The 55,343-nt window shown below is 62.7% G+C and carries 63 protein-coding genes and 1 pseudogene (2 of these 64 cut by a window edge); 51 read left to right on the forward strand and 13 right to left on the reverse strand.

Annotated features, from left to right (window positions below):
• Together KBX18_RS00585 and KBX18_RS00590 are read right to left on the reverse strand one after the other, a co-directional pair.
• Window positions 1-341, reverse strand: partial view of a GTPase domain-containing protein gene (locus KBX18_RS00585; RefSeq protein WP_255994417.1) — the 5' end (the start) only. Its footprint begins 1,528 nt before the window's first position; the window shows 341 of its 1,869 coding nt (coding positions 1-341); it begins with the start codon at window positions 339-341; its stop codon lies off the left edge, out of view.
• Between the two features lie 20 nt (window positions 342-361).
• Complete coding sequence (locus KBX18_RS00590) at window positions 362-1,156, reverse strand: formate/nitrite transporter family protein (RefSeq protein WP_005286720.1); 795 nt, start codon at window positions 1,154-1,156, stop codon at window positions 362-364.
• Window positions 1,157-1,483: 327 nt separating this feature from the next.
• Here KBX18_RS00590 and rplN point away from each other — a divergent pair, with 327 nt between their 5' ends.
• The 6 genes from rplN (at window position 1,484) to KBX18_RS00620 (ending at window position 6,556) form a co-directional block, all read left to right on the forward strand.
• Window positions 1,484-1,852: a 50S ribosomal protein L14 gene (gene rplN, locus KBX18_RS00595; RefSeq protein ID WP_040423424.1), complete on the forward strand. Its 369-nt coding sequence runs from the start codon at window positions 1,484-1,486 to the stop codon at window positions 1,850-1,852.
• Window positions 1,853-2,167: a 50S ribosomal protein L24 gene (gene rplX / locus KBX18_RS00600; protein ID WP_005286714.1), complete on the forward strand. Its 315-nt coding sequence runs from the start codon at window positions 1,853-1,855 to the stop codon at window positions 2,165-2,167.
• Window positions 2,167-2,751, forward strand: coding sequence for a 50S ribosomal protein L5 (gene rplE, locus KBX18_RS00605; RefSeq protein ID WP_255994418.1), 585 nt, complete (start codon window positions 2,167-2,169; stop codon window positions 2,749-2,751). Before rplX ends, rplE begins: the two co-directional genes overlap by 1 nt.
• A 171-nt stretch (window positions 2,752-2,922) precedes the next feature.
• Window positions 2,923-4,185 carry an esterase-like activity of phytase family protein gene (locus KBX18_RS00610; protein WP_255994419.1) on the forward strand — a complete coding sequence of 421 codons (1,263 nt, stop codon included), beginning with the start codon at window positions 2,923-2,925 and terminating at the stop codon, window positions 4,183-4,185.
• Between the two features lie 240 nt (window positions 4,186-4,425).
• A complete protein-coding gene (locus tag KBX18_RS00615) occupies window positions 4,426-5,148 on the forward strand; it encodes an ABC transporter ATP-binding protein (protein WP_005286689.1) in 723 nt (240 codons plus the stop codon).
• A gap of 4 nt (window positions 5,149-5,152) precedes the next feature.
• Complete coding sequence (locus tag KBX18_RS00620) at window positions 5,153-6,556, forward strand: FtsX-like permease family protein (RefSeq protein ID WP_005286686.1); 1,404 nt, start codon at window positions 5,153-5,155, stop codon at window positions 6,554-6,556.
• Between the two features lie 83 nt (window positions 6,557-6,639).
• On the opposite strand, the gene KBX18_RS00625 is transcribed toward KBX18_RS00620, so the two are convergent.
• From KBX18_RS00625 to KBX18_RS00640, 4 genes are read right to left on the reverse strand one after another with little or no spacing between them, the layout of a single operon-like run.
• Entirely contained in the window at window positions 6,640-7,332 is a 693-nt protein-coding gene (locus tag KBX18_RS00625) for a hypothetical protein (RefSeq protein WP_255994420.1), read from the reverse strand.
• Window positions 7,333-7,365: 33 nt separating this feature from the next.
• A complete protein-coding gene (locus tag KBX18_RS00630; RefSeq protein WP_255994421.1) occupies window positions 7,366-7,845 on the reverse strand; it encodes a hypothetical protein in 480 nt (159 codons plus the stop codon).
• Between the two features lie 13 nt (window positions 7,846-7,858).
• Complete coding sequence (locus KBX18_RS00635; protein WP_005286677.1) at window positions 7,859-8,857, reverse strand: L-lactate dehydrogenase; 999 nt, start codon at window positions 8,855-8,857, stop codon at window positions 7,859-7,861.
• A 19-nt stretch (window positions 8,858-8,876) separates the two neighbouring features.
• Entirely contained in the window at window positions 8,877-9,362 is a 486-nt protein-coding gene (locus KBX18_RS00640; protein WP_255994422.1) for a carboxymuconolactone decarboxylase family protein, read from the reverse strand.
• Between the two features lie 501 nt (window positions 9,363-9,863).
• On the opposite strand from KBX18_RS00640, the gene rpsH reads away from it, so the two are divergent.
• The 20 genes and pseudogenes from rpsH to eccB all read left to right on the forward strand — a co-directional run bounded on the left by rpsH (window position 9,864) and on the right by eccB (window position 25,720).
• Window positions 9,864-10,262, forward strand: a complete 399-nt coding sequence (gene rpsH, locus KBX18_RS00645; protein ID WP_005286671.1) for a 30S ribosomal protein S8 — start codon at window positions 9,864-9,866, stop codon at window positions 10,260-10,262.
• A gap of 17 nt (window positions 10,263-10,279) precedes the next feature.
• A complete protein-coding gene (rplF, locus tag KBX18_RS00650) occupies window positions 10,280-10,816 on the forward strand; it encodes a 50S ribosomal protein L6 (RefSeq protein ID WP_255994423.1) in 537 nt (178 codons plus the stop codon).
• A gap of 3 nt (window positions 10,817-10,819) precedes the next feature.
• Complete coding sequence (rplR, locus tag KBX18_RS00655) at window positions 10,820-11,224, forward strand: 50S ribosomal protein L18 (RefSeq protein WP_005286666.1); 405 nt, start codon at window positions 10,820-10,822, stop codon at window positions 11,222-11,224.
• A gap of 46 nt (window positions 11,225-11,270) precedes the next feature.
• Complete coding sequence (rpsE, locus tag KBX18_RS00660) at window positions 11,271-11,993, forward strand: 30S ribosomal protein S5 (protein WP_005286663.1); 723 nt, start codon at window positions 11,271-11,273, stop codon at window positions 11,991-11,993.
• Window positions 11,994-11,999: 6 nt separating this feature from the next.
• Window positions 12,000-12,185, forward strand: a complete 186-nt coding sequence (gene rpmD, locus KBX18_RS00665) for a 50S ribosomal protein L30 (protein WP_005286661.1) — start codon at window positions 12,000-12,002, stop codon at window positions 12,183-12,185.
• Window positions 12,186-12,187: 2 nt separating this feature from the next.
• A pseudogene (rplO, locus tag KBX18_RS00670) lies at window positions 12,188-12,631 on the forward strand (50S ribosomal protein L15); the annotation flags it as partial.
• A 447-nt stretch (window positions 12,632-13,078) separates the two neighbouring features.
• On the forward strand, window positions 13,079-14,407 hold the full coding sequence (secY, locus tag KBX18_RS00675; protein WP_005286656.1) for a preprotein translocase subunit SecY: 1,329 nt from the start codon (window positions 13,079-13,081) through the stop codon (window positions 14,405-14,407).
• Entirely contained in the window at window positions 14,407-14,952 is a 546-nt protein-coding gene (locus KBX18_RS00680) for an adenylate kinase (protein ID WP_005286653.1), read from the forward strand. The genes secY and KBX18_RS00680 overlap by 1 nt, the downstream gene beginning before the upstream one ends.
• Window positions 14,953-15,750, forward strand: a complete 798-nt coding sequence (gene map / locus KBX18_RS00685) for a type I methionyl aminopeptidase (protein WP_255994424.1) — start codon at window positions 14,953-14,955, stop codon at window positions 15,748-15,750. It begins immediately after the preceding gene.
• 79 nt (window positions 15,751-15,829) lie between these two features.
• On the forward strand, window positions 15,830-16,240 hold the full coding sequence (locus tag KBX18_RS00690; RefSeq protein ID WP_005286648.1) for a hypothetical protein: 411 nt from the start codon (window positions 15,830-15,832) through the stop codon (window positions 16,238-16,240).
• A gap of 94 nt (window positions 16,241-16,334) precedes the next feature.
• On the forward strand, window positions 16,335-17,096 hold the full coding sequence (locus KBX18_RS00695) for a L,D-transpeptidase (protein ID WP_255994425.1): 762 nt from the start codon (window positions 16,335-16,337) through the stop codon (window positions 17,094-17,096).
• Window positions 17,097-17,275: 179 nt separating this feature from the next.
• Window positions 17,276-17,494 carry a translation initiation factor IF-1 gene (gene infA / locus KBX18_RS00700; protein ID WP_040423423.1) on the forward strand — a complete coding sequence of 73 codons (219 nt, stop codon included), beginning with the start codon at window positions 17,276-17,278 and terminating at the stop codon, window positions 17,492-17,494.
• Between the two features lie 180 nt (window positions 17,495-17,674).
• Entirely contained in the window at window positions 17,675-18,043 is a 369-nt protein-coding gene (rpsM, locus tag KBX18_RS00705; protein WP_005286639.1) for a 30S ribosomal protein S13, read from the forward strand.
• Window positions 18,044-18,046: 3 nt separating this feature from the next.
• A complete protein-coding gene (rpsK, locus tag KBX18_RS00710) occupies window positions 18,047-18,451 on the forward strand; it encodes a 30S ribosomal protein S11 (protein WP_040423422.1) in 405 nt (134 codons plus the stop codon).
• Between the two features lie 29 nt (window positions 18,452-18,480).
• A complete protein-coding gene (rpsD, locus tag KBX18_RS00715) occupies window positions 18,481-19,086 on the forward strand; it encodes a 30S ribosomal protein S4 (RefSeq protein ID WP_005286633.1) in 606 nt (201 codons plus the stop codon).
• Between the two features lie 45 nt (window positions 19,087-19,131).
• Window positions 19,132-20,145, forward strand: a complete 1,014-nt coding sequence (locus tag KBX18_RS00720; RefSeq protein ID WP_255994426.1) for a DNA-directed RNA polymerase subunit alpha — start codon at window positions 19,132-19,134, stop codon at window positions 20,143-20,145.
• A gap of 52 nt (window positions 20,146-20,197) precedes the next feature.
• On the forward strand, window positions 20,198-20,842 hold the full coding sequence (gene rplQ / locus KBX18_RS00725; protein WP_255994427.1) for a 50S ribosomal protein L17: 645 nt from the start codon (window positions 20,198-20,200) through the stop codon (window positions 20,840-20,842).
• Between the two features lie 344 nt (window positions 20,843-21,186).
• The gene (gene truA, locus KBX18_RS00730) at window positions 21,187-22,098 is read left to right on the forward strand and encodes a tRNA pseudouridine(38-40) synthase TruA (protein WP_255994428.1); all 912 of its coding nucleotides are present in this window, start codon (window positions 21,187-21,189) and stop codon (window positions 22,096-22,098) included.
• A gap of 36 nt (window positions 22,099-22,134) precedes the next feature.
• Window positions 22,135-24,372 (forward strand): DUF6541 family protein, encoded by a 2,238-nt coding sequence (locus KBX18_RS00735; RefSeq protein WP_255994429.1) that lies wholly within the window; start codon window positions 22,135-22,137, stop codon window positions 24,370-24,372.
• Window positions 24,373-24,412: 40 nt separating this feature from the next.
• A complete protein-coding gene (gene eccB / locus KBX18_RS00740; RefSeq protein ID WP_255994430.1) occupies window positions 24,413-25,720 on the forward strand; it encodes a type VII secretion protein EccB in 1,308 nt (435 codons plus the stop codon).
• A 16-nt stretch (window positions 25,721-25,736) separates the two neighbouring features.
• Here eccB and KBX18_RS00745 read toward each other — a convergent pair whose 3' ends face one another.
• From KBX18_RS00745 to eccD, 4 genes are all read right to left on the reverse strand, one after another.
• Window positions 25,737-25,970: a hypothetical protein gene (locus tag KBX18_RS00745; protein ID WP_255994431.1), complete on the reverse strand. Its 234-nt coding sequence runs from the start codon at window positions 25,968-25,970 to the stop codon at window positions 25,737-25,739.
• Window positions 25,971-26,042: 72 nt separating this feature from the next.
• Window positions 26,043-26,552, reverse strand: coding sequence for a hypothetical protein (locus tag KBX18_RS00750; RefSeq protein WP_255994432.1), 510 nt, complete (start codon window positions 26,550-26,552; stop codon window positions 26,043-26,045).
• 59 nt (window positions 26,553-26,611) lie between these two features.
• The gene (locus KBX18_RS00755; protein WP_255994433.1) at window positions 26,612-27,781 is read right to left on the reverse strand and encodes a S8 family serine peptidase; all 1,170 of its coding nucleotides are present in this window, start codon (window positions 27,779-27,781) and stop codon (window positions 26,612-26,614) included.
• A gap of 47 nt (window positions 27,782-27,828) precedes the next feature.
• Window positions 27,829-29,151, reverse strand: a complete 1,323-nt coding sequence (eccD, locus tag KBX18_RS00760; RefSeq protein ID WP_255994434.1) for a type VII secretion integral membrane protein EccD — start codon at window positions 29,149-29,151, stop codon at window positions 27,829-27,831.
• A gap of 161 nt (window positions 29,152-29,312) precedes the next feature.
• On the opposite strand from eccD, the gene eccCa reads away from it, so the two are divergent.
• From eccCa to KBX18_RS00810, 10 genes are all read left to right on the forward strand, one after another.
• Complete coding sequence (gene eccCa, locus KBX18_RS00765; protein ID WP_255994435.1) at window positions 29,313-32,945, forward strand: type VII secretion protein EccCa; 3,633 nt, start codon at window positions 29,313-29,315, stop codon at window positions 32,943-32,945.
• Window positions 32,942-33,958 carry a type VII secretion-associated protein gene (locus KBX18_RS00770; RefSeq protein ID WP_005286600.1) on the forward strand — a complete coding sequence of 339 codons (1,017 nt, stop codon included), beginning with the start codon at window positions 32,942-32,944 and terminating at the stop codon, window positions 33,956-33,958. The genes eccCa and KBX18_RS00770 overlap by 4 nt, the downstream gene beginning before the upstream one ends.
• Window positions 33,959-34,163: 205 nt before the next feature.
• Entirely contained in the window at window positions 34,164-34,481 is a 318-nt protein-coding gene (locus KBX18_RS00775) for a WXG100 family type VII secretion target (protein ID WP_005286596.1), read from the forward strand.
• 38 nt (window positions 34,482-34,519) lie between these two features.
• Window positions 34,520-34,807 (forward strand): WXG100 family type VII secretion target, encoded by a 288-nt coding sequence (locus tag KBX18_RS00780; protein ID WP_005286593.1) that lies wholly within the window; start codon window positions 34,520-34,522, stop codon window positions 34,805-34,807.
• A gap of 344 nt (window positions 34,808-35,151) precedes the next feature.
• Window positions 35,152-35,595, forward strand: a complete 444-nt coding sequence (rplM, locus tag KBX18_RS00785; RefSeq protein WP_005286590.1) for a 50S ribosomal protein L13 — start codon at window positions 35,152-35,154, stop codon at window positions 35,593-35,595.
• Complete coding sequence (rpsI, locus tag KBX18_RS00790; protein WP_255994436.1) at window positions 35,595-36,161, forward strand: 30S ribosomal protein S9; 567 nt, start codon at window positions 35,595-35,597, stop codon at window positions 36,159-36,161. Before rplM ends, rpsI begins: the two co-directional genes overlap by 1 nt.
• Before the next feature lie 106 nt (window positions 36,162-36,267).
• Window positions 36,268-37,611: a phosphoglucosamine mutase gene (gene glmM, locus KBX18_RS00795; protein ID WP_255994437.1), complete on the forward strand. Its 1,344-nt coding sequence runs from the start codon at window positions 36,268-36,270 to the stop codon at window positions 37,609-37,611.
• Between the two features lie 131 nt (window positions 37,612-37,742).
• Window positions 37,743-38,063 (forward strand): hypothetical protein, encoded by a 321-nt coding sequence (locus KBX18_RS00800; RefSeq protein ID WP_156774777.1) that lies wholly within the window; start codon window positions 37,743-37,745, stop codon window positions 38,061-38,063.
• Complete coding sequence (locus tag KBX18_RS00805; protein WP_255994438.1) at window positions 38,056-39,666, forward strand: hypothetical protein; 1,611 nt, start codon at window positions 38,056-38,058, stop codon at window positions 39,664-39,666. Before KBX18_RS00800 ends, KBX18_RS00805 begins: the two co-directional genes overlap by 8 nt.
• Complete coding sequence (locus tag KBX18_RS00810; protein WP_005286575.1) at window positions 39,666-39,920, forward strand: hypothetical protein; 255 nt, start codon at window positions 39,666-39,668, stop codon at window positions 39,918-39,920. The genes KBX18_RS00805 and KBX18_RS00810 overlap by 1 nt, the downstream gene beginning before the upstream one ends.
• 33 nt (window positions 39,921-39,953) lie before the next feature.
• Here KBX18_RS00810 and KBX18_RS00815 read toward each other — a convergent pair whose 3' ends face one another.
• Complete coding sequence (locus KBX18_RS00815) at window positions 39,954-40,805, reverse strand: dienelactone hydrolase family protein (protein ID WP_005286573.1); 852 nt, start codon at window positions 40,803-40,805, stop codon at window positions 39,954-39,956.
• 87 nt (window positions 40,806-40,892) lie between these two features.
• Between KBX18_RS00815 and glmS the strand changes: the two genes are divergently transcribed.
• The 11 genes from glmS (at window position 40,893) to groL (ending at window position 50,652) form a co-directional block, all read left to right on the forward strand.
• The gene (glmS, locus tag KBX18_RS00820) at window positions 40,893-42,755 is read left to right on the forward strand and encodes a glutamine--fructose-6-phosphate transaminase (isomerizing) (protein WP_255994568.1); all 1,863 of its coding nucleotides are present in this window, start codon (window positions 40,893-40,895) and stop codon (window positions 42,753-42,755) included.
• 9 nt (window positions 42,756-42,764) lie between these two features.
• Window positions 42,765-43,424 (forward strand): hypothetical protein, encoded by a 660-nt coding sequence (locus KBX18_RS00825; protein ID WP_255994439.1) that lies wholly within the window; start codon window positions 42,765-42,767, stop codon window positions 43,422-43,424.
• Window positions 43,425-43,598: 174 nt separating this feature from the next.
• Window positions 43,599-44,726 carry an alanine racemase gene (gene alr / locus KBX18_RS00830; protein ID WP_255994440.1) on the forward strand — a complete coding sequence of 376 codons (1,128 nt, stop codon included), beginning with the start codon at window positions 43,599-43,601 and terminating at the stop codon, window positions 44,724-44,726.
• Window positions 44,710-45,189 (forward strand): tRNA (adenosine(37)-N6)-threonylcarbamoyltransferase complex ATPase subunit type 1 TsaE, encoded by a 480-nt coding sequence (gene tsaE / locus KBX18_RS00835; protein WP_255994441.1) that lies wholly within the window; start codon window positions 44,710-44,712, stop codon window positions 45,187-45,189. The genes alr and tsaE overlap by 17 nt, the downstream gene beginning before the upstream one ends.
• 10 nt (window positions 45,190-45,199) lie before the next feature.
• Window positions 45,200-45,736: a hypothetical protein gene (locus KBX18_RS00840; protein WP_255994442.1), complete on the forward strand. Its 537-nt coding sequence runs from the start codon at window positions 45,200-45,202 to the stop codon at window positions 45,734-45,736.
• The gene (gene tsaB, locus KBX18_RS00845; RefSeq protein WP_255994443.1) at window positions 45,737-46,423 is read left to right on the forward strand and encodes a tRNA (adenosine(37)-N6)-threonylcarbamoyltransferase complex dimerization subunit type 1 TsaB; all 687 of its coding nucleotides are present in this window, start codon (window positions 45,737-45,739) and stop codon (window positions 46,421-46,423) included.
• Window positions 46,424-46,909, forward strand: a complete 486-nt coding sequence (gene rimI, locus KBX18_RS00850; RefSeq protein ID WP_255994444.1) for a ribosomal protein S18-alanine N-acetyltransferase — start codon at window positions 46,424-46,426, stop codon at window positions 46,907-46,909.
• On the forward strand, window positions 46,906-47,958 hold the full coding sequence (tsaD, locus tag KBX18_RS00855; RefSeq protein ID WP_255994445.1) for a tRNA (adenosine(37)-N6)-threonylcarbamoyltransferase complex transferase subunit TsaD: 1,053 nt from the start codon (window positions 46,906-46,908) through the stop codon (window positions 47,956-47,958). Before rimI ends, tsaD begins: the two co-directional genes overlap by 4 nt.
• Window positions 47,959-48,063: 105 nt before the next feature.
• The gene (locus KBX18_RS00860; RefSeq protein ID WP_005286548.1) at window positions 48,064-48,513 is read left to right on the forward strand and encodes a hypothetical protein; all 450 of its coding nucleotides are present in this window, start codon (window positions 48,064-48,066) and stop codon (window positions 48,511-48,513) included.
• Between the two features lie 209 nt (window positions 48,514-48,722).
• The gene (gene groES, locus KBX18_RS00865; RefSeq protein ID WP_040423912.1) at window positions 48,723-49,025 is read left to right on the forward strand and encodes a co-chaperone GroES; all 303 of its coding nucleotides are present in this window, start codon (window positions 48,723-48,725) and stop codon (window positions 49,023-49,025) included.
• Between the two features lie 19 nt (window positions 49,026-49,044).
• Window positions 49,045-50,652 carry a chaperonin GroEL gene (gene groL, locus KBX18_RS00870; protein WP_005286542.1) on the forward strand — a complete coding sequence of 536 codons (1,608 nt, stop codon included), beginning with the start codon at window positions 49,045-49,047 and terminating at the stop codon, window positions 50,650-50,652.
• Window positions 50,653-50,728: 76 nt separating this feature from the next.
• Here the strand turns inward: groL and KBX18_RS00875 are convergent, their stop codons facing one another.
• Window positions 50,729-51,043, reverse strand: a complete 315-nt coding sequence (locus KBX18_RS00875; protein ID WP_040423419.1) for a WhiB family transcriptional regulator — start codon at window positions 51,041-51,043, stop codon at window positions 50,729-50,731.
• Window positions 51,044-51,307: 264 nt separating this feature from the next.
• Between KBX18_RS00875 and KBX18_RS00880 the strand changes: the two genes are divergently transcribed.
• Both KBX18_RS00880 and KBX18_RS00885 read left to right on the forward strand, forming a co-directional pair.
• A complete protein-coding gene (locus KBX18_RS00880; RefSeq protein ID WP_255994569.1) occupies window positions 51,308-51,901 on the forward strand; it encodes a sigma-70 family RNA polymerase sigma factor in 594 nt (197 codons plus the stop codon).
• Window positions 51,902-51,903: 2 nt separating this feature from the next.
• Entirely contained in the window at window positions 51,904-52,848 is a 945-nt protein-coding gene (locus tag KBX18_RS00885; protein WP_255994446.1) for a hypothetical protein, read from the forward strand.
• Window positions 52,849-52,870: 22 nt separating this feature from the next.
• On the opposite strand, the gene KBX18_RS00890 is transcribed toward KBX18_RS00885, so the two are convergent.
• Window positions 52,871-53,242 carry a DUF5319 domain-containing protein gene (locus tag KBX18_RS00890; protein ID WP_040423417.1) on the reverse strand — a complete coding sequence of 124 codons (372 nt, stop codon included), beginning with the start codon at window positions 53,240-53,242 and terminating at the stop codon, window positions 52,871-52,873.
• 114 nt (window positions 53,243-53,356) lie between these two features.
• On the opposite strand from KBX18_RS00890, the gene guaB reads away from it, so the two are divergent.
• Both guaB and KBX18_RS00900 read left to right on the forward strand, forming a co-directional pair.
• Entirely contained in the window at window positions 53,357-54,889 is a 1,533-nt protein-coding gene (guaB, locus tag KBX18_RS00895; RefSeq protein ID WP_255994447.1) for an IMP dehydrogenase, read from the forward strand.
• 3 nt (window positions 54,890-54,892) lie between these two features.
• On the forward strand, window positions 54,893-55,343 hold the 5' end (the start) of the coding sequence (locus KBX18_RS00900) for a GuaB3 family IMP dehydrogenase-related protein (RefSeq protein WP_255994448.1). Its footprint extends 788 nt past the window's final position; 451 of the gene's 1,239 nt are visible here — the first part of the coding sequence; its start codon is at window positions 54,893-54,895; the stop codon falls past the right edge of the window.

Here is a 55,343-nt window from a genome sequence, read left to right on the forward strand (position 1 = left end):
AGGACCTGCGGCGAGTTGAACCAGTCCGCGTCGCCCGGATTAGCCACCAACACCGGCTGTCGGGTGGTGGGGCGGATGACCCCAGGGTTCGACACATGCTCCTGCAACACGGCGTTGACCAACGTGGACTTGCCGGATCCGGTGGACCCGCCGATCACGGCCAACAGCGGCGCGTCGAGGTTGGCCAGGCGGGGGAGGATGTAGTCGTCGAGCTGGTTGACCACCGCGCGGGCTTCATCGGCGGCGTCGGCGGGCAGCGTGGTCGCGGCCAGCGAGTCGCGCAGCTGCTTGACCGCGCTTAACGGGTCGCTCGGCGGGGTGGTGGTTTGGGGGCTAGTCACCAGCCCATTGTTGCAGAAAGTTAATCCTTGTACTCAGTCTTGGTCAGATTCAGCCAGCCGTATACGCCGCCCATAATCAGGCCGCCGCCCACCATGTTGCCCAGCCACACCACGGACCAGTTGCGCAGAATATTGGCAATGGTGAACCCGTCGATCGTCTCGGGCCCGTAAACGAAGCCGCCGAGTTGGACCATCACGAAGTTCGCGATCGAGTGCTCGTAGCTCATCGCGGCGAACGCCGGAATGACCACGATGATGCCGAGCAATTTGGCGGAGAAATCTTGGCCAGCCTGCGTGGACATCATGAACGCGATGTTGACCACCATGTTCGCCAGAATCGCCTCGACGAACAAACCCCCTGTGGGCTTCGCGAGTTTGTTTTCCAGCACGGTGTGCAGCAGGCGGGTTTCGGGGTCGATGTTGCCCATGAACACCGTATGGGAGATCAGCCAACACACCACCACGGCACCGACCAAGTTGAAGAGTGTGACGAACAGGATCAGCGCCAACCCGCGTAGGACGGACACGTGCTTGGTCACCGCCCCGTAGGTCATGAACATCATGTCGCCGGTGGCGAGCTCGCCTTGCAAGACGATGATGATGTACAGCGTCGTTGCGAAGATGGCCGCGAAGACATAGCCGCCCCAGCCCGGGGCGTAGCTTTCCATGATCGTTCCGGTCGCCGCGGCGAAGGACGTCATGATTCCGAGGTAGACGCCAGCCATGATCGCGCGTACTGCGAACCGGGACGGTTCAGTGGAGAACAGGTCCAGTTTTCTGCCGATGATGCCTGGTGCTGTTTTGTGGAAGTTCATGCCCTCAACATTAGCGGTATTTAATACGTTTGAGCTGCGGTTTGATCAACGTCTTAGTGTGATCTCGGCCCCCTTCTTGCGGGGCGTAGGCAGCGACAGCCTAACCATGCTGGGATGATTTGGTCCAACACCTGTTGACGTGCTTTAATACATCAGTTGCCTGGAGCTGGTCGGCCACGACGCGCGTTTCCGAGCGGAATGGCCGAGACCCTTCGGCCTCGTTGTAGTGGACGAGGTCCGTCGATAAGCGAAGGCGCAAAAAGCAATTGACCACGTGCGTTCAGGACGGAAATCTGGCGCACATTGATCCAGGTCAGGAGACCAAAAGTGATTCAGCAGGAATCGCGTCTGAAGGTCGCCGACAACACTGGTGCACGTGAGATTCTGTGCGTCCGTGTCCTCGGCGGTTCTGTTCGACGCTTCGCCGGTATCGGCGACACGATTGTCGCCACCGTGAAGGAAGCCGCCCCCGGCGGCAACGTGAAAGAGGGCGAGATTGTCCGCGCCGTCGTCGTGCGCGCCAAGAAGGAGACCCGTCGTCCGGACGGCTCCTACATCTCGTTCGACGAGAACGCAGCTGTTCTGATCAAGAACGACACTGAGCCGCGCGGTACCCGCATCTTCGGCCCGGTTGCTCGTGAGCTGCGCGACAAGAAGTTCATGAAGATCGTTTCTCTCGCACCGGAGGTGATCTAGTTGAAGATCAAGAAGGGCGATATGGTCCAGGTCATCGCCGGTAAGGACAAGGGCGCTCAGGGTCGCGTCATCGAGGCGTACCCGAAGCGTGAGCGTGTCCTGGTCGAGGGCGTGAACCGTGTGAAGAAGCACGTTGCTAACTCGTACAACGAGCGCGGCGCTGAGTCCGGCGGCATTGTCACCCAGGAGGCTCCGATCCACGTGTCCAACGTGATGATCCTTGACTCCGAGGGCACCCCGACCCGCGTTGGCTACCGCTTCGACGAGGACGGCAAGAAGGTCCGCGTGGCCAAGTCGAACGGGGAGGACATCTAATGACTGAGATTCAGAACTACACTCCGCGCCTGAAGACGCGTTACCAGGACGAGATCCGCGGCAAGCTCGCTGACGAGTTCGGTTACGACAACGTCATGCAGATCCCGGGCATCACCAAGATCGTCGTGAACATGGGTGTGGGCGACGCTGCCCGCGACTCGAAGATGATCAACGGTGCGCTCGAGGATCTCACCGCGATCACCGGCCAGAAGCCGCAGTTGCGTCGCGCGAAGAAGTCCATCGCTAACTTCAAGCTGCGTGAAGGCATGCCGATCGGCGCGAAGGTCACCCTGCGCGGCGACCGCATGTGGGAGTTCCTCGACCGTCTGCTGACGGTTGCTCTTCCGCGTATTCGTGACTTCCGCGGCCTGTCGGACACCCAGTTCGACGGCAACGGCAACTACACCTTCGGCCTCGCCGAGCAGACCATGTTCTACGAGATCGACGTGGACAAGGTTGACCGTCCGCGCGGTATGGACATCACCGTGGTGACCTCCGCGGTCAACGACGAGGAAGGCCGTGCGCTGCTGCGCCACTTCGGCTTCCCGTTCAAGGACAAGGACGGCAAGATGCAGCGCCCGTAAACTGCTTATCGACGCCCCCCGCTACCCGGTTTCACACCGTGGTCGCGGGGGCGTTTTGCGTTCGGGCAGTTGCTCCCCGTGCTGCGGCAGGCATCTCGAATTAGGGTGGGGGCTGGTTCTGCCAGTTCTGCCAGTTCTGCCAACTCTGCCGTCTGCCCGAGGAGCGCTCGCATGTCCCGTCGTCCAGCCCGTGCGGTTATCGCAGCCGCCACCGCCCTGTCTTTAACTACCGCAACTGTCCAGCCCGCTGAAGCGGCACCCGCACCGCTGGAGATCGGCGCCCTGCCACAGCAGGACGTCGTGATCAACGGTGTGAAAGTACCCATACCGGCAGCGCTGCTCGCTGTCGCCGGAATCGCTGCGGCCCTCGGTGGGCTGAGTGCGTTCATCGTGCAGGCAATCATCAATGCGGCAGCGGGGCAGAAGGGCGGGTCTGCACCCGGTGGTTCTTCCCGCAAACCGGGGGATGAGAAGCCTCACGCTGAGTACCTGAATCGCTTCGACTTCAGCGAAGGGAACAATGAGAAGGCAATCGGCGGGCTCAGCGGCATCGAGCTCGTCGACCAGGACCGCTACATTGCTATCTCGGACGACAAGAAGGAGCACGGTCCGATTCGCGCGTACTACTTCAAGACGACTGATGGTGGAAAGACCTTCACGCAAGACGGAGAGGTCAGGTTCACGCAGGCGGACGGGAGCGAGTATTCCGATTACCTCGACCCCGAGGAAATCCGCTTGCTGCCGAACGGAAACTACCTGTGGACCACCGAAGGCTCAGCCGACAAGGGCACGTTCATCGCCCCACAGATCATTGAGTCCACGCCGGATGGGAAGGAAGTCCGGCGCATCGACGCTCCAGCGCACCACGCTCCCGATGAAAAGGGAACAAAGGGTGTGTACAACAACAAGGGTCCAGAGGCGATGGCGGTTCTCGCTGATGGGAAGACGATGATCACCATTAACGAGGATGCTCTCGCTCAAGATGGACCGGAGAACTCTGAGACCCACAGCTCCCTTGCCCGCATCACGGTGTACGATCTGAACTCCGGTAAAGCCGTCAAAGAGCACGCAGTTCGTGTGAGCCCGGGCCGCGGGGTGACGTCTTTGCTTGCCGACGAGAACGGCAACCTGTTCATGCTCGAGCGCGGATTCAACGAAGCCACCAAGACGAACATGGCGCAGATCTACACGCTGGACCTTGAGGGCGCGGATGATGTGCTGGGCACCGAAGCACTCACCGGCTTGGAGAAGACCGCGTCCAAGACCCTCGTTTTCGACTTTGACAAGCAAAAGCCCCACCCCGACAACGTCGAGGGCCTCGCCTGGGGGCCGAAGAACGCGGCTGCGAACGGTGGCCGCTCGATGGTGGTCGTCACTGACGACAACTTCAACGATTCCCAGTCGACGCTGATGCACCTGCTTGCCGTGCGCTAACACGTGCTTCCACGGTGCCTGTGCGAGCAAAGTGGGGCAAGCTGTGCTCTCCCGCGTCATGCCCGGCATGCACGGAACTCACATCGAATGTGGAGAAAGATCTCAACCCGATCACTACCGGGCAGGGCACGTTTGAGTAAGAATGGCTGAGTCTGTATGCCGGTTCGGTGAGAACACCGGTGGACTCTTGATAGGGGATGTGCCCCGCACGACAGATGTGTACTTGCCAGGGAGACTTTGATGACCGCGACACTCACCGCCAGCGACGTTCGACGAGATGTTCAATCGGGGCCGACAACTACTGAAATACTGCGCGGATGCAATCTTGAACTGCACGGTGGCGGCCTCACCGCGATAGTTGGGCACTCTGGATCCGGAAAATCGTCGTTGCTCATGTGTTTGAGTGGTCTCGACGAACCATCGTCAGGCTTTGTCAGTATTAACGGGCAGGACATTTACCGCCAGTCCGCGAGCGACCGGGCCCGGATGCTGCGTACGAGCATCGGGTTCGTCTTCCAGCAGTACAATCTCGTTCCCTTTCTCTCCGTTGAAGAGAACATCACGCTTCCTTTTCGCCTGAACCGGGAGAACGTTCCCCGCCGCGTAGTCAACGGCTTGATAGAGGCATTCCATCTAGGCGCGCGGCGCGACGCGCCGGCCCGGACATTGTCCGGCGGCGAGCAACAAAGGACCGCGCTGTGCCGGGCGCTAGCGCGACGGCCAGACATCGTCTTCGCTGACGAGCCGACAGGCGCGTTGGATTCGCAGAGCACTGGAATCGTGCTGAACACCCTCCGACGCATGGCGGACGAGGGACAGATGATCGTCATGGTCACCCACGATCTGGAGGCTGCGGCAATGGCAGACAACGTCATTGTCATGCACGACGGTCAGGTGGCTGGGGCAGTTGGGAGAACGACCAGCCAGGAGCTACTGGCTATCATCTCGAGCCTCGGAGAGTAATCAGATGCAGCGCTATGTTCTGAAGATGTTCGCCGACGGATGGCGTGAATGGACGCCAGCCATGGCCGTGGTCGGCGTGATCTCCACGATGATTGGGCTGTGCGTGCACCAGTACGCCTGGACTATGACCCCGCAGTTCCGTGACGCGGTGGCTGCCGCAGGCGCCCCACTAGCCGAGTATCAAATCCTTTCCATCACCATTTACGTCGTGATCGCGTTGGTGTCGTGGGTCGCTCTGACAGTTGTGGGGAAAGCAAGCGTTCACGCTTCCCGGCATACCCACGCGCTGTGGCTTTTGCTTGGGGCATCACCGCGCGCAGTGTTTCTGTCCACGCTGTACATTTTGCTGATCGTGAGTTTCTGCGGAGCCATGATGGGGGCGATCGCCTCGACTCTTCTAAGTTTCTGGGCACTCCCTGCATTCGATGGCGCGGTGTCCCCAGCCGTAGACATGCCGCGGTTCACTGTCGCGCTGTGGGCTCCGCTCGTGGTCGTCATCATCAGTGTCGCTACGGCCATCGTGGGTGGTGTGGTGCCTGCGTACCGGGCATCCCGCATACAACCCGGTGTCGCTTTGCGTACGGTTCAGCAACCGGACCACAAATCCACATCGTCGGTGCTGCGGATCGTCAGCGGTTCGTTCTTTCTCCTGATTGCTGTGGCGCTCGTCGCGGCCTCGAAACTGGACCAGCAGCTCGCTTCTGCGGGGCTAGCCCCAATCATCAACCTCGCCTTCAACGCAGGTGCCAGCGCCTTGATCGGCGTTTACCTGATGTGCCCAGAGATAGTGGGATTCCTCTTTCGAGTTCTGCACAAAGTTTTTGATGTTACTGACCTGGTCGTTTCGGCACTGGGTACCCGTGCAGCAGCAGCACGGTCGCGCATGAACGTGACCACAATCGCGCCGTTGGCTGCAGGTCTTGGCGGCGTCGGGCTGCTGTTGTGCGCATTGGGTTCGGTTGGAGCAGTCGTCCAGATTCTCGAACCGGGGGCGGAAACCAACATGACCGATACTTGGATCATTATCGCCGTTGTGATTGTGTCGATGTTCGCTACCAGCGCCGCCGTTGTCGCACTGTCCGCGCGCGGACGCGGGCATGAAGTTGCTCTCCTACAATCTGCCGGAATGTCTCCGCGGCAGGTGATCGCGCTGATCGGGGCGGAGAGTTTCGCGATGTCGCTTGCAGCGACATTGGTCGCAGCTGTCCCAGTGGTTGTGGGTGGCGTGGTCTGTGCCTTCGCAACCGCGACTGCTCTCAATGGACCACCGGTTGTCGAGTGGCCGTTTAAGATGATGTCGCTTGGCATGCTCGGGGCGTGGTTATTGCTTTTCCTCATCTTGGCCATCCCCACGATCGGACCGCTCCGCAATGGGCCGAGCGCGCAACTCCGGGGTGGGGGAGTCTGACCTTGGCGGGGGTGAGCAGGTCACCGATCCCGCCCGACGGCAAGGAAGTTCGCCACACAGACGCGTGAGCACGATGCTTCTGGCTACATGTCGATAAGTGTCCAGTCAACCTGCGGTAGGCGTTCGCGCGTGGCCATCCACGTCTCGAAGGCTGCAAGGGTCTCGTCGTAGCTGGCGATCATTGCCCGGTAGTGGGCGTCGGGGCCACCGTCGCGGACTTCCACTAGGTACGCCCCCTCGGCGGGCTGGTACATGGTCTGGATGTACTGATCGCCGTCATGCGTTTCTCCGACGATGAGGAAGTCCACGTCCTCGCGCCCATGGTCGTGGAAGTAGATCATTTCATTGGTCACGCTGGTCAACCACTGAGACAATGCACGAGGAGAAGCCCAGGCAATGTCCCAGTTGTATGTGCGGATGAACATGTCTGGAGTGTCGTCGCCGTAGGCCAACACAAGGTCGCCTAACTCGAAGACGACGACCAACCCCATGTCCGCGGCGATCTGTGACAGGCGGTGGGCCACCAAGCTGACCACCACGTCGTGCACGTCCACAACGAGGCAGCGGTCGCCTCGAAGTCCGGTGCCATCTGGGTAGAGGCGTCCGTGGTCAATCAGGTCACGGTTCTGCTCCAGGACTTGATCGCGCAGCTGTTCCAATTGTTTGTCTGCGGCAAGTGGTCCGTCGGACGCGGCCACAACAGCCTCGATCATCTCTTGGTTAGGCATGGCCAGGGGCGCGTTGGGCTTGTGGATGATCAGGTCGGTGTTTCCCATGTCTCGTCTCGTTTCGGTTTGGCTGTCGCCCGCTTATAGCTTCACGACGGAAGGCTTGTGGTCCGGCGCAGGAGTGACGAGGACCTCAAGTGAACGCGGTGTTTTAAGGTTCTCTTCGTAGGTGTAGAACCCGTCCGGGGCGCGAAACTGCAGCGTTGTCCAGCCTGTCCAGGGCAGACGGTAGCTGTAATCCACGTGGTCTTGGGGCCCATCGATGGACGTTTCTACCGCATCGACAATCGTGATGCCCTCTTCGTCGACGTGGATGGTGTGAGTGGCAAAGGAATCATCCCATTCGCTATAGCTGTCAGCGATGGTGAAGGTGGCTTTGATCGTTTCACTGTCTTCGGGGGACGGCCCACCAATGCAGATTGATCCGGGGCAGAATCCCACCGTTGGATAGCGGGAAAAATCCAGCTCCGCGTCCTCTTCGATGTGGAGGTTGCCGATCACCATGAAAACATAGCTGAACAGCTCAACGACCACATCGAAGGTGCGTGCGGGTTCGCTCATGCGGGGAAAACGCTTACGAGGTCAGCCCGGAGCTGTTCATGACGTCGCGCAGAGTGTTAGCGGAGTGCTGGAACTGCTGCGTTTCGGTCTCGTCGAGATGCAGTTCGACAACATCGCGGATGCCGGTGCGGTTGATCACGGCGGGGGTGCCAATGTAGATGTCGTTCTCACCGTACTCACCTTCGAGCAGGGCGCTGACCGGCAGAACTACGTCCTCGTTGTGGAAGACCGCCTTGGTGATGCGAGCGAGGCCGCCACCGATACCGAAGCTGGTGGAACCCTTGGCGCGGATGATGTTGTAGGCGGCGTCGCGAGTCTCCTCGAAGATGGTGTCCATCTCGTTGGAGGCATTGTCGTCTTCCTCAGCCAGGCGGCGCAGGCGCTCGCGCAGGGAGACACCTGCCGCGGAGCCAGCGGAGATGACGGGCAGTTCGGTGTCGCCGTGCTCGCCGATGACGTAGGCGTGGACGGAGTTGGAGGAAATCCCGAAGTACTCGCCGAGAGAGTGACGGTAACGGGCGGTGTCCAGGATGGTGCCGGAGCCGATCACCTGGCGCGACGGCAGGCCGGAGAACTTCCAGGTGGCGTAGGCCAGAACATCGACAGGGTTGGTAGCCACGAGGAAGATGCCGTTGAAGCCATGCTTCATGACCTCGCCGACGATGGATTCGAAAATCTTCAGGTTGCGTGCCACAAGGTCGAGGCGGGTTTCACCGTCGCGCTGAGCGACACCGGCGCAGTTGACCACGAGCGCAGCGTCGCGGCAGTCCTCGTAGGTGCCCACGGTCACGCGTGTGTTGTGTCCGGACCACGGAACGGCGTGGTTGAGGTCCTGGACGTGGCCCCACGTCTTTTCCTCGTTGAGGTCGATGATGGCCAGGTGGTCGCACAGGCCCTGGTTGACCAGCGCGTATGCGTAGGCGATGCCGACGTCACCGGCGCCGATGAGGACGACTTTGTTTCCGGCAGTCGGGCTGTTGGTGATCTCGCGGTTTTCGTGCGGGTGGGTCATGGGTGCTCCTTCGGGGTGGTTAGTCACGGCACAGGTCAAACTCAGTGGTTCCTTCGATCCGTTTCGGATCTGTGCGGGTAGCGATGCTGACTCGGTTGAAAGAGTTGATGGCCACAATGCTGACCAGCAGGTTTAGTGTCTCTTCTTCGCCGAGCTTTTCGACGGCAGCATCCCACAGGTCATCCGGAACCGATTCGTCGCCGTCGATGTGGGTTATCGCGTCGGTAAGCGAAAGGACCAGTTGCTCGTCCTCACTGAACGCATCGCTGTTGTTGGTCCACCGCTCTGCTTTGAGGATGCCCTCCTCGGACCGGCCGTCTTTGCGTGCGTCGCGGCGGTGGGTGGCGATGCACGCGCGGCAATCATTCAAGACCGAGGCACGCAATGAGACGAGGTGGCGGTAGTCTTCCGGCACATTTTGCGAGGTGTATTTCACCATGGGCAGCAGCGAGCGCATCGCGTCGCCCCTGAGTTGCTTCCTAGGTGTCTCGGATGGCTCGGTCATATTTCCGAGCCTAGTCTTCCCAGCTCCGGCGTGCTGTGTGGGAAAGCTAACTCATCACGGCCGCGGCCGGTTAGCGGGAGGAGCGAATGGTGAGCGCCAGGACTGCTCCGATAATGCAGGCCACAGTGGCTGGCCGAAGTGGTGGAGAGTGACCAACGGCTTGATGCCCCGAGAAAGAAGGCCGCGGTACTCCTCGGCGTAGCGGGCCAGCCCATCCTCATCGAATAAGCGATTTGTGCTTTTCAGGCGCTGACCTGTATGGTTGACCGACGGACCTGAGCGCGAAGCACGAATGCGCCTCAGAGCCGTTTTTGAACGTGACAATCCGACATTGTTGCAGGCCCCCCGCCATAATGCGGACCGTATGAAGGGTGGCGGCGAGCACCTTCCGTTACTAAGCGGCAAGGAGCGCCCCCAAGTAGCTGTAGTAGCCCCCGACAAAACACGCGGATAACGCAGGTGGGTCACGGGAACCGCAACGAGAAAGGTAAACGGTCAACTATGACCATGACAGATCCTATTGCGGACATGCTGTCTCGCGTGCGCAACGCTAACAACGCGCACCACGAGACCGTGTCCATGCCCTCCTCGAAGTTGAAGGTCAACATCGCGGAGATCCTCAAGCAGGAGGGCTACATCGCTGACTACACGGTTGAGGAAGAAAAGGTCGGCAAGACCCTGTCCCTCGACCTGAAGTACGGCCCGTCCCGCGAGTCTTCCATCGCTGGCCTGCGCCGTGTGTCCAAGCCTGGTCTGCGCGTCTACGCGAAGTCCGGCGACCTGCCGCAGGTTCTCGGCGGCCTGGGCGTGGCCATCATCTCCACGTCCCAGGGTCTGCTGACGGACCGCCAGGCCCAGGAGAAGGGTGTAGGTGGGGAAGTCCTCGCCTACGTCTGGTAAGGGAGGTTTGTTAAAACATGTCTCGTGTAGGTAACGCACCCATCGCTATCCCCAGCGGCGTCGAAACCAAGATCGACGGCCAGCACGTCGAGGTCAAGGGCCCGAAGGGCACCCTGTCCGTGGACGTTCCGGAGCCGATCACCGCTGCTGTTGAAGACAACCAGATCGTGGTCTCCCGTCCGGACGACCACCGCACCAACCGCTCCCTCCACGGTCTGTCCCGCTCGCTGATCAACAACTGCGTTGTCGGCGTGACCGAGGGCTACAAGATCAACATGGAGATCTTCGGCGTCGGTTACCGCGTGCAGCAGAAGGGCAAGGACCTTGAGTTCTCCCTCGGCTACTCGCACCCGATTCTGATTCAGGCACCGGAAGGCGTCACCTTCGCTGTCGACGGCAACACCAAGTTCTCCATCGAAGGCATCAACAAGCAGCAGGTTGGCCAGATTGCCGCGAACATCCGCCGCCTCCGTAAGGATGACCCGTACAAGGGTAAGGGCATCCGCTACGAGGGTGAGCAGATTCGCCGCAAGGTCGGAAAGACGGGTAAGTAAACAATGAGCACTGAAGCAAACACTCAGAAGCGCACCCCGGTCGGCCGGGACATTGCTACCCGCCGCCGCGAAGCACGCGTCCGCCGCCACAACCGCATCCGCAAGACCCTGCGTGGCACCCCGGAGACCCCGCGTCTCGTCGTGCACCGCAGCTCCCGCCACATGCACGTCCAGGTCATCGACGACCTGGCAGGCCACACCCTGGTCTCCGCTTCCTCCATGGAAGAGGACGTGCGCGGCGTTGAGGGCGACAAGAAGGCCAAGGCAGCGAAGGTCGGCGAGCTGATCGCCGAGCGTGCCAAGGCAGCTGGCATCGACGAGGTCGTTTTCGACCGCGCCGGTTACAAGTACCACGGCCGCGTCGCAGCGCTTGCAGACGCAGCCCGCGAAGGTGGTTTGAAGTTCTAATGATCACCGCAGCAAAGTTCGCAAACATCAACGGAAGGATCGCGTAATGGCCGAGCGTGAACAGCGTGAAGGCGGAGCATCCGCCGAGGACCAGAACCAGAACGCTGCAGCAGACAACGCTGCAACGGACAACAACGACAACCGCGGTCGCGGCGACCGTAACGGCCGCGGTGACCGTAATGACCGAGGCGACCGCGGTGGCCGCGGCCGCCGTGACGACCGCCGCAACGATCGCGGTGGCCGCGACGACGAGCGCGACAAGTACATCGAGCGCGTCGTGACCATCAACCGTGTGGCCAAGACCGTTAAGGGTGGCCGCAACATGTCCTTCACCGCACTCGTGGTCGTCGGCGACGGCCAGGGCATGGTCGGTGTCGGCTACGGCAAGGCCAAGGAAGTTCCGGCCGCAATTCAGAAGGGTGCTGAAGAGGCTCGCAAGAACTTCTTCCGCGTCCCGATGATCGGCGGCACCATCCCTCACCCGGTCCAGGGCGAGGCCGCAGCGGGCATCGTGATGCTCCGCCCGGCAGCTCCCGGTACCGGTGTCATCGCCGGCGGCGCTGCCCGCCCGGTGCTCGAGTGCGCTGGTGTCCAGGACATCCTGGCCAAGTCCCTCGGTTCCGACAACGCCCTCAACGTGGTTCAGGCCACCGTTGCCGGCCTGAAGGAACTCGTCCGCCCCGAGGAAGTTGCTGCACGCCGCGGCAAGTCCATCGAGGAGGTCGCTCCGGCCCGTATGCTGCGTGCACGCGCAGGACAGGAGGCGTAACCCACCATGGCACTGAAGATCACTTTGAACCACGGTCTCGTCGGTGAGAAGCCGACGACCCGCAAGAACATTGAGGCTCTGGGTCTGCGCAAGATTGGCCACTCCGTGGTCAAGAAGGACAATGACGCTACTCGCGGCATGATCCTCAAGGTGCGCCACCTGGTCACCGTCGAAGAAGTAGCAGGGGAGTAAACATGGCTGAAGTAATCAAGCTCCATGATCTGCGCCCGGCTGAGGGTGCAAACAAGGCGAAGACCCGTGTCGGCCGCGGTGAGGCGTCCAAGGGTAAGACCGCTGGCCGCGGTACCAAGGGCACCAAGGCCCGCAAGCAGGTGTCGGCAGCATTCGAAGGTGGCCAGATGCCGCTTCACATGCGCCTGCCGAAGCTGAAGGGCTTCAAGAACCCGAACAAGGTCATCTACCAGGTTGTCAACGTTTCCGACCTGGCAAAGGCCTTCCCGGAGGGCGGCACCGTCACCACCGCTGACATTGCTGACGCTGGCCTGGTTCGCAAGAACCAGCCGGTGAAGGTGCTCGGTGACGGTGAGATCAGCGTCAAGCTGAACATCACCGCCGAGAAGTTCTCCAAGTCCGCGTCGGAGAAGATCACTGCCGCTGGTGGCACCACCACCGAGGCAGTGTCCCGCGCCACGGCTGTCCAGACGGACGCCGCGGCTGATGCCGCTGACGCTCAGGGCGTCAAGGAGTCTGACCCGTTGACGGGCACGGCCTCCATGACAAGGCCGGCAGCAGACGAGGCTGACGAGGAGAACTAACCCCTCGAAAGCTCCACGTCCATCCCCGCGATGACGGATTCATTTCCGCCGTCGTGGGGATTTTTCACGCCGCGGGATCATTGTGGCGCCGAGGTCTTATCGCTCGGTTCGCAGGCAGGGGTGTGCCACGGACGCGGTGAGAAGCCCACGGAAAAGGCCTTGTACTAGTTGCCGTTTCATGGTTTGTCCGGTGCACCTGCTAGGGTGAACAAGTCAAATATGCCCCGGTGTGTGTGCCGGGTGCGAACCGTACATAACTGTCCGCAATCTTCTCTGGTGCTGCCACGGCCAGAGAAGCCAGGAGGCCACGTGTCAGCCATTGTTCAAGCGTTCAAGGACGCCGATCTACGCAAGAAGATCCTGATCACTATTGCGCTGATTGTTCTGTACCGCATCGGTGCGCAGATCCCCACCCCGGGAGTCGACTACGCGATCATCGCGGAGCGTCTCTCCGCTCTGACGGAGAGCGGAGAGTCGAACATCTTCTCCGTGATCAGCTTGTTCTCGGGGGGTGCGCTGCTGCAGCTATCCATCTTCGCCATCGGCATTATGCCGTACATTACGGCGTCGATCATCACCCAGCTGCTGACAGTGGTCATTCCGCGCTTCGAGGAGCTGAAGAAGGAAGGCCAGGCCGGCCAGACCAAGATGACGCAGTACACGCGTTACCTCACGGTGGCGCTCGCACTGTTGCAGTCTGCCGGGATCGTGGCACTGGCGGACCGTGAGCAGCTCTTGGGTAGCGGCGTTCCGGTCCTGGTGGAGGATCGCACCATTTGGACGCTGATCATGATGGTCATTGTGATGACCTCCGGTGCGATCCTGATCATGTGGCTCGGCGAGATCATCACTGAAAAGGGGGTGGGCAACGGTATGTCGCTGCTCATCTTCGCCGGTATCGCCACCCGCCTTCCCACGGATGGTGCGTCCATCTACAGCCAGTCCGGACCGGTCGTGTTCGCGGTGGTTGTCGCGGCTGTGATTCTTCTCGTGGTCGGCATCGTGTTCATCGAGCAGGGCCAGCGCCGCATTCCGGTGCAGTACGCGAAGCGCATGGTGGGACGCCGCCAGTACGGTGGCACTTCCACCTACCTGCCGCTGAAGGTCAACCAGGCCGGTGTGATCCCGGTGATCTTTGCCTCCTCGCTGATGTATGTCCCGGTTTTGATCACCCAGATTGTCAACTCCGACAAGCCGGTTCCGCCAGACAACTGGTGGATGTCCAACGTTATGGCGTGGTTGCAGAACCCGGGATCCTGGCAGTACATCCTGATCTACTTCACCCTGATCATTTTCTTCGCCTACTTCTACGTGTCTATCCAGTACGACCCGAACGAGCAGGCCGACAACATGAAGAAGTACGGCGGCTTCATCCCGGGCATTCGTCCGGGCCGCCCGACTGCGGAGTACCTGGCATTTGTGATGAATCGTCTGCTCTTCGTTGGCGCCATCTACCTCGGCCTGATCGCCATTCTTCCGAACATCGCTTTGGATCTGGGTGTCGGCGGTAGTGGCAACATGGGCATGTCCGCGTTCGGTGGTACGGCTATCCTGATTATGGTGTCCGTGGCACTGACCACGGTGAAGCAAATTGAATCCCAGCTACTGCAATCCAACTACGAAGGACTGTTGAAATAATGCGTCTCGTTCTCCTTGGCCCTCCCGGTGCCGGCAAAGGTACCCAAGCAGCAATTCTCTCCGAGAAGCTGAACATCCCCCACATCTCCACGGGCGATCTGTTCCGCGCGAACATCGGCGAAGGCACTCCGCTTGGCGTGGAGGCGAAGGAGTACATCGACGCGGGCAAGCTGGTGCCCACTGAGGTCACCGCGCGCATGGTCGAAGAACGTTTGGCCGAGCAGGACGCGGAAAACGGATGGCTTCTCGACGGCTTCCCGCGCACCGTCGAGCAAGCCGAGATCCTCGCGGAGCTACTTGACCGTCAGGGCCAAAAGCTCGACGGTGTGATCAATTACCAGGTGGACGAGGATGTTGTCGTTGAGCGCATGCTCGCCCGCGGGCGCGCCGATGACAACGAGGAGACCATTCGCACCCGTCTGCAGGTCTACCGCGATGAGACCTCTCCGCTGATCGATCACTACGGTGATGCCTTGATCAACATTGATGCGGACGGTGAGGTTGAAGAGGTCAACGCCCGCACTATGGAGCGTCTGGGCCAGTAAATGCTGTTCGGCCGGAAGCGGGCGATCCCGGCGAAAACGCCGGGTGAGCTCGATGCGATGGAGGAGGCCGGCAAGATCGTCGGCATCGCGCTGCAAGAAGTGCGCAAGGCGGCAGTCGCAGGCTCTACCACGCTGGATCTAGACACTGTGGCGGAGCAGGTCATCCGCGACCACGGTGCCATTCCGACGTTCAAGGGATACAACGGTTTTCCTGGATCGATCTGCGCGTCCGTGAACGATGTCGTCGTCCACGGCATCCCGGGGAAGAACATCGTTCTGGCTGACGGCGATCTAGTATCCATTGACTGCGGCGCGACATTCGACGGCTGGGTCGGTGACTCGGCGTGGAGCTTCGGGGTGGGGGAGCTGTCTGCGGACGTCGATAAGCTCAATCGCGCAACCGAGCAGGTACTTGAAGAAGGCCTGCAGGCGATGGTGCCGGGTAACAGGCTTACCGACGTCTCCCACGCGCTCGAGCAAGCCACCCGTCGCGCTGAACAGGCATTCGGTGTTGAATTGGGAATTCTCGCCGGTTACGGCGGCCACGGTATTGGCCGCGCGATGCACGAAGACCCGTACCTGGAGAATGAAGGCCGGCCTGGCCGTGGCCCGCTGATTCAGGCAGGGTCGGTGCTGGCGATTGAACCGATGCTCATTCTGGGGGGTGAGACCGATTCGGTCGTCCTGGAGGATGACTGGACGGTCGTTACCGCTGATGGCTCACCGGCTGCTCACTGGGAGCACACTGTCGCTGCGACTGAAAACGGACCGCGAATTTTGACGCCGCGGGCAGGGTAGAACCAGCAAAGTTATTCAACGTGAATACAATTTCGCGTTTATGTATGCGTTTAGTATGTCTAGGCGTTAAGCTTTTAGCATGTTCACTTCTTCCCGTAAACATCGCACTTTCGTCATTGCTGTCAGTACTGCCGTAGCCGTGTCTGCGGCACCCGCCGTTGCCGAGGCGGATGCCGCGTCAGCTCAGAGCTCTGGGGCCCAGATAAGCGCATCGATCGGCCGCGAAGGTTCTTCCAGCAACCTCGATGCCGTTGAAATCTTGGGGGCTGCTCGAGAGTTTGCGCGTGATCAGGCTTCCGCCATTGCCTCCGGCAACCCTGCAGTAGAGGGGCTGCTGCACGGGGCGATCGACAACATTGTTGAATTCATCCACCCGGGCTTGATCGGGGAGCCGGCCGAGGAGAACCCCACGCCAGTTCCACCCGAGCCGGAACGCCCGCTCACGCCTGAAGAGCGTGGTGGCAAGCCGATCTTCCAGATTTCGTGGTAGGCGACAAGCTTAATCACAGCCTTTCTGCGGCTCGCGGACAAGTATCTCTCCGTTGCACTTCACGTAACTAATAGTTTCGGGTTATACTTTCCGCATGCAGAAACCATCCTTCCGTTCCGTGCGGGCCCTTGTGGCCGGCGTCGGCGTAGCAGCTGCTCTTGTCGCGGCTCCCGTTCCGGCGCAGGCTCAGCCCGCCCTCCCGCAGGTCAACGTGTCCAGCTCTCCGTTCCTGCAGAATGCGGAAACGGCTCTCCAAGCAGCAGCCATGCAGATCAACCGTGATGCCCGCAACGCGGTGTGGGACACCCGCAATGCGTTGCGCAACACGGCTACGACTATTTCCGGCGGCAACAGGGCACAGGAAAAGCAGCTTCACGACGGCATTGATCGCCTCGTCGATGCCATCGCCCCGGGGCTGATCGCCGAGAAGACCCCGAAGCCAAAACCTGCCCCGGCTCCGGCACCGAAGCCGGCTCCGGCGCCGCGCCCGGCCCCGGCTCCGCAGCCGGGTGGGTGTGCGCCGTCGGCACGCGCGTGCGTTGATCTGAAGAACCAGCGCACGTGGCTGCAGCGCGGCGGTAAGGTCAGCTACGGTCCGGTCCGCATGGGCTCCGGCAAGCCGGGCCATGAGACTCCGAAGGGATTCTTCTACGTCAACCGCAAGGTCAAGGACGAAATCTCTTGGGAGTTCAACAACGCCCCGATGCCGTTTGCTACCTACTTCACTTTCAACGGCATCGCGTTCCACCAGGGCGACCCGTCCATCAAGTCCCATGGTTGTGTCCGAATGCACCGCCAGGACGCGGAGCAATACTTCAACTCCCTGCAGATCGGTGACCAGGTCCACGTTTTCTAAACGCGTACCCGCACCCACGAGCTTGCTCCCCAACCATACGGTTGGGGATTTTGCTTTTATGCAGGTAGAAGGCTAAAGTTGTGCGATGGTGTGGGGCATGATTGCCACCGCACTATGTAGTAATGGTCGAAACGTCAGGTGACCAGCATATTTTCACTGTCACCAGGAAAGCGGAGTGTATGGCTAAAGAAGGCGCAATCGAGGTCGAGGGCCGCATTATCGAGCCCTTGAAGAACGCAATGTTCCGTGTCGAACTGGACAACGGGCACGAAGTTCTCGCCCACATCAGCGGCAAGATGCGCCAGCACTACATCCGCATCCTCCCCGAGGACCGTGTCGTTGTGGAGCTGTCTCCCTACGACCTGGAACGCGGGCGCATCACCTACCGCTACAAGTAAAACGAGAAGCCTCCTTATTCACGGCATGCCCCAAGGTGGGCATGTTTTCTCACCTCCGGCTGCGGTGGCTGGAGCCGCGTGAACCACGACCCAAGTGTCCGGCCGGACCGGACCCAAGCGTCGACTGACGTGGACGAATAGGGAGAAAACCACCGAAACAACCTGAAAGGCACGTCCAACATGGCACGTCTCGCTGGTGTGGACCTTCCGCGCAACAAGCGCATGGAGGTCGCACTGACCTACATTTACGGAATCGGGCCTGCCCGTTCCAAGGAACTGCTCGAAAAGACCGGCATTTCTCCCGACCTGCGCACCGACAACCTGACCGACGATCAGGTCGCAGCTCTTCGTGATGTCATTGAGAACTCGTGGAAGGTTGAGGGTGACCTCCGCCGCGAAGTTCAGGCTGACATCCGCCGCAAGATTGAGATTGGCTCCTACCAGGGCCTGCGCCACCGCCGTGGACTTCCCGTCCGTGGCCAGCGCACCAAGACCAACGCGCGTACCCGCAAGGGACCGAAGAAGACCATCGCAGGAAAGAAGAAGTAATACATGCCTCCGAAGACTCGTTCCACTACGCGTCGCTCTGGTCGCCGCGTAGCCAAGAAGAATGTGGCCGCAGGCCACGCGTACATCAAGTCCACCTTCAACAACACCATCGTGTCCATCACGGACCCGAACGGTGCTGTCATCTCCTGGGCCTCCTCCGGCCACGTCGGTTTCAAGGGCTCCCGTAAGTCCACGCCGTTCGCCGCACAGATGGCCGCAGAGTCCGCGGCCCGCAAGGCAATGGACCACGGCATGAAGAAGGTCGACGTTTTCGTCAAGGGCCCGGGCTCCGGCCGCGAGACCGCAATCCGTTCCATCCAGGCCGCCGGCCTGGAGGTGTCCTCGATCTCCGACGTGACGCCGCAGCCGTTCAACGGCTGCCGTCCGCCGAAGCGTCGTCGCGTTTAACAGGCTGAAAGGAAAAGAGGTAACTACACATGGCTCGTTACACCGGCCCTGCTACCCGTAAGTCCCGTCGCCTCCGCGTCGACCTCGTCGGCGGCGACATGTCCTTCGAGCGTCGCCCCTACCCTCCGGGGCAGGCTGGCCGCGCCCGCATCAAGGAGTCCGAGTACCTGCTCCAGCTGCAGGAGAAGCAGAAGGCACGCTTCACCTACGGTGTCATGGAGAAGCAATTCCGCCGCTACTACGAGGAGGCTAACCGCCTCCCGGGCAAGACCGGCGACAACCTGCTGGTGCTCCTGGAATCCCGTCTGGACAACGTTGTGTACCGTGCTGGTCTGGCGCGCACCCGCCGCCAGGCACGTCAGCTGGTTTCCCACGGCCACTTCACCGTCAACGGTGTGAAGACCAATGTGCCGTCCTACCAGGTGACCCAGTACGACATCATCGACGTCCGCGAAAAGTCCCGTAACATGCTCTGGTTCGAAGACGCCCAGGACAACCTGGTCGACTCCGTTGTCCCGGCCTGGCTGCAGGTCGTTCCGGAGACCCTGCGCATCCTCGTGCACCAGCTGCCCGAGCGCGCTCAGATTGACGTTCCGCTGCAAGAGCAGCTCATCGTCGAGCTTTACTCGAAGTAACCCCCTACCGGCGTCATATAGCGGTCGCCGAAAAAGGAGAAGTTCATGCTCATCTCACAGCGTCCTCAACTCACCGAGGAATACATCGACACCAACCGTTCGAAGTTCGTCATCGAACCGCTCGAGCCCGGTTTCGGCTACACCCTCGGTAACTCTCTGCGCCGTACGCTGCTGTCGTCCATCCCGGGCGCTGCAGTGACGTCCATCAAGATCGAGGGTGTGCTCCACGAGTTCACCACGATCAACGGCGTCAAAGAGAACGTCTCTGAGATCATCCTCAACATCAAGAACCTGGTGCTGTCCTCCGATTCCGATGAACCGGTGGTCATGTACCTGTCCGCACAGGGCCCGGCCGACGTCACCGCCGCAGATATTGATCTGCCTGCCGACGTCACCGTGCACAACCCGGACCTGCACATCGCTTCTCTGAACGAGAGCGCACGCCTGGACATGGAGCTCGTTGTCGAGCGTGGCCGCGGTTACGTCCCGGCGATGACCAACTCCGGCGGCGAGATCGGCCGTATCCCGGTCGACCAGATCTACTCGCCTGTGCTGAAGGTGTCCTACAAGGTTGAGGCAACCCGTGTTGAGCAGCGCACTGACTTTGACAAGCTGATCATCGACGTGGAGACCAAGAACTCCATGAGCGCCCGCGACGCCCTGGCGTCCGCTGGCTCCACCCTGGTCGAGTTGTTCGGTCTCGCACGCGAGCTGAACACTGCCGCCGAGGGCATCGAGATCGGCCCGTCTCCGCAGGAGACCGAGTACATCGCTGCATACAACATGCCGATCGAAGACCTGAACTTCTCCGTCCGCTCCTACAACTGCCTGAAGCGCCAGGAGATCCACACTGTCGGTGAGCTCGCTGAATGCACCGAGTCCGACCTGCTGGATATCCGTAACTTCGGCCAGAAGTCCATCAACGAGGTCAAGATCAAGCTGGCTTCCCTGGGCCTGACGCTCAAGGATGCTCCGGAAGACTTCGATCCGACCCAGATTGAGGGCTACGACGCGGAAACCGGCGATTACGTTGACGGCGGCTTGGACGACGCTGAGTAAAGAACTGAGCGCCGCACGCGCACACACTTTTTAATCCACGAGGAGTACAACAATGCCTACCCCGAAGAAGGGCCCGCGTCTCGGCGGCTCGGCTGGGCACCAGAAGCACATTCTGGCCAACCTGGCTAGCCAGCTGTTCGAGCACGGCGCCATCACCACCACCGACGCCAAGGCGAAGGTTCTGCGCCCGTACGCGGAGAAGCTGATCACCAAGGCAAAGTCCGGCACGGTCAACGACCGTCGCGCCGTGGCTGCCGAGATCCCGAACAAGGACGTCGTTACGTACCTGTTCAACGAGCTTGCTCCGAGGTTCGAGAACCGCCCCGGTGGTTACACCCGCACCATCAAGCTGGAGAACCGCAAGGGCGACAACGCCCCAATGTCCCAGATCTCCCTCGTTCTCGAGGAGACTGTCTCTGCTGAGGCGACCCGCGCTACCCGCGCAGCAGCGTCCCGCGAGAAGGCTGCCCAGGAAGCAGCCGCTGGCCAGGATGCAGCCGCACCGGCTGAGGCTGAGGTGACCGAGGTCAACGAGGCTACCGAGGCTGACGCTACCGCCGCAGCTGAGTCTGAGAACACGACCACTGTCGTCGCTCCGGAGAGCGAAGAGACTGTTGTGAACATTAACGAGGTTGAGACTCAGGCTGACGCGACCGAGGTCGTCGAGGAAGAAGCTGAGGCTGAGGGCGACAAGTAAGCCCGTCATGTAGGGCTATAGGCCCGTTCGTGAAAACCGCCTGTTGAGGAGATGCCTTCTCGACGGGCGGTTTTCTTTTTTAAGGTTTATTTGAGTAGCGCTCTTCTAGTCCCAAGCCGTAGTTCTGGAACCCCCGCGCCCCCCAACCGCTGCGCCGCATTGAGGTAAGTTCGAAATCGCCGTTCCAGAAGAGCTTCTAGCAGATAGATTGCATCCCCCAAGATGTAGTATGAAACCCGAGCGCAGGACGAGCTCCTCGCATATACATCGCACCGCCCGAAGGTTCGCTTTCGGGCGGTGTTGTCATATCGGGGTTAGACCGCAGATTGGTACGGTAAGCCCCGATGAAACACCAAGCATCCAACCCTGGTTTAGATGAAGAGCAAGCGGGCATTGTCCGCCTCCGCCTCGACATCGCGTATGACGGCACTCGGTTCCACGGCTGGGCCCGCCAGGCGGCTGCCCCGGGGGAGGAGACCCCAGTACGGACGGTGCAGGGGGAACTGGAAGATGCGCTCAGCCTCATCTTGCGTCATCCCGTGGAGCTCACCGTTGCGGGGCGCACGGATGCCGGGGTGCATGCTATAGGCCAGGTCGCGCACGCGGATGTGCCCAAACACGCGCTCGACCAGCGGTCGATCGTCGGGGAGCCGGAGAAGCTCACCCGCCGCCTCGCCCGGCTGCTCCAGCCGGACCTTCGGGTCACCGCAGTCACTGAGGCCCCGGAAGCGTTTGACGCCCGCTTTTCCGCGTTGACCCGTACCTACCGCTACCGGGTGACCACCAATACTGCTGGTCCGAACCCGCTCAGGCGCACGGACACCGCGGCGTGGACCAAGAAGATTGACCTTCACGCCGTGCAGGAGACGGCAACGGCCTTGGTCGGGCTGAATGACTATGCGGCGTTCTGCAAGCCCCGGCCTCACGCCACCACGATCCGCGACATTCACTCTTTCACGTGGGCGGATGTCTCCACGCCGGAGGAACCGGAGCTCTACGAAGCCACGATCACCGCTGATGCGTTTTGCTGGCACATGGTTCGGGCCCTCGTCGCTACGTGTTTGGACGTCGGCTCAGGTGCTCGTGATGTCTCGTGGGCAAAGACGTTGCTCGCCGCACATGAGAGGGATCCATTGGTCAAACTAGCGCCGGCGAACGGGCTTACCCTCATTCGCGTGGACTACCCAGAGGCCGCTCATCTGGGGGAGAGGGTGTTGGTGACTAGGGATCGTCGTAAAGCGAAGGATGTGGAATAGACTGCTCTGATGGAACAGGGAAGAAAGTAGGGCCGCATGGATGTAGTCGGAGCTGTTTGGCTCGTCATTGCGGTGTTCACTCTGCCTGGACTCATCGTGGCCTGGGTTGCGGGAGCGAAGCTGCCAGCGGCGGCTGCGGCGAGTTTGCCGGCAACCTTCGGGCTGATCGGGTTCGGTAGCTGGCTGCTGGGCGCGCTGGGGATCCGTTTCGGGTGGCCGTCGTTCATCTTCTTCCTTGTGCTCGTGCTGGTGCTCGCCGGCGTGTGGCGTTTCATGTTCGCGCGGAAAGCCAAGCGTGACGGCGCCGAAACGTGGCTGCGTGCTTTGTGGCCCGGAGATTGGCGGCGGAGAAGCATCCTGGATCCGTCGTGGGTGCTCCCAGCTGCCGGTGTGACGGCGGGCGCGTGGATGCTCATCGCGAAGATGCTGGAGCTGCAGGACAACGTTCCGCACAAGATGGAAAACATCGTGCAGGGCTGGGACACGCAGTGGCACGCCAACGCGGTGCGCTTCATCATGGAGGAGGGCGTTGCCTCGCCCACGCGCATGGGTGAGCTGCAAAGCCCGGAGACACACGTGGACTTGTTCTACCCGTCAGGCTTCCACGCGGCGACGGCACTGTTCGCCCATGCTGGCGGGTGGGAGCCAGTGCCGGCGATGAATCTCGCTTCCATTGTCGCGACGAGTCTCGCGGTCGCTGGCGGTGCGGCGGGTCTGGCGTGGGCGATCGCTCGCGGTCAAGGCATGGTCGCGCAAATCGCCGCTGGGCTGGCTCCAATCGCCATTTACGCGTCGCCGTCTGTGGTGTGGATCAGCGATTACGTGGGCATGCGCCCCTACATCGTGTCCATCGGCTTGTCCGGGATGGTGGTCGCGCTGTTCATGCAGGTTCCGCGCTACAGGGCCCTGAGCTTTGCGACGCTCTTTGCCTTCCTCGGCGTCCTCCAAGTCCATCCCGCTGCCGTGACCGTCGTGGTCCTCGCAGTTCTCCTGTACTGGGCGACGTACCTGGTGTGGCGCCCCGACCGCACCCGTGTCAGCGACGTGCTGTGGCTGGCCATTCCTGCGCTGGGTGGCACGCTGTCGTTCCTGCCGCAGTTGCTCGCCGGCCGGACTCAGGCGGAGGAGGTTCAAGCCTGGGACAACCGGGAGGCCGTGACCTCCACAGAGGCATGGCACAGGGCGTTTTACATGCAGGCCCGCCACACCGACGAGTTCTTCCCCACATTTGACCCGACGATGCTGTTCTGGCTCGCCGGCTTCGGTGCCATTGTCATGCTGCTGTGGCGCGGGCAGGTATGGGCGCCGATCTTCTACGGGCTCATGGTGTCCACGACAGCCAACGCGATGCGACCGGTGGACAATCTTTTCGAGCCATTGCTGGCGTTCCTCGGCTCGGCCCACTACAACTCGGCCCACCGCGTCGCCACAATCGTCGCCCTGACACTCTTTGCTGGGGCTGCCGTGGGAGCAGCAGTGATCATCCGGGTGCTGTGCTTGGCGCCGGTCGCGGTGCGTAGGCCGAAGCGCCCGTGGCAGTGGGGGACCGCTATTGCTTCGGCTGTCCTCGCAGGCTTCACCGGCTGGGGCACGGGAGTGTGGGCTGCCACAGCCGCCGCTGAGGGTGCCAAGGAATCCTACGAGGCCTCCCGTGTGGATGACCGGATGATCGATGAAGACCAGTTGGAAGCATTCGAATGGCTCGCATCCCGCCCGGAGGCGCAAGAGGGCTTGGTCATGGGTGAATCCACGGAAGGGTACTCCTGGATCTACTCCATCGAGGGCGTGCCCACCGTGAGCCGCCACTACCTGTGGCCCTCGGGTGGTTTGGGCACCAACTCGAGCATCCTGAGTGACCATGCCGCCCTGCTCGGCGCGGGTCAGCGCGGCAAGCCGGATGAGGGCAATGTTGTCGATGCGGCCGCCGCCCACCTAGACGTGCGGTTCATCATCTCCACCGGAAACACCTTCTGGGGCGAACCGAGCAACTGGCAGGTGGACACTGCCCTGTGGACCTCGCCGGGTGTCACGCCCGTCTACCAGCTCAACCGTGTGACCATCTTCGCTGTGAACGAGAAGTTCAGCGCCGAAGAGCTGCGCGAGCTCCAACAAGACGCGGTGGACAACGGCGGATCCACGGAGCTTCCATCCCTCCAGCCTGTCGCCCCAGGGGCCGATACGTCAGAGTCCGGCTCTGCAGAATCCGGCACCCCGGCCCCCGAGGGGCGCGGTCCTGCCGCCCGTATGCTTGAAGCCCCGGGGTGGGCGCTCTAAACTCCGAGGGAGTATTTGGGGGAATTGATCGGGGGGTCACGTGTCCCGCACACACGACGAGAAAACGAACACAGCGCAGCGGCTGCTGCCAACAACGCGCTCACAGGTCTCGGGGCACCGCTTCATGCGCCGACGGGTGGAGCACGGGCTCATCTACGGTGACATCCGGATGATCCATGATCCACTGGCGTCGCGCCGACGTTCCGCAATCTTCGGCCTCATTGCGGTCGTGCTCATCGCCGGCGGATGCGGGCTGTTCGCCTGGCTCAAACCGAATCCTGATCCGGGGTCGGCGGCGATCATGCGCGCGGCCGACGGCTCGCTCTACGTCCGGGTAGGCGAGGTGGTGCATCCGGTGACGAACTTGACGTCGGCACGCTTGATCGCGGGTAGCCCGGACGAGCCGCAGCGTGTCGGGGACGAACGTTTAACGGATTATCCGCGCGGGGTGCCGCTGGGTCTGACCACAGCTCCCGCGATGTTCGCGCCCGAGGGGAGCAACGACATCGCGTGGAGTGCATGTTCGCTTATCGACGCCTCCCGTACCCCCACCCTCACCATCCACGCCGGCCCCGCTCCTGAATTGCTTGCACAGCGTGAGGCGATTCTTGTCGCCCACGACGGCGACGACTGGCTGGTGACGCAGGCTGGCCGCGCGAAACTCCCGCCTGCCACAGACCCGGCGGGACGGCTGATCCGGCGCGAGCTCGGCATCGATGCGGCCACGCCGCGCCGGGAAATGCACAGCGGTGTTCTCGGCGCATTGCGTGAATTGCCGCTGATCGGCTTGCCACACCCGTTGCCGCGCGTGCTGGAAACGGGTGCGGAGGCGTGGATACTCACCGGCCACGGCGGCGTGCAACAGATCACCCCGCTGCAACGGGATGTGCTCGTGGCGGCAGGCGCGCACACCGAACGAACTGATACGGCTGCGATCGCGGCCTATCCCGACGCCGATCCACCGCTGACGTTGTCGATCCCGGACGAGAAACCGGAATGGGGTGACCCAGCTGCCACCTCCGGTGCTGTAGAGACCGCCGTCTGCGCGGCAGAGAACGGTCAAGCCGGTCGGCGCCCAGCCGATGCACTCACAAGGGGAGCGGTCGAACTGTCAGGGGCAGGCCCGGCTACCCACTTCATCGGGTTGTCGGACGGGGCTGTCGGGGTCGATACCGGATTTAGTTACCACGTTGTGTCGGGTGCAGGGCAGCGTCACGGTGTTGACCAGCAGGCAGTTCTGGAGATGATCGGGGTGGCGCATATGGAAAAGGCCCCGTGGGCAATCATTGGTCTGTTGCCCGCGGGGCCGGATCTCACGCGCGAAGCTGCACTGACCGCGACATACTGAACGGGCGCCGGCTGGCCTAGCGGTCTGACTGAAATTTGCTACCCGTTTGGTTCTTGCGGATTCCGCGCACAACCAAAACAATCCCCGCGATCCAGCTGGCGAGTGCTGTCATGTAGGAAATCGTGCCCCACGCAGTGGCAACGGCGAGGAACCCGAGCAGAAAGACAATCACGCCAATGATGATGTCCTGCTGCCCGGTGGTGCCGGTAGAACGCGAGTTGCCCGAATCGTGGGGCATCTGGGAAGTCATGACTGCCAGTGTGCCAGGAAAGCGAACGGCCCTGCCAGGGAAGGGCCGTGAAGAGTCGGGGATGCTGAAGTACTAGAAGCCAGCCTCGAGGTGCAGGCTCGGGCCATCGGAGTCACCCATGTCATCGGCGAAGGTGTCCTCGTTCATGGTGTCCTCGGTCGGCGATGTGTCGTAAGTCTCCTCGTCCGTCCCGATCTCCGTGGTGGTGCCCTGGAAATCGAAGGGGTCCTCAGACTCCTCGTCTGCCCCCTCAGCCTTTTCGGTATAGTCCTCGACGTTGCCCAAGCCCTCGACGTAGTCATCGTCGGCGCTGATCTTCGTTTCCAGAACGCCGTCGGTGTTCTCAGAGTCGATGAACATCTCGTCGAATTCGCCGTCACCGTCAACGTCGACAAGCACGGTGTTGGCGTAGCCGTCGCCGTCCGAGTCGAGCACTACGGTGTCGATGGTGCCGTCGCCGTCCAGATCCACCAGTGCGGTGTCGATGGTGCCGTCGTTGTCGGTGTCCAGAACGGCAGCGTCAAAAGTCTCTACGTTCTCGTCGATGGTGTTCGGGTCCTGCGGGTTGTTGGGGTTGGTCATGATTGCGTCCTTCCTGGTGTGTTGAGTGGTGTTTTCATGCGTTTAATGCGCACGCTACGTCAAATGTTCCTGCGCGGGACCAACAAAGAACCTACAGCGGTGCTGAGCAGCGCAAACAAGCCAAGAATTGTGAGTACAACACCGGTCTTGCGGGGTGCTGTGGCCACGGTTTTCTCTACGGGAGTAACTGTCACTGGGTCCGTATCGTCATCGCGACCAGAGCGGTGAGATTCGGGCGGGAGATGCGTTAGCGTAGTGAGCGTATCGACGGCCCCGCCGCTCGGCTCCGCGGCCCCATCCACCATCGCGCGAATCTGCGCCGGGGTGGCATCGGGGTAACGCTGCCGCAGCAACGCGACTGTTGCACTGACCACCGGAGCAGCAAAACTGGTGCCCTCGTATGGTTGAGCGTCCCCGCGATCGCCCGCAACTCCACCGGTGAAACCGTTTCCGTCGGCCGACAAAGCAGCTTGTGGGCGGCCCGGTGCGGAAACAGCTATGTGCTCGTCGGGTACCGGCAGGGAGTATTCGGCCATGGTGTGGCTGTCCGCTCTCGACCCGACAGTGATGACGGTGGGGAAGTGCGCCGGGTACACCGTGGAGCCCGGCGGGCACTCGTGGTTCGTATTGCCCGCGGCGGCGACAACGGCAACACCGTCCAACTCGGCGCGCCCGAGTGCAAGACGCAGGTCCTGGGTGTCCACCCGTGCGGCGAGCTGCGGTTCCACGCAAGAGACGACCGACATATTGATCACGTCGGCGCCCAAGTCGATCGCGTTGTGGATGGCGCGCGCAAGGGTGTCCAAATTCCCCGCACCGGGGATGTCCTCTGCTTCCGGCGAGCCATCCGGTACTGGGGCCGTAGTTGTGCGGAAGTGCGCGGAGGATTGGCGGATCGCGATGATCTCCGCATCAGGGGCGATGCCCGTTGTCGTGCCCGCGATGATGCCGGCGACGACGGTGCCGTGCGCGTCGCAGTCGTCGAATGGCCGTGGATCATCTGGGGTGACGTAGTCGTTGCCGGGGATGAGCTGGTTGAGCTCGGGGTGCTGGGCAACCCCGGTGTCGATGACAGCCACTTTCACTCCCGCGCCGGTGGCGATAGTACGCACCTGGTCGAGATCGGCCGCAGCGGCGGGTGGGTCCGCGGGAACCGGGACTGCGCAGGCGACATCTTGGGCGTGGGCAGGTGGGGTGGCAACAAGAACGGGCTGGGTTGAGAAAAGCATGAGGGTTAGGGCCGGGATGCACGTGGACGTCGATAAGCGAAAGCGCACTACAGGCCCCTGATCAGCGTGAAGAAACCGGTGAGGTAGACAGCCAGCGGCAACACGGCAATGATCGCGGCAGCCTCGGCGCGCTCGAGCCACACGAGTGTGGTGGGTTCCAGATCGGGGACGAAACGGGCCCAGATCGTCGCGCTTGCCGCAGCCACCGCGAGGACTCCGGCGAGCACGAGTAGCGCTGGATGCGGGCTATCCATCTGTGCGACGGCGATAACAGCACAGGTAACGGCCGTCATGGCAGAAAGTGCGAGGCTCAACCTCGGCGCGGTGGAGTGGTGGCGTGACGCGTGCACGATGAGCGCTCCAGCGACACAGAGACAGAACGCAAAGATCCAGGCTCCGCCCGCGATAGCGATGGTGATCAGCGCCGGGATCATGCACACGGCGGTGCCGATGCCCAGACCGTCTGTAATACCGCGGGCTTTTTGCGTGCGCAGGTCAACGTCATCCTGGTAGTCGTCCGCGATGGAGAACTCCTGCCCAGCAGTGGGCACGCGGGGAATGCGTAGACCGGCGCCGCGGGTCGCCACAGCAGGTGTGAGCATGACGGCGGTCAACCCCACCAGCACGACCGTCGCTGCGGGAGCGTGCGGGGACGGTAACCACGATCCTAATGCGCCACCTGCGCTAAGTGCACTCACCGTGAGTACCGCAGTACCGCATCGCGTGCCGGCGAAGCCCAGCACCGCCCCACCGCCGACCAGGACTGCCACCGTCGCCGATGCAGCGACCACACCAAGTGCTGCGCTGCTGTTGAGCGGCCACGCAATCGCTTCCTCGCCCCCGGCCCAGGTGCCGCATGCGATACCCGCAAGCACAGCGCCGGCGGGGAACACCGCGCGGGAACGGGAGATGACACCGATCGCGAGTGCGACGACGGCTGCTGCCCCGACACCGATAACCGGGTTGGTCAGGGCAGCAACAAGAAAACCGACGGCAACGATACCCGCGAGCGATGACGCCGTATCGATCCCGGCGCGCGGGCCCCCGTCAGCCGACACCGCCGCGAGCGATTCCGCAGCGTCGCGCACGACCGGGGGATCGACCTCCTCCTCCGGGCGCAGTGCAAGCACCTGACCGTCCCGCACGCGCATGTGGTGCAGGGGAGTGTGCGGATCCAGGGGAGCACCTCCGGCAGTGGTGAACTCCCACGGTCGTCCGATTTCCGGAAGCTCGACGAGCCGGGCAAGCTCCGGCAGGACCTCGGCGAACGTCGACGCGGTTGGCAATGTCACGTCAATGGAGCGGTGGTACGTCACGGCACTGACACGCACGGTGACGCGGACGACATGGTGAGTCGATGCGGCGACCACAGTTTTCTTCCCCCCGGGTTGCACAGTGCAGGCCCCCGCCTGCACACGTGATGAGCTGTGCTGGCGTTCACGCTACACGTAATCGGCAACGGCGCGCTACACTAACGCTCAACACCTGCGGTTGGGGGAACCAGCAGGGATGGTTCGAGGGGGGGACATTCATGCTCGGATTGGACAACAATCCTGTCCAAACACCGGTCAATGCTGGCCACAGCGCTGACGATGCACCGCCGCTGCCTGGTGGGAACCTCGTCGCGGAGCCCGTCCCGCAGGCGGTGCGGCGTCCGCCGGAACCAATGATGAAAATCATCATGCCGGTGGTCATGGTCGCAGCCATCGGAGCAATGGTGGCGATCATGGCCTTGTCAGGCCGGGGTGTTAGCCCCATGATGATGGTCTTTCCGCTCATGATGGTCATGGGCATGCTCACAATGCTCAACCCTCCGGAGCGGGCCGGGGATATTGACGAATCCCGCCGTGTGTACTTGCGCCACCTTGACGCGCTGGCGGAGCACGCCCGCGGAAATGGCGACAAGCAGCGTGCCCATGTTGAGTTCTTCCACCCGCATCCGCAGGCATTGGTCAGCGCGGTGCCCACAGAGCGGGTCTGGGAGAGAGTGGACGACGATTCTCGTGCGCTGGAAGTGCGTGTGGGAACAGGAATGTCCGCTTTGTGCACGCCTATCGACGTGCCTGACCCCGGTTCACCTGAAGATCTTGACCCTGTATGCGCTGTGAGTCTGCGCCGCACTGTGGCTGCCGTGAGCGCGGTGCCGCGGGTTCCGATCATCATCCAGTTGGAAGCGTTTCCGCTCATCACACTTGCAGGGCCGAAAGCGCGCACAGTGGCGCGGTCCATGTTGGCGCAGGTGGTGTTCTTCCACGGCCCGGAGCTGCTCGGTATTGAGGTCGCTGCAGAGGGGCTCGAGTTCTCCAAGTGGTTGCCGCACACCCGCGATCCCGAGTCCGCGGCGTTCTCGATCGCGTTCGTGGATGCTGGCTCCCCGGACGCACTAGTGTGCACCGAGCACGACTGCGTTGTCGTGGTCACGGAGGATGAGGATGCCTTCGTTCACGAGGATGCGCTGCACTTGGTGTGCGGGGAGCGTATTAGCGCGGTCACGGCAGCTGGCACGGAGCCGCTTGGGGAGCCTGACGAGTTCAGTGACGGTGCCGCAGAATACATCTGCCGGAATCTCGCCTTCTACCGCCGTCCTGAGGGCCAAACAGGTACTGCCAATAGCGGGGACCTGTTAGAGCTGTTGGGGTTCGAAGACGTAGACCAGCTGTCTGGGCCGGCGATGTGGCCTGGGCGGGAGGGGACCCGGCAACGGTTGACGGTACCGATCGGTACGGAAGGTCTGGGATCGGGCGGAGCGCCCGTCTATCTAGACCTGAAGGAGTCAGCGCACGGCGGAATGGGCCCGCATGGATTGTGCATTGGCGCGACAGGAAGCGGTAAGTCTGAACTACTCAGAACACTCGTTGCAGCGCTGGCAGCGACACATTCGCCCGAGGAGCTCAACTTTGTCCTCGTTGATTTCAAAGGCGGCGCCACGTTCCTCGGATGTGAAGGGCTACCCCACACATCCGCGGTGATCACCAACCTGGAAGACGAGGCGGTCCTGGTGGAGCGCATGTTCGATGCGATCTCCGGCGAGCTCAACCGCCGCCAAGAACTGCTGCGCGCATCGGGTAATTTCGCCAACGTCACCGACTACACTGCGGCACGCATGAGCACGCGTCCAGACATGGATCCGCTGCCGGCGTTGCTCATCGTGGTCGACGAGTTCTCCGAGCTCCTCGGCCAACACCCGGACTTCGCGGATCTCTTCGTCGCTGTCGGACGGTTAGGGCGCTCGTTGGGTGTGCATTTGCTGTTAGCCTCACAACGGCTTGAGGAGGGCAAACTGCGCGGCCTGGATTCGCACCTGTCCTACCGCATCGGTCTGCGCACGTTCTCAGCCACCGAGTCGCGCCAGGTACTGGGCATCCCCGATGCTTACGAGTTGCCGGCTGACCCTGGCTCGGGCTACCTCAAGGCCGCATCCAGTGAGGTCACGCGTTTCAAAGCGGCGTATGTCTCCGGTCCACTCATGCGAAAAGACGTTGCGGCGCACGGTTCCCATACCGCAGCGAGCATCCCAGCAGTACGCATTTTCGACGGCTGGGATCCGCCCGAGGTGACCCCGGTCGTCGCAGGTACGCTGGACACGTCGACAACCGTGCTGGCGGCTGTTGTTGAGGCCGCCGGCGAGACTGCTCAGTTGCGCGGGCACAGCGCTCACCGTGTGTGGCTGCCACCACTGCCGCGCCGGGTAGGGATCCCTGCCGTCGTCACGCGAGCGGGAATGCTCACCGCGGGCATAGGGCTTATCGACGACCCCTACCACCAGCGCCAAGACCCCCTCATCCTCGACTTGAACGTCTCCGGCGGCCATGTGGCGATCGCCGGTGGGCCGCAAACGGGCAAGTCGATGGCCGTGCGCACGCTGATCACCTCTTTGGCTTCCACCCACTCGACTGAGCAGATCGGCTTCTACATCGTCGATGCCGGTAGCGGCGACTTCGCGGACCTTGAAAGTCTGCCCCACGTTGCCGGCGTGGCAGAACGCAGCGACGAGGAGCGGGTCCGCCGCGTCGTCGATGAAGTCTTGGGCATCATTGAAAACCCACGTGGCGCACCGCGACCGCAGCACACGGTGTTGGCGGTCGATGGGTGGCATTCATTGTTGGCGACCGATTCGAAACTGGAGGATCTGCGGGAACCGCTGGCGACCATTGCGGCTGAGGGGCCGGCGGCTGGGGTGCACCTGGTGGCCACCACCCAGCGCTGGGGCGCGATCCGTCCCAACGTGCGCGACATCATCGGCACTCGAGTGGAGCTCAAACTCACTGAGTCGATGGATTCTGTAGTCGACCGCAAAAAGCAGGAGAAACTTCCCGCATTGCCCGGCCGCGGACTCACTCCCGGCGGGATGAGCATGCTGGTGGCGGCAACCGCAAAGGAAGATGTCGCACACATTGCAGCCACGACTGCGCACCAGCCGCGTGTACCTGCCTTGAGGGTTCTGCCGGAGAGGGTGACGGTGGGGCAGGCGCGCCAGACTCAGACGTCGATAAGCGACACGCCGCTGTTGGGCATTGGTGGACGTGCACTGGAACCTGTGCACCTGGATGGCCAGCATCTCGTCGCTATCGGCGCGGCGGGCTCTGGCAAATCGACGCTGGTGAACACTGTGATCACACAGATCGCTGAGCTCCCGCGGGAACAGGCGCGCATGGTGGTCATCGATCCACGGCGTGTCCACCTGCGCCACGCGGACCACCCCATGGTCGCAGCGTATGCGGGCTCTTCTGACGCGGCCGCTACAGCGGTGACCGACACCGTGGCCACGATGTCGTCACGTCTGCCGGGGCCAGATGTCACGGCCGAGCAACTCGCCGCTCGCAGTTGGTGGACTGGTCCAGATATCTACCTTGTGATCGACGACCTAGAACTTGTTCCCGACGAGCACCTGCGTCCGCTCGTCGCGCTCCTTCCTCATGCCCACGACATTGGGCTGCACATCATTGCCGCCCGCAAGTTCGGCGGCAGCGCCCGCGCTTTGTTCTCTCCGTTCTTGTCCACGTTGAAAGATCAGCTTCCTGACGCTGTTCTGCTCTCCGGGAACCGGGAAGAAGGACAGCTTTTCGGTGTTCGACCGATGCCGCTTGCGCCGGGGCGCGGGATCCTCGTGCGCGACAACGACAACGCCGGCCCAATCCAGATCGCAGTAGGTGACGCAGCATGACCACACGGTTGACCACACCGCAGCTCACGGTGACTATCCGCCCCGACAGCGTCGTTTTCGAAGGTGCTGCCAACGTGCATCGCCACGACAGTCCGAGCACCAGCGAGATCGCCGCCGCGATCTGCAAATGTTTGGGTAGTGATCCTGCCGGTGCCCACGTGCACATTGTCGGGGATGAAGAAACCATCGACGACCTCGTTGTTCTGATGAGCGGATACGACGTCGTGCTCACCAGCGAGACCACGAAACCGCGCGGAAAGCATGCCCTGCGCCCCAATGCGAAAGCGGGCGCTGCCGAAACGGCGGATTCGAGTACGGACTCCGAAACTGAAACAAATCCGTCCACAAACGAATGGGAGGAAATCACGCTGCGTCGCCCGACGCTTTACGACGGCTCACGCGACACCTTCCTACCCGCACGCCCCCTCCTCATTGTGGCGGTGGTCGTCATCGGCGCACTCTGCGCTGCCGCTGTGTGGGCCGTTGCGCGGTCTGGTTCCGATGCGTTAGAGCACGCGGCCGGATCTGGCGCCTCCATTGGCGCGACGACGAGTGAGGTGACGTCGGCTCCTTCGCTTGATTCATCCGCGCCTTCTACGCAGCCAGCCCCGCAGCCCGAGTTCGTCACTCTCACCCAGGACGGTCTGAGCGTGGAGGTGCCGGTCGGCTTCACCCTCGAGCCCGATGAAGATATGTGGCGCGCGACCGGCCCTGATCCGGATTTCCGCTTGCAGCTTGCCGTTGATCCGCTCTACGGAGTGGCAGGAGAAGCCGTGATCGCCCAGATTGAGCAGGAGATTCTCGGCGACCCCGAGTTACGCCTCATCGAGCGTGATGAGCACAGCATCACCTACAGGCACTTGCTTCCAGACGGCTCCCAAGCCCACTGGCGCGCCTGGGTCGATGCAGACCACCAAATCTCCATTGGTTGCCACACCCGGAAAGCTCCCACGTCAGTCCAGCAGGCCACATGCACCATGGCTAACGACTCGGCCCGGTACAGCCCTCCTTAACCGTCTCACCAAAGGGGCAGGTACCGGCCCGCACGGAGAAAAACTCCAAGAATTTTCACCGCCGAGGGAACCAAACAGGGGCCTGCGGCAGTCCAATAAGGGTGGAAAGGTCACGAACGGCTCGCAAAGGTGCTTCACCGACTACGCGCCACGTGCCCGGACCGGCCTTTGTCCGTTAAGTCACACACCGATATCGGGGGAAAACATGAGCAACATGCAAACAGAAGCCGACGTGATGCGCGCCGCCGCCAAGGAAGTCGAAACGACCAATGAAGAAATCAACGGTGAACTCAACCGTCTGCAGACTCTCGCAGAGGGGGCGCGCAGCCACTGGGGCGGCACCGCACAGGTCAGTTTCAACGAGCTGATGATGCGTTACGACGATGCCGAGCGCCGTCTCGGGGAGGCACTGACCGCCATCGCAATGAACATCCGCGATAACGCGGGCAACTACGAAGACGTCGAGGCCACTAACGCGGATAGCTTCTCGTCGATCGCGCCGTCCTCAGGCCTGGCCCTGTAAGCCCACGAAGAGAATTCAGAGAGTTAAAGGAGAACACCATGACTGTCATCAAGTACCAATTCGCCTCGATCTCAAATACATCCCAGGACATTCTGCAGTCGGCACTCACGATCGACGGCCAGCTCGAGGACCTGAAGGCGCGGTTGCGCCCCATGGTGGACAGCTGGGACGGTGAAGCAGCTGAGGCGTACCAGATCCACCAGGCGAAATGGGATGCCGCGGCAGAGGAGCTGAACGAGATCCTCACCGTCATCGGCAACACCGTCGAAAACGGCAACTCCCGGATGAAGGCGGTCAACACCGCCGCCGCTAACAGCTGGGCCTAAGTACGCCACACACTGCCGTTCCCTTTTTGCAAGCGTCTTAAAGCTGCACTGACCGTTCCTATTCGGTTGGCGTGGGCGGACGCGACGTTGGGCACCGACGCGTGGCGCGGACAGAGGGGGATCAGGTTTTGCCGCGCCGCCGCAGGGAAACTTCTGCGGCGGCGTTTTGGTGTTTCGGCAGGTGGTGCTCTAGGGTTAACGGTCTGTGTGTTGTCTCCGACCGGCGCTCGCTCTGCGGTAGCTGGTCACCTCACATCCGGGTCTCCACCGGCCGCCGGAATGTGAGGGGGGAGCGGGCGCACATGGCCGGCAGCCTCTAGATACAGACTTCAAGGAGTCCATGTATGTCTACTTACCACCCGAAGAGCGGTGACATTACCCGTCAGTGGTACGTCATCGACGCTACCGACGTGGTGCTGGGCAAGCTTGCTTCTACCGTGGCAGACCTACTGCGCGGTAAGCACAAGCCGCAGTTCGCACCGAACGTCGACACCGGCGACCACGTCATCGTGATCAACGCCGACAAGGTCCACATTTCGTCCAACAAGCGCGATCGTGAGATGCGCTACCGCCACTCCGGTTACCCGGGTGGCCTGAAGTCCATGACCCTGGGCCGTGCTCTCGATGAGCGCGCGGACCGCGTCATCGAAGAGGCTGTCAAGGGCATGATGCCGCACAACCGCCTCTCCCGTGAGTCCATTAAGAAGCTTCACGTCTACGTCGGTGCCGAGCACCCGCACGAGGCGCAGAAGCCCGAGAACTTCGAGCTTAAGCAGGTGGCGCAGTAATGACCGAGCCGAACAACACCCCTGAGAACATCGCTGACGCAGCTTACGAGGCTGACGTCACCGACATTGACGCCGCAACCGCAGCGACCGAAGAGTTCAACTACACCATCGGCGACGCCGTGGCAGTCGAGGATGAGACCGCTGGCGCTGAGGAGACCGTCGAGGTCGCGTCCTTCCACGAGGGCCCGATCCAGACCGTCGGCCGCCGCAAGCGCGCCATCGCCCGTGTCACCGTCGTCGAAGGCGAGGGCAAGATCACGGTCAACGGCCGCGAGTTCGAGGACTACTTCCCGAACAAGCTGCACCAGCAGGACATCCTGTCCCCGCTGACGCTGCTGGAGCGCGAAGGCCAGTTCGACATCAAGGCCAACATCAACGGTGGTGGCCCGACCGGCCAGGCTGGTGCTCTGCGCCTGGCCATCGCCCGCGCCCTGAACGTGTACAACCCGGCTGAGCGCCCGACCTTGAAGAAGGCTGGCTACCTCACCCGCGACGCACGTGCCGTCGAGCGCAAGAAGGCTGGTCTGCACAAGGCCCGCCGTGCCCCGCAGTACTCCAAGCGTTAATCGCGGTTACTGCTTCACAAGCGCCGTCACCCTTTGCGGGTGGGGGCGCTTTTGGCTTATCGACGCATTACCAACCTGAAAATCCCCTAAGGCATAATGGTGTCTCATGACTCGACTGTTTGGAACTGACGGTGTCCGTGGCTTGGCCAATGAAGCTCTGACCGCGCCTTTGGCGCTGAAGCTGGGCCAGGCAGCGGCCACGGTGTTGACGCAGACGAAGCGTTCCGACCAGCGTCGTGCGACCGCCATCATCGGCCGCGACCCGCGCGTGTCGGGGGAGATGCTGGCGGCGGCAATGGCAGCCGGTATGGCATCGAAAGGTGTGGACGTGCTCCGCGTCGGAGTCATACCGACGCCGGGCTTGGCGTTTCTCACCGACGATTACGGCGCGGATATCGGCGTGATGATCTCCGCGTCCCACAACCCCATGCCGGACAACGGCATCAAGTTCTTCTCCGCCGGCGGCAAGAAGCTTCCTGACGACGTGGAGAACGACATCGAGGAGGAGATGGCCCACATCGATGAAGGCGGACCGACCGGCACCGGCATCGGCCGCATCATCGAGGAGTCCCCGGAAGCCCACGACCGCTACTTGGACCACCTCAACGCCTCGGTGACCACTCGCCTCAACGGCCTGAAGGTTGTCGTGGACTGCGCGAACGGGGCCGCCTCCCGCCTAGCTCCGGAGGCCTATAACGAAGCAGGGGCGAAGGTCATCCCGATCTTCAACAAGCCCAACGCCTTCAACATCAACGACAACTGCGGATCCACCCACATTTCCCAGGTGCAGAAGGCTGTTGTCGAGCACGGTGCCGACTTAGGCCTGGCTCACGACGGCGATGCCGACCGCTGCCTGGCTGTCGATGCCGAGGGCAATGTCGTCGATGGCGACCAAATTATGGCGATTTTGGCTCTGGGGCTGAAAGAGAAGTCGTCGTTACGCAAAAACACGCTCGTAACCACCGTGATGAGCAACCTCGGTCTGAAAATCGCCATGGAGCGCGAGGGCATCGCTGTGCGGGAGACGAAAGTGGGCGACCGATACGTGCTCGAGGAACTCGCGCGCGGCGATTACTCACTCGGCGGCGAGCAGTCCGGCCACATCGTGCTGCCGTCCCGCGCGACGACGGGCGATGGAACGTTGAGCGGCCTGATGATCATGGAGCGCATGGCCGAAACCGGCGCGACACTGAAAGAGCTGGCCAGCGTGATGACGGTGCTGCCGCAGGTGCTCATCAACGTGCCCGTGTCCGACAAGTCGCTCATCCTGGACAACCCCGAAGTCAAGGAAGCCACCGCCGCCGCAGAGGCCGAGCTTGGCTCGAGTGGCCGTGTGCTGCTGCGCCCCTCTGGTACCGAAGAGCTCTTCCGCGTCATGGTGGAAGCAGCGGAGGAGGAGCATGCGCGCAAGGTAGCTGGCAAGCTCGCCGCCACTGTCGCCTCTGTCTAGCGCGAGTGCGCTGAAAATGCCTTAAAGTAATTGGGGCAGCAGGGAACCAAAGGGGGGTCCGCGGCAGTCTAACTCTGTGTGAGGAATTCGACTGCCGCATGCGCGGCTTCATTTACGCGGGGGGATTGAACGTGAATGCACCTTTAGAGCTAGACACGGGTGAGATGCGGGAAGCGCTACGGGGCGCGATATCCCGGTATACCGAAGCGGTGGAGCTGCTCCGCCAGCAGCGGCCGAGCGTGGATCCGGCCTGTTTGGGGGAGGGGTTCACTAGCGACGCGGAACGCTTGGGGGCGGCCATGACCGCGGTCCATGAGAACACTCTCGCGCGTTTGCAGGAGCGGATACGCCATTACGAGTCGATTCTCGCGCTCACCGACGATGTCGAGTCCACGGATGAGGGCAACGCCGCACCGATGGAGGCTGTGCTGAGGAGGTTCACCCGTGGGTAACGCGCAGGTCAAAGACCGCCTCAACGCTGTCACGCGGGAAGTAGCCGCAATAAATGGTGTCTCCTCCGGAGACTTGAACCAGATCAACGCCAAGGTGAGTGACATCTCGGCGAAGTTGGACTATACCAACGGGAAAGACACCAGCGCCCTGCCCACCGAAGCCGCGCGGGTCAACCCCAAAGGGGACCAACCAGGCGGCAAGTCACTCCCTGGCGGCCGCTCGGGCGGCTGGGGCATTGTGGGCCTTCTCGTCGAGCTGGCGCCATTGGCGTTCGGCGCGATCAATTCCGCAGGCGACTGGCTGCGGGATATTGGGATCACCGGCCATGAGGATGACCTCGATGAGGGCCAGCGCGAACTAGATCGCTGCCTTGAGGATCTGCGTACCGAAACAGGAGAGTGTGTCAATGCCGTCGATGAGATCGATTCCAACGCGGAAGACGGCGTGCTGGCGATCCTGGATACGTTGCTCAAGTTCCTCCCCTTGGCGCGCGCTGTATCGTCGCCGCAGAACGAGGCTGCCGCGCTCTTGCCCGTCGTCAAAGCGCTGATGTACGTCGAGAAAACCATCGACGACCGCAATGAGAGCATGCGCCAATGCTACGAACACCTGGAGTCCCTCTACGACGAAGTTGGCCAGCTCCCATCCCCGTCCGCGAAGGAGTACTACCCGCCTAACGGCGGCGCACCTACTAGCCCAGAGGGCGAACCGGACACGCCAAAACAAACCGAACAGCCGGAGCAGAAGGAACCGCCGGTTGATGGACCACCGCTGAAGGAGCAGCCCCCGACTGGAGCGACGGAAGCGCCCGTGAAACCGGCTGGACCCCAGGCAGCACCTGCCCCAGAGCCCGCCCCGGGACCTGCTCCGGTTGCTGCACCTGCCCCGTCGGTTCAGGCCGCGCCCCCAAGCGCCGAGTCTGTGACCATGCCGACTATTCCGGCGAGCGTGGCGACGGAGCCCGCAGGGTTCACCGCGAGTGCTGGCGGAGCGAACCTCAACGTGAATATCAACGTCGGCCTGGGTGGTGATCTCGGAGGAGTCCCACCCGCTCCTGCGGCTCCAACGGCACCTCCCGTGCTTCCCACACCGCCCTCTCTTCCCGCGGTCCCTCCGGTGGGGCCGGTGGGCCAAGCCGCAATCGGCCAGTTCATTGCTGGGGTGGAGGAGTTCAAGAACATGGTGATGGACTGTCTCTCCGAAACGGAACTCCCGCCGGCGGCAGACTGCGAATGCCCGCCGGAGGCGCCCGAGACGGAATCGGACACCCTGCCTGAGAAACCGGCACCGGACCACCAGGCACCGGAAAAACCCGCACCGGAGAACCCAGCAACTGAACAACCAGCAACTGAACAACCGGAGGAGAAGCTGGCCCCGCCACCCGAGCTTGCTGAGGTCAAGGAGCCTCCGCCACCGCCGAAACAGTCAGTGGCACCCGCCGGTGCGGGCGAGCTGGGCCAAACGAGCGACGCAACCGACGTTGCCCCAGAGGAGCCACACAAGCCAGCCGAACCTGCAGCGCCGCACACCGACTCCAGCGGCACTGACACCGGTTCTGGCACTGACACAAACGAGCGCACGAGGAAGACGAGGACGTGGTGATGGACTTCAAGGATTTTGTCGACCAGTTCAACCAGCGCACCGCGCGCCGCATGGCGGAGTTCGAACTGGTGCTGCAGCAGACTCAACAGCAAATGGAGCAGACTGCACGGCAGCAGGCTCTCGCCAAGGAAATGAATATTCAGAAGCCGCCTACCACCACTCCGCGCGGAGGTTACCGTGGTGTCCGCCACGGCAAAGTGCAGGGTGTGCTGCGGAGGGAAGGGCCGACAGGGGCCGGATCCGAGCAGGGCTAACGCCAGGCGGCAGGGCGAACCCGCACGCTGGAGTTAGAAGATGCTCTTCGTGTCCGAGCGTGCGAAGCCGGCGTGATCGGCGAGGTCCTTGCCCACGATAGATTCCACACCCTTGCCGGCGGCATCCATCTCGGAGAAGTCTGCGTACTTCTTCTCGTCAGCGAGCTGGTGCAGGAAGAACCCGGTTAACAGGCCGCGGATGGTCTCTTGGACGCTGGTCTTGGACTTGCCCACGCCCAGCAGCATCTTGCGGAAGTTGTCCTCGGTGAGTGCTTGCTGGTTGCCCTTCTTCACCGTGCGGTAGGCGACGGGGCCAGCCCAGTTGTAGGCCAGCTTGGCGGGGTTGCCCGGATCGAAGATCGCGTCCGAGTCCTCATCGGGGCCGATGATCATGCCCGGCTTGAACATGGTGCGGGACGCCTCAACGGCGGAAGGGGCGACGGATGCCGGGTAGACAGGTGCAACTGCCTTGACCTTGTCGTTGTCCACGCTGGCGAGGACGGCGCAGCCGCCGCCCATGCCGTGGCCGGCCACACCGAGCTTGCCCGGGGAAATGGTGACGTTGCCGTTGCCCATGCGCACCCCACCCAGGATCTGCAGGCAGGTCTCCAGGTCGGCGGCGTAACCGGCGTGGTTCGGGTTGAAACCGCGCTCCGTGTCCGGCACGGCGACGGCGATGCCCCAGCTAGCCAGGTGGCGCAGCGTCTTCTCGTAATTGGCGGCGCTCGTCATCCAGTCGTGGCCGAATGCCACGCCGGGGATGGCGGTGCCTTCGGCAGGCAGGTAGACCTTGCCGGGCAGGCCGGTGTATCCAAGGTCGCCCTCCATGACGCGGTAGGGGCCTCGCTTGGACAGTTCGCTGAGCTTCTTCAAGTTCGCAGACACGCCCCCAAGACTACTGCATACGCCGGGCGGAGGGAGCAGCTGACGTTGGTTAGTAGTGATGGGTCAGACATGGCTATCCTTAAGCGCATGTGTGGAATCGTGGGATACGTAGGAGACCAGCAGGCACTCGGCATCGCGCTCGACGCCCTGAGGCGCATGGAGTACCGCGGGTATGACTCCGCCGGTATCGCTGTAGTGGGTCAAGGCAGCTTGGACGTCGCAAAGCGTGCGGGCAAACTGCAGAACCTCGAGGACAGAATCGAAGAAATTGGCGCAGGGAACCTGGCTGGCACCACGGCGATCGGGCACACCCGCTGGGCTACGCACGGCCGCCCGACGGATGAGAACGCGCACCCCCACATGTCGTTCGACGGCAAGGCTGCTATCGTCCACAACGGCATCATCGAGAACTTCGCGTCCCTGCGTGAGGAGTTGGAGCGCTCCGGGATTGAGATGCAGTCCGAAACGGACTCGGAGGTCGCTGCCCACCTGCTCGCTCTCGCCTACAACGAGGGGGAGACGGCGGGGGACTTCAAGGAGTCGTCGCTAAGCGTGCTGCGCAAGCTCGAGGGCGCGTTCACCATTCTCTTTGTGCACGCTGACCACCCGGACCAGATCATTGCCGCACGCCGCTCGACCCCGCTCATGGTCGGTGTGGGCGAGGGCGAAATGTTTCTCGGCAGCGACGTCGCCGCGTTCATCGAGTACACGAAGAACGCCGTGGAGCTCGAATCGGATTCCGTCGTGGTGATCACGAAGGACGACTATGAGGTGCTGCATTTCGACGGCACCCCGGCCCAGTCCAAGCCCTTCACTATCGACTGGGACTTGGAGGCTGCAGAAAAGGGTGGCTTCGATTCCTTCATGATGAAGGAGATCTATGAGCAACCGGCAGCTGTGCGCGATACCCTGGCCGGCCACTGGGACGGCGAGCGCGTCATCCTCGATGAGAACAGCATCTCTGAGCGCGAACTGCAGTCCTTCAACCAGGTCTTCGTGATCGCCTGCGGTTCCGCCTACCACTCAGGCCTGGCTGCGAAGTACGCCATTGAGCACTGGGTGCGCATTCCGGTGCAGATCGAGGTGGCATCCGAGTTCCGCTACCGCGACCCGGTGCTGGATGAGCGCACTTTGGTACTGGCCATTTCTCAGTCCGGCGAGACCGCCGACACCCTCGAGGCTGTCCGCCACGCCAAGACGCAGGGCGCGAAAGTGCTGGCAGTGTGCAACACCAACGGCTCCCAGATCCCGCGCGAGTCCGACGCTGTGCTCTACACCCACGCCGGACCCGAGATCGGTGTGGCGTCGACGAAGGCGTTTTTGGCGCAGGTCGCTGCGAACTACATCGTCGGCCTGGCACTCGCCCAGGCGAAGGGCACGAAGTACCCGGATGAGATCCGCGATATCTGGGCGGAACTCGAAGCCATCCCGGAGAAAATCGAAGCCGCGCTGGGCAACCACGACACGTGCAAGCACATCGCGGAGACCCTCGGTGCTGTGAAGACCATGCTCTTCCTCGGCCGTGGCGTCGGTTTCCCGATCGCACTCGAGGGCGCGCTCAAGCTCAAGGAGCTGGCGTACATCCACGCGGAAGGCTTTGCCGCCGGCGAGCTCAAGCACGGCCCGATCGCGCTGATCGAAGACGACCTGCCCGTCGTGGTCATCGTCCCGAGCCCGCGCGGCGTGTCCCAGCTGCACTCCAAGATCGTCTCCAACATCCAGGAGATCCGCGCCCGCGGTGCCAAGACGATCGTCATCGCGGAAGAAGACGACACCGCCGTCGAACCGTACGCGAACTGGCTCATGCGCATCCCGCAGTCACCGACGATCATGCAGCCGCTGCTGGCCACCGTTCCGCTGCAGTTCCTCGCGGCGTTCATTGCACGCGAGTGCGGCAACGAGGACATTGACAAGCCGCGCAACCTGGCCAAGTCGGTCACTGTCGAGTAGCGCTTACAGATGCTTTCGGCCCTCGGGTTCGCCTTCGTCGACTCGATCAACCTCCTACTCATCGGGGTGATCGTGGCGGTGGGCATCATTGTGCCGCGCGGCAGCAGCCAGTACGCGCGCACGGTGAGTCTGCTCATCGCCGGGGACTGGCTGGGTGTGGCGTCGCTCGCCTTCATCATGCTGGCGCTTTTCGACGGGCTCGGCTCGGTCGTCCACCGCTTCGTCGAAGGACCGATCTTCGGAATTCTGCTCATTGCCACCGGCCTGGTCACAGGGCTGTTGGCGCTGCGCGGCGGGGACAACTCCGCCCTGGTGTCGCGCATTCTGGAACCGCTGCGCACCCCCTCGACGACGACTGTTGTGGTCGGTTTCATCCTCGGGTTGATTCAGTCGGCCACGTCCATGCCGTTCTACGGCGGATTGGCCGTGCTGTCGACGGCGGGGGTTGAGCTGGCGGCCCGGTACACCTTCCTCATTCTCTACGCCACCGTTGCGTTGAGCCTGCCCACCGTGTGCGCTCTGCTCGTGGGGTGGGTGCGACTGGCTCCGCTCAGCCCCGCTGGCCGCGCTTTCGACTGGGCTCGCGACAACTCCGAGAAGGTCTCTCTTGGCGCGACCTGGTTCGTGGCGGCACTGCTGGTCTTGCTCGGTGTGATCCACTTCGTGTAGCCGTGCGGGTGCGTGTGCGTACGCGGCGGGCCCTAAGCCTGCTCGCGGCGCCTAGAAGACTGCTGGCGCTTATTAGCCGCATCGCATACTTCTGACCAGCAGGTTCAGTTGAGCAGTATTCTGAAAAAGCCCGAGCAGTATTCCGGCAAGCGGGCCTTTGGCACAATATTCCCTATGAGTCCCGCCACCCTCCGCATCGACCTGAACGCGATCGCGCACAACACCGCCCTGCTCAAACGGGGTGCCGGTGCCGCGAAACTGATGTGCGTGGTCAAGGCGAATGCTTACAACCACGGGGTGGAGCGCGTCGTTCCGGTCATGGACAAGGCTGGAGCGGACGCGTTCGGGGTGGCCACCCTCGCCGAAGCCTCCCAGGTCAAACGTCTCACCGACAAGCCGGTCCTCGCATGGATGTGGGCCCCCGGCGAACCCATTCCTGCAGGCATCGAGGTCGGTGCCCCCACACTGACGCACCTGCGCACGCTTATCGACGTTTCCCCCCACACCCCCGTCCACCTCATGCTCGACACAGGCATGAACCGCTCCGGAATTGACGAGGAGGACTGGGCCGATGCGTTCGCGATAGCCACGAACGCTGGCCTCACTGTCAGGGGCGTGATGTCCCACCTTGCCTGCGCTGATGAACCGGGCAACCCGTTCAACACGGAGCAGTACGAGTCCTTTCAGCGTGGCATTGCCCTGGCCCGCAGCATGGGGCTGGACGTGCCGTGCAACCACCTGGCGAACTCTCCCGGCACGCTGTCCCGCAAGGAGCTGGCCTTCGAGCAGGTCCGGGCAGGAGTGGCGCTGTACGGGCTTGACCCCGTCGCGCCGGAAACAGGGCCGGAAGCAGCGCCCGGAACCGCGCCGAACACCGACTTCGACCGCGCCCAGCTGCGCCCGGCGATGACGTGGTCGGCGGAGATCGTCGCCGTGAAACTCATCGGAAAGGGTGAGGGTGCGAGCTACGGGCTGACGTGGACTGCGCCGGAGGACGGGTACACGGCGGTCGTGCCTGTTGGGTATGCCGACGGGCTTCCGCGCGCCTGGCAGGACGCGGTCGAGGTGACGGTGAACGGTGCGCGTTATCCACAGGTCGGACGGGTGTGCATGGACCAGTTCATCGTTTGGCTCGGTGACAACGCAGCCAATGTGCAACCAGGAGACGCAGCCGTCATTTTCGGCGAGGGCGGCATGAGTGCGGCGGAGCTGGCGGACCGTGCTGGGACGATTCACTATGAGGTGGTGTGCTCCCCGTGCGGGCGAGTTGAGAGACAATACAGCCATGAAACCTCCCTTTGATCAGCCCGGGCGCACGGAATGCGCTACCGCCGAGGACACCCGCGCGTTCGGTAAGCAGCTCGGTGCGAGCCTGGAAGCAGGGGATATGGTCATCCTCGACGGCCCACTCGGGGCGGGCAAGACCACGCTGACGCAGGGAATTGCTCAGGGGATGGGGGTGAAAGGCCGGGTGACCAGCCCGACCTTCATCATCGCCAGAGAGCACAAGAACAACGGGGACGGCCCAGCGCTCGTGCACGTGGACGCCTACCGTCTGCTCGACAGCGTCGGTGGAACTGGCACGGCGGACCCGCTGGGAGAGCTCGACGCTCTCGACCTCGATTCGGAGTTGGAAGATGCCGTCGTGGTGGCGGAATGGGGTGGTGGGCTGGTGGAACAGTTGACCTCCCGCTACCTGGTGGTCACCCTCAACCGCGACGCTCTCGACGAGGGGCGGGTTATCTCGTGGGCGCCAGCGGGGTAGGGTTGGACGCATGCAAAAGCTCTCAGCAAGCCAGAAGGGCTGGACGGGAATCGTCATCGCGCTGTGGATCATCGCGTTGGTGGCCATGATGTTCCTCATGCCTAAGTCCTCGTCGTCGAAGAACGCTGCCGGGGAATCGACGCCCGTGTCGGAGGCGGATGCATCCGGTTCGCTTGTTTCTACGTTGGAGGAGATGGAGCCGTCGACAAGCGATGCGGTTGCAGCCGAGGTGATTGACCTGCGCTACGTCTACGGTGAGGACATCACGGCGTTCATTCCGCTGTGCAAGGAAGAGCCGCAGGAGCTTATCGACGCAAAGTTGAAGGCCGCTGAGAGCGTCAAGGACCAGATCGATCTCGAGTCCGGCAACAGCTACGTCCTGCTCACCTCGGATGTGGAGAAGGGCTTCGAGGCCGTGGACACCATCCCGAACGACGTGATGGACTTGTGCAACGGCAACTACTTCAACCAGTACGTCAGCACCGAGAACGGGTTCCCGGTGCACTGGGACGGCGACAAGTGGCGCTTCGGGCCGCGCGTGCAGTAGATGAACGTTCTGGCGATCGACACTGCGACGACGGATCTTGTCGCCGGGATCGTCGACACGGATACCGGCGGTGACGCTCGCGTTCTCGCGGAGGCGGTGACGGAAACCCGCGCACACAACGAGCTGCTGGTGCCCACCGTCATGGAGCTGCTGTCGCAGGCAGGGCTCGAGTTCAGTGATCTTGACGCTGTGGTTGTCGGCTGCGGCCCCGGCCCATTCACGGGCCTGCGCGTGGGCATGTCCACGGCCTCTGCTTTCGGGCAGGCACTGGGCATTCCGGTGCATGGTGTGTGCACCCACGATGCGGTCGCGGCTCTTGCGCGGCAGGAACACGGGGAGGGCAGCAGCCTGATCGTCACCGATGCCCGCCGCCGCGAGGTGTACTGGGCCCGCTACGAAGCCGCGCGGCGCGTGGCGGGGCCAGATGTCGTCGCACCCGCCGCGCTGAACGTGGCCCGTGCAGACGTGATCAGTTGCCCGGAAAGTTTGCGCGGACAGTTGCCCGCCGAGCTTATCGGCGCCGCCCGCCACATCACCTACATCCCCCCGCATCCTGCGGGCCTCGTCGCAGTGGCTGACTTGGCCGCAACTCCCGAGCCGCTGGTGCCGCTGTATCTGCGTCGTCCGGACGCGAAGGAACCGGCTCCGAAGCCGAAATCGCCAGCGATCCCGGACGTGGACGTGTAGATGTTCCTGCGTGAGTTGAAAAAGGCTGACGCGTCTGCCGTCGCCGCAATCGAGGCCGACCTGTTCGCTGACGAGAGTCCGTGGTCGCGCGATGTTTTCTTGGTGCAGTTCGCGCACCCGCACACGTTCTACGTCGGCGCGTTCGCAGGGGTTGAGAACGCGGAAGCGGAGCTGGTCGGCTACGCGGGCCTGGCTAAGCTCGGCCCCCGCAACGATCCCGAGTTCGAGGTGCACACCATCGCCGTGGCCCGCAAACACCAGGGCGAGGGGATCGGGCGGGTGCTCATGGAGCAGCTCGTGCACGTCGCAGATGCGTACGACGGGCAAATGTTTCTCGAGGTTCGCGTGGACAACACCGCGGCGATTAGGCTTTATGAGCAATTCGGTTTCACCGAGATCGGCCTGCGCAAAGGCTATTACCAGCCGTCTGGCGCAGACGCGTACACCATGATGCGGCACAGTCTGAGCGAAAGGAGCGGAGCATGATCATTCTCGGCATCGAGTCCTCCTGCGATGAAACAGGCGTCGGCATTATCCGTCTCTCACCGGACGGCTCGATGGCGGTGCTTGCCGACGTTGTCGCGTCGTCGATGGCCGAGCACGCCCGCTTCGGCGGTGTCGTCCCGGAGATTGCTTCGCGTGCCCACCTGGAGGCTATGCCGCAGGTGATGGAGGAGGCGCTGGGGCAAGCGGGCGTCGATAAGCCAGATGCTGTTGCCGCGACTGTCGGTCCAGGGCTTGCTGGCGCTTTGCTCGTGGGGGCGTCTGCCGCGAAGGCGTACGCCGCAGCGTGGGGTGTGCCGTTCTACGGGGTCAACCACCTCGGCGGGCACGTCGCGGTGGCCAACTTGGATGGGGCTGAGGAATTGCCGCACTCCATCGCGCTGCTTGTCTCCGGCGGGCACACGCAGCTTCTTGAGGTGGATGCCGTGGGCAAGCCGATGCGCGAATTGGGCAGCACGCTTGACGACGCTGCTGGCGAGGCCTACGACAAAGTCGCCCGGCTTTTGGGACTCGGGTATCCGGGCGGGCCGGTGATCGACAAGCTGGCGGCGCAGGGAAATCCGGACGCGATCCGGTTCCCGCGCGGGCTGTCGCGTGCCGAGGATCTGCGCGGCGAGCACCGCTACGACTTCTCCTTCTCCGGATTGAAAACTGCTGTAGCGCGGTACGTTGAGGCGGCGGAGCGGGACGGCGCCGTCATCTCCATCGAGGACGTGTGCGCCTCGTTCCAGGAGGCTGTCGTCGACGTGCTCACCGCGAAAGCAATGATGGCCTGCGAGGACACTGGTGCGCGCACGCTGCTGCTTGGCGGGGGAGTCGCGGCGAACTCGCGCCTGCGGGCAGTAGCTGAGCAACGCTGTGCGGCGGCCGGAGTTGAACTGCGCGTGCCGCGATTCAAGCTCTGCACGGACAACGGGGTCATGATCGCGGCGTTGGCCGCACAGCTGATTCACGAGGGTGCAGAACCGTCGCCGCTGTCGACGGCCACAGACACTGCCCTCGAGGTGGAAACGCCACTGGTCACCGGCTAGGTGGTGCCAGCGATGCGCTTGCCGAGCGCACGTGGGCATTTAGAGCTAACGTGAAGATGATTCACGCAGAAACACCACCCATAAACTGTGAAAGGACCTCTAGCTATGAGCTCTCGTAAGGACCACGAGCGTTTCGGTTTCCTGGTGTACCCGGACCTGACCTACCACCGCATTGTCTTCGGCACCGGTAGCGCCGAGCAGTTCCTCGGCCCGACCGTGCAGGAGCAGGTCGAGGTCGCATTCGTCCAGCAGGACAACGAGTTCCAGGCGATCTACTCCCCGGAGGCCCGTGAGCAATGCGCAGCCCCGAACCCGGTCGCGTCGATGGCCCGCAACCAGGCAGCCACCGACAACCCGAACTTCCTCACCGACCCGGTGCACGCTATCTCCGGTCCGGTGATCTTCACCGGCCGCGGCGGCAAGAGCATTGACGACGAGATTGTCACCCAGATCAAGCAAGCCATCCGTGCTGTGCGCAACTTCATCAACGACAACGGTGAAGAGTACGAGCTGTGGCGCAACGCCGTGCTCAACATGGGCTCCCCGCAGGAGTAGACCTGCTGTAGAGCTTCGGGCCTTAACCCTCGGGCCGGGTAGACGTGGAGTTCGCTGCAGGCGGACACTGCGGACTCGGCCCTTGTTGTTACCTAGCACTCGCGAGGGTAGAGTGCTAACCAGGTTTTGGGCACAGTTTGTTCACCCGCGACGACGGCTGCGCACCGACCGAAGAAGAAACCAAGTCTGAAACGAAAGGTTTTCAAACCGTGGCAAACGTCAACATCAAGCCCCTGGAGGACAAGATCCTCGTCCAGATCGTCGAGGCTGAAACCACCACCGCCTCCGGCCTGGTCATTCCGGACTCCGCTCAGGAGAAGCCGCAGGAAGCGACCGTCATCGCCGTCGGCCCGGGCCGCTGGGACGACGAGGGTGAGCACCGTATTCCGGTGGACGTCAAGGAAGGCGACACCGTGATCTTCTCCAAGTACGGCGGCACCGAGCTGAAGTACGACGGCGAGGAGTACCTCCTGCTGTCTGCTCGTGACCTGCTGGCCGTCGTCGAAAAGTAAAAGGCGGGATTAATCCCCAATGGCAAAACTGATTGCATTTGATCAGGAGGCCCGCGAGGGCATCCAGCGCGGCGTGGACACGCTGGCTGACTCCGTGCGCGTCACGCTCGGCCCCCGCGGCCGCAACGTCGTGCTGGACAAGGCTTTCGGCGGCCCCGTCGTGACCAATGACGGCGTGACCATCGCCCGCGAGGTCGACCTCGAGGATCCCTTCGAGAACCTCGGTGCGCAGCTGGTCAAGTCCGTCGCTGTGAAAACCAACGACATCGCCGGTGACGGCACCACTACCGCGACACTGCTCGCTCAGGCCCTGGTCAACGAAGGTCTGCGCAACGTCGCTGCCGGCGCCAACCCGATTGAGTTGAACAAGGGCATCTCCGCAGCCACCGAGAAGGTTGTCGAGGAGCTCAAGGCCCGCGCCACCGACGTCTCCTCCAGCGAGGAAATCGCGAACGTGGCCACCGTCTCCTCCCGCGACCCGGAGGTCGGCGAGATGGTCTCCGGCGCCATGGACAAGGTGGGCAAGGACGGTGTTCTCACCGTTGAGGAGTCCCAGTCCATCGACTCCTACGTGGACGTTACCGAAGGAATCTCCTTTGAGAAGGGCTTCCTGTCGCCGTACTTCATGACCGACCCGGAGGCCGGCCAGGCTGTCCTGGAGAACCCGCTGGTTCTGCTGGTGCGCAACAAGATCTCCTCCCTGCCGGAGTTCCTTCCGGTGCTGGAAAAGGTCGTGGCCACCTCCCGTCCGCTGCTCATCATCGCCGAGGACGTTGAGGGCGAGCCGCTGCAGACCCTCGTGGTCAACTCCATCCGCGGCGCCCTCAAGGTCGTCGCCGTGAAGTCCCCGTACTTCGGTGAGCGCCGCGCAGCATTCATGGACGACCTCGCTGTGGTCACCGAGGCCACCGTGGTCGATCCGGAGCTGGGCATCAATCTCAAGGACATCGAGCTCGACGTCCTGGGTAGCGCTCGCCGCGTCACCGTGGACAAGGATGACACCGTTATCGTCGACGGCGCAGGTTCCGCCGAGGCAGTGGAGAACCGCCGCGGCCAGATCCGCCGCGAGATCGAGAACACCGACTCCACCTGGGACAAGGAAAAGGCCGAGGAGCGCTTGGCCAAGCTCTCCGGCGGCATCGCCGTCATTCGCGTCGGCGCGCCGACCGAGACCGAGGTCAACGAGCGCAAGCTGCGCGTCGAGGACGCTATCAACGCTGCCCGCGCCGCCGCACAGGAAGGCATCATCGCCGGCGGTGGTTCCGCACTGGTGCAGATCGCGAACGAGCTGCAGAAGTATGCGGAAGAGTTCGACGGCGAGCAGAAGGTCGGCGTCCAGGCTGTCGCCCGCGCACTGACCAAGCCCGCTTTCTGGATCGCCGAGAACGCCGGTCTGGACGGATCCGTGGTCGTGTCCAAGATCGCTGAGCTGCCCAACGGTGAAGGCTTCAACGCCGCCACCCTCGAGTACGGCAACCTCATCGAGCAGGGCATCATCGACCCCGTCAAGGTCACCCACTCCGCAGTGGTCAACGCTGCGTCTGTGGCACGCATGGTGCTCACGACCGAGGCATCGGTCGTGGATAAGCCTGCCGAAGAAGACGAGCACGCAGGGCACCAGCACTAGAGCTGCACGCCCGCGCGTGATCGCGCAGCAAACGCCCCATCGGAACACGGTGGGGCGTTTGCTGTGCCGGACGCGCCTAGCGTGCGGCGACGGCGACCTTCTTGCCGCCGCGGCTGCGGTTGCCGCGCAAAGTGGCGTGACGCTCAGACTCGCTCATACCGCCCCAGATGCCGTACGGTTCAGCGACAGCGAGAGCGTGGGCGCGGCACTGCTCGAGCACCGGGCAGCCCAAGCAAATAGCTTTCGCCCGGTTCTCGCGCTGGGTGCGGGCACGGCCGCGCTCCCCGTCCGGGTGGTAGAAGACATCGGACGCCTCTCCGCGGCAAGCGCCGTGGAGCTGCCAATCCCAAAAATCAGCGTTGGGGCCGGGCAGTTGCGAAGGCATGGACATCGTAGGCATTCTTTGCGGTCTCCTGAGGTAGCGATCCGTTCGTGCTTTGCTTGATGGGGAGCCAAGCACCGACAAGGGAGTGTTCACTGTGCGGGTAAACAACGGGTTTCTGTCAGGTGTCGCCCAGTTTGAACACAGAGAGTTCGGCATTTTGGCGCGTCGATAAGCAGCGAAAATGTGCCAAGGTTAAAGCTCGGTGAATTATTCTTAGTTTTCCAGTTGGGGGTGTCGGGGAGTATGCGTACGATGGACGGGTCCCTGGCAATGAGCGAGCAAAGGAGAGGCGTGTCAGGAGTAGACACCGACAGCCGGCTGGCTCATCTTGTGCCGCGAGCGCAAGAGGGGGACCGTCGAGCGTTAGAAGACATCATTCGAGTCGTGCACCCCATGGTGCTGCGGTACTGCCGTGCGCGCATCAACGGCGGCCGCACACCCACGGCGGAAGACGTCGCTCAAGAGGTGTGCCTCGCTGTGGCAACGTCTGTGGGCAAGTACAAGGACACGGGCAAGCCGTTCATGGCTTTCGTTTACGGCATCGCGTTCAACAAAGTCACTGACGCTCATCGGGCCCTTTCGCGCGACAAAACAAACCCCACAGATGAGGTTCCCGACCAGGAGTTTTCCGGTCTCACGCCCGAGGATGCGGCGATGCAGATGGAAGGTAGTAACGCTGCGCGTGAATTGCTCGATCAACTAAGTGAGAAGGCGCGTGAGATTATCGTTTTGCGCGTGTTTGTCGGTCTTTCCGCCGAAGAGACAGCGGAAATCACCGGCAGTACAGCCGGTGCAGTCCGCGTCGCCCAACACCGAGCCTTGGCCACCCTGCGCAAGGCTCTCGAGAAGAAGCAAGGAGGGTAGCCGTGAAACCTCAAGATGCACACCGCAGCGATGAATTCCTGACAGCGCTGTCCCACGGTATTGACCCGTCCGACGGCCAAGACCAGCTGGCTACTCTCTTCTTGGAGCTGCGCGACGACGTTGAAGCGCCGATGCCGGAGGCTCCGACGTTGGAGGCCCCAGCGACGGAGGAGCTGATGCCGGTGGCCCCGATGCCGGAGGACCCGACGGTAGGGGAGCCTCTGGCGGGGGAACCGTTCTTGGACGAGTCGCTCTCGGACGAGCCGCTTGACGACGACTTGCTTGATGACGACGTGGATGCGGCCGTCGCCCCGGTACCGCTCGACGTTGAGCGCAAGAAGCGCCGCAGTTACCGCACCAGCCCATGGATGGCAGGTCTGGTCGGTGCAGCCGCCGCCACGGTCATGGTGGCCGGCACCGGTGCTGCGCTGTACAACGCCACCCCGGATTCACCGCTGTGGGGCCCGTCCCAGAAGCTGTTCGGTGGAAATACCGATTATGTGGAGCTGGCCAGCACGCTCGATGAGATCGACTCGAAGGCTGAAGAAGGCGACATCGAAGGTGCCCGCAGCCTGATCGAGCAACTGCGCTCGAGTTTGAAGGCGGAGCGCAGTGACCGCGGCGATCGCGGCAACTCGCAGCGCGGTACCACCTCGACCCCGCGTCCGGACAAGGAAACGGTCACGGTCACCACTGAGCGGAAGAAAGACGACGCAGAACGTCCGGCTTCCCAGCCGCCTGCACCAGATACCGTCACGGTGACAGTCGTGGTCACCGAGCCAGCAGCGACTGCGAACCCGGGCACTCAGCCGGCACCATCCAACGCTGCAACGCAAGCCCCGGCGCCGGCGCCGGCACCTGCGCCAGCTCCGTCTTCGGCCCCATCCGGGCCAGCACCGTCAGCGGCCCCGTCGAGCCCGGCCGCATCCTCCGACCAGGCAGGCTAACTAGCTGCGGTCTCGTGCTGCGTTAGCGCGCGTCGAGTCCGTCCAGGTAGCCCAGGGCGTAATCCCACGGCACATAAGCACGCTCGTTCGGTTCCGCGCTCGGCTCGTGGACCGGCGGCAGCTCGTTGTTGAGGTTGGCGATCATGTTGTTGATCATGATGTCCCAGTCATAGAAATGCACTTCATCGCAGTCTTCGCACATGAAGTAGATGCCTAGGATTCCGCGGGGGCCCAAGACTTCCTTGAACTCGCGGGTCTGGGCGAGGTCGCGGATGACGGCCTGGCGCTCCTCGGGCGTCAGTGGCTCCACAACCTCGTCGTCTTCGATGAAGGATGCCGGATCGTTGGGATCGTCGGCGAAGGGGTCGCGCGGCATCATGGAGTCAAAGTTCACGCCTTTCACCCTATTGCGGATCGGGGCGGAAGGACAATCGCGGGGTGTGGGCGCAAGGCACTATGCTATCTGCGTAAGTGCTTGAAGCGGTTGTAAGAAAGGGAGCGATAGGGCATGTCCAGCGAAGCCAATCAGCGAGTACACACCGGTGGGGACGACCCGAACAAGATCGCCCTGCGCGGCCTGACTTTCGACGACGTGCTGCTGCTCCCGGCAGAGTCCCACATCGTTCCCGGTGAAGTGGACACCTCCGCCCAGTTCAGCCGCAACATCCGCCTGGGCATCCCGGTTGCTTCCGCCGCAATGGACACCGTCACCGAGTCCCGCATGGCTATCGCCATGGCCCGCCAGGGCGGCATCGGCGTGCTGCACCGCAACCTGTCCGCCGAAGATCAAGCAGAGCACGTCGATGTGGTGAAGCGTTCGGAATCCGGCATGGTCACCGACCCGGTCACTGCGTCGCCGGACATGACCATCGCTGACGTGGATGCGCTGTGCGCCCGCTTCCGAATCTCCGGCCTGCCGGTCGTCGACGGCGACGGAGTGCTCGTCGGCATCATCACCAACCGCGACATGCGATTCGAGCCGGACTTCTCCCGCCCGGTTGCCCAGGTCATGACTCCGATGCCCCTGGTGGTCGCCGAGGACGGCGTGAGCAAGGAACAGGCTCTTCAGCTGCTGAGCGCGAACAAGGTGGAGAAGCTGCCGATCGTCGATAAGCAGGGCAAACTCACGGGCCTGATCACCGTGAAAGACTTTGTGAAGACCGAGCAGTTCCCGAACGCGTCCAAGGACTCCGAGGGGCGTTTGCTGGTCGCTGCGGGCATCGGCACAGGCGAGGACTCCTACTCCCGCGCGGGGCTGCTTGTCGACGCTGGCGTGGACGCCCTCATCGTCGACTCCGCCCACGCCCACAACAACCGGGTTCTGGACATGGTGGCGCGCGTGAAGAAGGACTTCGGCGACCGCGTCGATGTCGTCGGCGGCAACCTAGCCACCCGCGAAGCCGCCGCCGCAATGATCGAAGCCGGTGCGGATGCCATCAAGGTCGGCATCGGCCCGGGCTCCATTTGCACCACGCGTGTTGTCGCCGGTGTGGGCGCCCCGCAAATTACTTCCATCCTGGAAGCGTCCGTTCCTGCCCACCAGGCTGGCGTGCCCATCATCGCCGACGGCGGTATGCAGCACTCCGGTGACGTGGCTAAGGCGCTCGCGGCTGGTGCATCGACCGTCATGCTCGGCTCGATGCTCGCCGGCACGAAGGAAGCCCCAGGCGAGATCGTCGTTGTGGGTGGCAAGCAGTACAAGCGCTACCGCGGCATGGGTTCCATGGGTGCGATGCAGGGCCGCGGCCTGACAGGGGAGAAGCGTTCCTTCTCCAAGGACCGCTACTTCCAGGCTGACGTCACCAGCGAAGACAAGCTCGTGCCAGAAGGAATTGAAGGCCGCGTGCCCTACCGCGGCGAGCTGGACTCCATTACCCACCAGATCATCGGTGGTCTGCGCGCTGCCATGGGCTACACCGGCTCCGCCTCCATCGAGGAACTGCAGACCAAGCGCTTTGTGCAGATCACCGCCGCTGGCCTGCGCGAGTCCCACCCGCACGACATCACGCAGACTGTCGAAGCTCCGAACTACAGGGGTTAATGCATGCGCGACTACGTTGAAATCGGCATCGGCCGCGAGGCCCGCCGCGCCTACAACCTGCGGGATATCGGGATCGTGCCTGCGCGCCGCACTCGTTCCTCGAAGGACGTGGACCTGAGCTGGCATATCGATGCCTACACCTTCGAGATCCCTTTCGCCTCCCACCCGACCGACGCTCTGGCCAGCCCTGAGTTCGTCATCGAGATGGGCAAGCAGGGTGGGCTAGGCGTGATCAACGCAGAAGGTCTGTGGGGACGCCACGCCGACCTCGACTCTGCGATCAAGAAGGTCATTGCTCCACTGATCTTCGCCGACCCCGATCCGATGGATCTGCGTCAGCCCGGCGTGGCTGAGCTTCAGGAGCTGCATTCCGCCCCCATCGACACCGACTTGCTGACCGAACGCATCGCCCAGGTGCGCGACTCCGGCGTCACCGTCGCCGCCCGTGTGAGCC

It is taken from the genome of Corynebacterium sp. CCUG 69979 (genome assembly GCF_024454095.1).
Taxonomy (GTDB): domain Bacteria; phylum Actinomycetota; class Actinomycetes; order Mycobacteriales; family Mycobacteriaceae; genus Corynebacterium; species Corynebacterium genitalium.

Bases quoted from the DNA above. Each gene is read 5' to 3' on its own strand.
- KBX18_RS00590 (WP_005286720.1), bottom strand. From the start codon at position 1,156: ATGAACTTCCACAAAACAGCACCAGGCATCATCGGCAGAAAACTGGAC.
- rplE (WP_255994418.1), top strand. From the start codon at position 2,167: ATGACTGAGATTCAGAACTACACTCCGCGCCTGAAGACGCGTTACCAG.
- KBX18_RS00610 (WP_255994419.1), top strand. From the start codon at position 2,923: ATGTCCCGTCGTCCAGCCCGTGCGGTTATCGCAGCCGCCACCGCCCTG.
- KBX18_RS00615 (WP_005286689.1), top strand. From the start codon at position 4,426: ATGACCGCGACACTCACCGCCAGCGACGTTCGACGAGATGTTCAATCG.
- KBX18_RS00620 (WP_005286686.1), top strand. From the start codon at position 5,153: ATGCAGCGCTATGTTCTGAAGATGTTCGCCGACGGATGGCGTGAATGG.
- KBX18_RS00625 (WP_255994420.1), bottom strand. From the start codon at position 7,332: ATGGGAAACACCGACCTGATCATCCACAAGCCCAACGCGCCCCTGGCC.
- KBX18_RS00630 (WP_255994421.1), bottom strand. From the start codon at position 7,845: ATGAGCGAACCCGCACGCACCTTCGATGTGGTCGTTGAGCTGTTCAGC.
- KBX18_RS00635 (WP_005286677.1), bottom strand. From the start codon at position 8,857: ATGACCCACCCGCACGAAAACCGCGAGATCACCAACAGCCCGACTGCC.
- KBX18_RS00640 (WP_255994422.1), bottom strand. From the start codon at position 9,362: ATGACCGAGCCATCCGAGACACCTAGGAAGCAACTCAGGGGCGACGCG.
- rpsH (WP_005286671.1), top strand. From the start codon at position 9,864: ATGACCATGACAGATCCTATTGCGGACATGCTGTCTCGCGTGCGCAAC.
- rplF (WP_255994423.1), top strand. From the start codon at position 10,280: ATGTCTCGTGTAGGTAACGCACCCATCGCTATCCCCAGCGGCGTCGAA.
- rplR (WP_005286666.1), top strand. From the start codon at position 10,820: ATGAGCACTGAAGCAAACACTCAGAAGCGCACCCCGGTCGGCCGGGAC.
- rpsE (WP_005286663.1), top strand. From the start codon at position 11,271: ATGGCCGAGCGTGAACAGCGTGAAGGCGGAGCATCCGCCGAGGACCAG.
- rpmD (WP_005286661.1), top strand. From the start codon at position 12,000: ATGGCACTGAAGATCACTTTGAACCACGGTCTCGTCGGTGAGAAGCCG.
- KBX18_RS00680 (WP_005286653.1), top strand. From the start codon at position 14,407: ATGCGTCTCGTTCTCCTTGGCCCTCCCGGTGCCGGCAAAGGTACCCAA.
- map (WP_255994424.1), top strand. From the start codon at position 14,953: ATGCTGTTCGGCCGGAAGCGGGCGATCCCGGCGAAAACGCCGGGTGAG.
- KBX18_RS00690 (WP_005286648.1), top strand. From the start codon at position 15,830: ATGTTCACTTCTTCCCGTAAACATCGCACTTTCGTCATTGCTGTCAGT.
- KBX18_RS00695 (WP_255994425.1), top strand. From the start codon at position 16,335: ATGCAGAAACCATCCTTCCGTTCCGTGCGGGCCCTTGTGGCCGGCGTC.
- infA (WP_040423423.1), top strand. From the start codon at position 17,276: ATGGCTAAAGAAGGCGCAATCGAGGTCGAGGGCCGCATTATCGAGCCC.
- rpsM (WP_005286639.1), top strand. From the start codon at position 17,675: ATGGCACGTCTCGCTGGTGTGGACCTTCCGCGCAACAAGCGCATGGAG.
- rpsK (WP_040423422.1), top strand. From the start codon at position 18,047: ATGCCTCCGAAGACTCGTTCCACTACGCGTCGCTCTGGTCGCCGCGTA.
- rpsD (WP_005286633.1), top strand. From the start codon at position 18,481: ATGGCTCGTTACACCGGCCCTGCTACCCGTAAGTCCCGTCGCCTCCGC.
- KBX18_RS00720 (WP_255994426.1), top strand. From the start codon at position 19,132: ATGCTCATCTCACAGCGTCCTCAACTCACCGAGGAATACATCGACACC.
- rplQ (WP_255994427.1), top strand. From the start codon at position 20,198: ATGCCTACCCCGAAGAAGGGCCCGCGTCTCGGCGGCTCGGCTGGGCAC.
- truA (WP_255994428.1), top strand. From the start codon at position 21,187: ATGAAACACCAAGCATCCAACCCTGGTTTAGATGAAGAGCAAGCGGGC.
- KBX18_RS00735 (WP_255994429.1), top strand. From the start codon at position 22,135: ATGGATGTAGTCGGAGCTGTTTGGCTCGTCATTGCGGTGTTCACTCTG.
- KBX18_RS00745 (WP_255994431.1), bottom strand. From the start codon at position 25,970: ATGACTTCCCAGATGCCCCACGATTCGGGCAACTCGCGTTCTACCGGC.
- KBX18_RS00750 (WP_255994432.1), bottom strand. From the start codon at position 26,552: ATGACCAACCCCAACAACCCGCAGGACCCGAACACCATCGACGAGAAC.
- KBX18_RS00755 (WP_255994433.1), bottom strand. From the start codon at position 27,781: ATGCTTTTCTCAACCCAGCCCGTTCTTGTTGCCACCCCACCTGCCCAC.
- eccCa (WP_255994435.1), top strand. From the start codon at position 29,313: ATGCTCGGATTGGACAACAATCCTGTCCAAACACCGGTCAATGCTGGC.
- KBX18_RS00770 (WP_005286600.1), top strand. From the start codon at position 32,942: ATGACCACACGGTTGACCACACCGCAGCTCACGGTGACTATCCGCCCC.
- KBX18_RS00775 (WP_005286596.1), top strand. From the start codon at position 34,164: ATGAGCAACATGCAAACAGAAGCCGACGTGATGCGCGCCGCCGCCAAG.
- KBX18_RS00780 (WP_005286593.1), top strand. From the start codon at position 34,520: ATGACTGTCATCAAGTACCAATTCGCCTCGATCTCAAATACATCCCAG.
- rplM (WP_005286590.1), top strand. From the start codon at position 35,152: ATGTCTACTTACCACCCGAAGAGCGGTGACATTACCCGTCAGTGGTAC.
- rpsI (WP_255994436.1), top strand. From the start codon at position 35,595: ATGACCGAGCCGAACAACACCCCTGAGAACATCGCTGACGCAGCTTAC.
- glmM (WP_255994437.1), top strand. From the start codon at position 36,268: ATGACTCGACTGTTTGGAACTGACGGTGTCCGTGGCTTGGCCAATGAA.
- KBX18_RS00810 (WP_005286575.1), top strand. From the start codon at position 39,666: ATGGACTTCAAGGATTTTGTCGACCAGTTCAACCAGCGCACCGCGCGC.
- glmS (WP_255994568.1), top strand. From the start codon at position 40,893: ATGTGTGGAATCGTGGGATACGTAGGAGACCAGCAGGCACTCGGCATC.
- KBX18_RS00825 (WP_255994439.1), top strand. From the start codon at position 42,765: ATGCTTTCGGCCCTCGGGTTCGCCTTCGTCGACTCGATCAACCTCCTA.
- alr (WP_255994440.1), top strand. From the start codon at position 43,599: ATGAGTCCCGCCACCCTCCGCATCGACCTGAACGCGATCGCGCACAAC.
- tsaE (WP_255994441.1), top strand. From the start codon at position 44,710: ATGAAACCTCCCTTTGATCAGCCCGGGCGCACGGAATGCGCTACCGCC.
- KBX18_RS00840 (WP_255994442.1), top strand. From the start codon at position 45,200: ATGCAAAAGCTCTCAGCAAGCCAGAAGGGCTGGACGGGAATCGTCATC.
- tsaB (WP_255994443.1), top strand. From the start codon at position 45,737: ATGAACGTTCTGGCGATCGACACTGCGACGACGGATCTTGTCGCCGGG.
- rimI (WP_255994444.1), top strand. From the start codon at position 46,424: ATGTTCCTGCGTGAGTTGAAAAAGGCTGACGCGTCTGCCGTCGCCGCA.
- tsaD (WP_255994445.1), top strand. From the start codon at position 46,906: ATGATCATTCTCGGCATCGAGTCCTCCTGCGATGAAACAGGCGTCGGC.
- KBX18_RS00860 (WP_005286548.1), top strand. From the start codon at position 48,064: ATGAGCTCTCGTAAGGACCACGAGCGTTTCGGTTTCCTGGTGTACCCG.
- groL (WP_005286542.1), top strand. From the start codon at position 49,045: ATGGCAAAACTGATTGCATTTGATCAGGAGGCCCGCGAGGGCATCCAG.
- KBX18_RS00875 (WP_040423419.1), bottom strand. From the start codon at position 51,043: ATGTCCATGCCTTCGCAACTGCCCGGCCCCAACGCTGATTTTTGGGAT.
- KBX18_RS00880 (WP_255994569.1), top strand. From the start codon at position 51,308: ATGAGCGAGCAAAGGAGAGGCGTGTCAGGAGTAGACACCGACAGCCGG.
- guaB (WP_255994447.1), top strand. From the start codon at position 53,357: ATGTCCAGCGAAGCCAATCAGCGAGTACACACCGGTGGGGACGACCCG.